This window comes from Crossiella sp. NPDC003009 (assembly GCF_053591555.1).
Window position 1 is genome coordinate 55,781 of record NZ_JBSFUA010000020.1, and the last position, 55,318, is coordinate 111,098.

A 55,318-nucleotide genomic window follows, 5' to 3' on the forward strand; every position below is an offset into this window, starting at 1 on the left:
TGAACTGGCGCGAGTACTGCAAGAACGCCTGCACCTCGCCGAGGGTCATCGCGCCGCTGGTGATGCGCAGGCCGCCGACCACGGCGATGAGCACGTAGCTGAGGTTGGACAGGAACATCATCGCGGGCATGATCAGCCCGGAGACGAACTGCGCGCCCAGCGCCGAACCGAACAGCTTCTCGTTGCGCTGGGCGAACTCCGCCTCGGACTCGCGCTGGCGGCCGAAGACCTTCACCAGCTGGTGCCCGGTGAACGCCTCCTCGATATGCGCGTTCAGCGCGCCCGTTTCCTTCCACTGCGCGACGAACAGCTTCTGCGAGCGCTTGCCGATCCGGGTGGTGATCAGCATCGAGATCGGGATGACCAGCAGCGCGATCACCGCCAGCAGCGGCGAGATGGTCAGCATCATCACCAGCACGCCGACCACGGTCAGCAGCGAGATCAGTGACTGGTTCAGCGTCTGCTGCAGGGTGGTGGAGATGTTGTCGATGTCGTTGGTGACCCTGGAGAGCAGCTCGCCGCGCGGCTGGTTGTCGAAGTAGCGCAACGGCAACCGGTGCAGCTTGGCCTCGACGTCCTCGCGCAGCCGGTACACCACCCGCTGCACTACCCGGTTGAGCAGCAAGCCCATCAAGTAGCCGAACAGCGAGGCCACCAGGTACAGCCCGAGCACCCAGGCCAGCACCACGGCCAGCGCGCCGAAGTCGATGTGCGCGCCGACATCCCCGCGCAGCCGGGCCAGCACGCCGTTGAAGATGATGTCGGTGGCCTGGCCGAGGATCTTCGGCCCGGCCACGGAGAAGGCGACGCTGATCACGCCGAGGGCGAGCACCAGCCACAGCCGGAACCGCTCCGGCCGCATCCGCCCGAAGAGTCGTTTGGCCGAGGGCTTGAAGGTCTTGGCCTTGCCCATCGGCGGGCCCATGCCGGGCATCGGCCGTCCCATCGGTCCCTGCGCGGGCGGCCGGGATGAGGTGGTCGTGGTGCTCATGCGGCCTGCTCCGGGGTCAGCTGGGACTGGACGATCTCCCGGTAGGTCGGGCAGTCGGCCAGCAGTTCGGTGTGGGTGCCCCTGCCGACGATGGATCCGTTGTCCAGCACGATGATCTGGTCGGCGTCCAGGATGGTGGACACTCGCTGGGCCACCACCAGCACCGCGGCCTGCCTGGTGTGCGGGCGCAGCGCGGCGCGCAGCCGGGCGTCGGTGGTCAGGTCCAGCGCGGAGAAGGAGTCGTCGAAGAGGTAGATCTCCGGTTTGCGGACCAGGGCGCGGGCGATGGACAGCCGCTGGCGCTGGCCGCCGGAGACGTTGGTGCCGCCCTGGGCGATCGGGGCGTCCAGGCCGCCGGGCATGTCGGCGACGAAGTCCTTGGCCTGGGCGACCTCCAGTGCCTGCCACAGTTCCTCGTCGGTGGCCTCGGGGTTGCCGTAGCGCAGGTTGCTGGCCACCGTGCCGGTGAACAGGTAGGGCCGTTGCGGGACAAGGCCGATCCGGTTCCACAGGGTGTCCGGTTCGAGCTCGCGCACATCGGTCCCGTCCACCAGCACGCTGCCCTCGGTCACGTCCACCAGGCGCGGGATCAGGGTGAGCAGGGTGGTCTTGCCGGCGCCGGTGCTGCCGATGATCGCGGTGGTCTGCCCGGCGCGAGCGTGGAAGGACACGTTGTGCAGCACCGGTTCCGCGGCTCCGGGGTAGCGGAACTCGACCGCGCGGAACTCCAGTTCGCCGCGCCAGCCGGGGTCGCGCACCGGGGTCAGCGGTGGCCGCACCGAGGGCTCGGTGTCCAGCACCTCCTTGATCCGCTCGGCGCAGACCGCGGCGCGCGGGATCATGGTGGCGATGAAGCTGGCCATCATCACCGACATCAGGATCTGCAACAGGTAGTTCAGGAACGCGGTCAGCGCGCCGATCTGCATCTGCGCCGCGTCCACCCTGGCCGCGCCGAACCACAGCACCGCCACGCTGGAGACGTTGAGGATCAGCATCAGCACCGGGAACAGCAGCGCCTGCAACCGGCCCACCCGCAGCACGGTGTCGGTCAGGTCGGCGTTGGCCACCGCGAACCGCTTGGTCTCACTGGGTTCCCGCACGAAGGCGCGCACCACCCGGACACCGGTGAGCTGTTCCCGCAGCACCCGGTTGACCTGGTCGATGCGCTCCTGCATGACCCGGAACAGCGGCACCGTGCGCACCACGATCAGGCCGATCGCGATGGCCAGCACCGGCACGCACACCAGCAGCAGCCAGGACAGCCCGAGGTCCTCGCGCAGGGCCATCACGATGCCGCCGACGCACATGATCGGCGCGGCCACCAGCATGGTGCAGACCAGCACCACGATCAGCTGCACCTGCTGCACGTCGTTGGTGCTGCGGGTGATCAGGGACGGCGCGCCGAAGGTGTTCACTTCCCGGGCGGAGAACTTGCCCACCTGGTGGAAGACCGCCGCGCGCAGGTCGCGGCCGAGGGACATGGCGCAGCGGGCGCCGAAGTAGACCGCGCCGATCGAGCAGAGGATCTGCACGACGGTGACGGTCAGCATCCAGCCGCCGCTGCGCAGGATGTAGCCGGTGTCGCCGGTGGCGATGCCGTGGTCGATGATGTCGGCGTTCAGGCTGGGCAGGTACAGCGAGGCGATCGTGCCGATGAGTTGCAGCACGAGCACCGCCGCCAGCTCTCGCTTGTACGGCCGAAGATAGGTACGTAACAGTCGGTTCAGCACCGAATACCCCACAGAAGAAACGTTCCGTATCTTACCAAGTCAACGTAGACTTCCCGGCTAAGAAACGCAACGTACTTAAGGGGCAGCGTGAGTGCGCCGAAGTCACGACGCCGCGGTGAGCAGCTGGAACAGGCGATCCTGGACGCGGCATGGGCCGAGCTGAACGAGGTCGGCTACAGCAGGCTGACCATCGAGGCGGTCGCCGCCAGGGCGCAGACCAGCAAACCGGTGATCTACCGCCGCTGGTCGAGCCGGGCGGAGCTGGTACTGGCCGCCTCGCACCGGCAGAACCCGGTCCGCACCCCGCACGAGGCCCCCGACACCGGCGCGCTGCGCACGGACCTGCTGGAGCTCTTCACGCTGATCGCGCGCCGGGCCGAGATGATGAGCGAGATGATCGCCGGGGTGATGGGCGAGACCTTCCGGCACCCCGAGGTCACCGCGCTGCTCCGCCAGCGGCTGAACAGCTCGCCGCTGGCGGAGACGATGACCACGATCGTGCGCAACGCGGCCGAGCGCGGCGAGCTGGCGCCGGTGGAGCTGACGCCGAGGGTGCTGCGGCTGCCCATCGACCTGTTCCGGGCCGACATGCTGGTCTGCGGCGGGACCGTCCCCGCGGAGACGATCGCCTCGATGGTGGATGAGATCTACCTGCCGCTGCTGCGCGGGCTGGCGGTCAGCGCGGACTGAACAGGCCGTTGGCCACGCCGAAGGGCAGTCCGTCGGCGAGCGCGCCGTAGCTGCCGGATTCGAGCAGCTCCCTGGCCGCCCGCTCGGTGGCGGCCAGCGCGGCCTGGGTGATCGCCGAGCCGACGCTGACCCTGGCCACGCCCAGCTCGCCGAGCCGGGCCACCTCGGGCGCGCCGGGCATGGCCATGATGTTCAGCGGCCCGTGCAGGCCCTTGACCAGCGCGGCGATGGTCGGCTCGTCGATCACGCCGGGCACGAACGCGCAGTCCGCGCCCGCGGCGAAGGCGGCGTTGCCCCTGGCGATCGCCTCCGCGAGGGCGTCCGGGCCGCTGCCGCCGAGCAGGTAGACATCGGTGCGGGCGTTGACCACGAGCTCGCTGTTCGCCTTGCGCGCCAAGCGGATCCGCTCCGCGGCGGCCTCCCGGTCGAGCAGCGCGCCGTCGGCGGAGTCCTCGATGTTGACCCCGGCCACGCCCAGCTCGGCCAGCTCGGCCACGGTGCCGGCGAGGTCGTCGTAGCCGCCCTCGGCGTCGGCGGTGACCGGCACCGCCACCACGGCCAGAATGCGGCGGATGGCCTCGATCATGCCGGCCCGGTCCAGGCTCTGGCCGTCCGGGCGGCCGTGCGCCCAGGACACCCCGGCGCTGGTGGTGGCGATGGCCGCGGCGCCGGCGGCCTCGATGACCCGCGCGCTGGCCGGGTCCCAGGCGTTGGGCAGCAGCAGCGGGCGGCGTTCGTGCAGCCGCCGGAACTCGGCGGCGTGGTGGGTTCGGCTCACCACACCAGCTTGTCCGACACATCGGCATCCGCCTATCGTTTTCGCTCCAGCTAAAACGAGGGTGGGTCGTGGTCGCGATCGGTTTTGCCGCACAGGGTGTGGCCAGGGTGCGACTGTCCGTGTCCTGCCTGTGGGAGGTCGTGGCCAGCCTGCGGGTGCTGCGCGGCGGCGAGGGCCGGGTGCTGCACGCCCCCTGGCTCGCCAGGACCGCTCCCCCGCCACCGGACTCGCTGCTGTGGCAGCTGGTTCCGTCCGCGCCGCACTACATCCCGGACTTCCTCACCCCGCCCCCGCAGGCCCCGGACCTGGCCGCCGAGCTGACCGCGCTGCGAGCCACCCCGGCCGCCGTGGTGCGCGAGCACCTGGACCTCTCCGGCATCCCGGCCAGCCCGGAAATCGAAGCCCTGCACCGGGATCCGGCCGCCGGGCTGGCCAGGCTGGCCGAGGAGGTCACCGCGTACTGGGCGCACGCGCTGGCGGCGGACTGGCCGCGGATCCGGGCGCTGCTGGACCGGGAGGTCTTTCGCGGCGCGCGGCTGCTGGCCGAACAGGGCATCGGCGCGCTGCTCAACGACCTGCACGAGTCGGTGCGCTGGGACGGTTCGGCGCTGACCGTGGCCAACAGCCACTGCCGGGCCCCGAACGTCTCCGACGGTCCGGGTCTGGTGCTGGTGCCCTCGGCCTTCGCCTGGCCCTCGGTGCTGAGCATCTCCGCGGGCGAGGCCCCGCAACTGGCCTATCCGGCGCGCGGGGTGGCCGCGCTGTGGGAGACCCCGGCGGACACCGCGGAGACCTTGGGCGCGGTGCTCGGGCGCTCGCGAGCCCGTCTGCTGGCCGAGATGTCCGCGCCGACCTCGACCACCGAACTGGCCCGGCGCACCGGGATGTCCGCCGGCGCGGTGTCCCAGCACCTGAACGCCTTGCGTGGCGCGGGTTTGGTGGCCAGTCACCGGGCGGGCAAGGGTGTGCTGAGCGCGCGCACCGCGCTGGCCGAGGCGCTGCTGGCCGGTCGCTAGGCGCTGATCAGGGCGAGGGCGGTGTCCAGTCCAGCGACGACGGCATCGGGCGGGGTGCCCCGGGGGGGGGCGGGCGAGCAGGGCGAGGCTGACGCCGTCGAGCACCGAGCTGAACATCCGGGCCAGCGCGGCGTGGTCGCGGCCGGGCGGGATCACCCCGGCCTCCTCGGCGGCCCGGAAGCTGGCCAGCAAGGTGGCCTGGAACTCCTGGTCCTGAGCAGCGACGAGCTCGGCGAAGCCGGGGTTGGTCATCGCCTTGGCCGCGAAGTCGAAGTAGACGCGTGCCTCGATGACCCGCTGCTCGTCCAGGGGCAGCAGCTCGTCGGCGATGCGGCGCAGCGTGCTCAGCACCGGGGCGCGGAACGGGATCCGCCGGATCCGCTCGGCGGTGGCCGCGCCGGTCTGCTTGAGCGCGAAGAGCATCAGCTCGTCCTTGCCCGCGAACTGCCGCTGCACCAGGCCCAGCGAGGTCCCGGCCTCGGTGCCCACCGGCGGACGCCGTCGAGCCCGTCCCTGGCCACGATCCGGAGCAGGGCGTTGCCGATGGCGTGACGGCGGGCGTGGGGCACGGTCAGGTTCTGCACGCCCGGCGGCACTGGCGGGGCCGGACGCTGCTGCCGGGGCTGATCGACGCGCACATCCACGACCAGGGCATCCCGCGCTCGGACTCGCCGCGCTTCGGTGTCACCACCGAGCTGGACATGTTCAACATCCTCGCCATGCGTGCCGACCTGGGTGACTACAAGGCCGCCCGGCAGTCCTGCGCGCCCACCAGGGCGGCCGATCTGTGGACCGCGGGCACCATGATCACCGTGCCCGGCGGCCACGGCTCGCAGATGAACCTGCCGACGGACTTTCCCTGGCTGCGACCGGGCATGTCGCCGGAGCAGCACGTCGACGACCGGCTGGCCGAGGGCTCGGACTACATCAAGTTCGTGGTCGACCCGATGGAGTCCGCCGATCCCTGGCCGACCATCACGCCCGCGCAGGGCCAGGCCATCATCCGGCGCGCGCACCAGCGCGGCGTGCTCGCCCTGGCGCACGTGTCCCGGTGCGAGGACACCCGCTGGCTGCTCGGCGCGGGTGTCGACGGGCTGATCCACACCCCCAACGACCGTGCGCTGACCGTGGAGGAGCTGTGGCTGGCCCGCCCGGTCGGGCGCGTTCGTGACCAGCACGCTGTCCATCTAGCTGACCGATGCGAGGTAGGCCATGGCGGCGGTCTCGTCGCTGAGCCAGCCGGTGTAGTCCTCCGGGTTGGCGAACAGCTGGGCGAAGCGGTGTGCCACCTCGGGCACCCGCTGGGCGGTGTCCAAAGTGGACATCACGTGTGGGGGCGGTGGTTCGAGCAGGTCGTTGGTGAACCGGGTGGCGTGCCGCGCCCGCGCCCAGTACCCAGCGAAGGCGCGGTGCATGAACTCCGCGTCGAACGGCCGTTCGCCTTGCGCGACAATGGCTTCCTCGTAGGCGCGGGCGGCGTGCGCGGCCATGTTCGCGCCCTGCCCGGCGACCGGGTCGTTGGTGACCGCGGTGTCGCCCATGGCCAGCACCAGCGCGCCGGAGGGCAGCCGGCCGACCGGGTGCCGGACCACCGGGGTGATCCGGCCGTGCAGCATGTCCAGTGGCCCGGCGGGTTCGACCTCGGCCAGGAGTTCTTGCTGCCAAGGGAAATGCGCCTTGACCAGCTCGCGGGCTCGCGTCAGGTGCGCGGACACGTCGGCGATGCCGGACCAGCGGTCCAGCGGCCCGCCGGGCCGGGCGAAGAACCCGAAGCCGAAGACCGGCCCGTTGACCGAGAGCACCGGCAGGCCGAAGAACTCCCCGTGCGGCCCGAGCGCAAAGACCAGTCCCGGCGGCGGCTGCTCGGTGCGCACGTACAGCACGCCGATGGCACGCTGCGGCTCCCGGTACCGCGAAAGCTCGTTGTCCCGCGGGAAAAGCCGGTCGAACTGCTCGCCCCGGCCGGCCGCGACCAGCACCAGCTCGAACTCCCGCGCGTAGCCCTCCAGGTCTTCCGGGGTGACCCGGTGCAGCCGCAGGTCCCCGCCACGCCGGACGAACTCGCCCATCCAGTCCGAGACCTTCACCCGCTGGTCCACCGACTGCGCGAGCACGTCCAGCGGGGCTCGCCAGGACATACCCTCGGCGGTGAAGGACACCGAGGCGACCGGCGTCACCCGGTCATCCCACAGGTTGATGCCCAGCTCCCGCTCCCTGGCCAGTGCGGGGCCGAAGACCGCCTGGTTGGAGATCAGCCGCCCGGCCCTGACCTGCTCGGCGGACCGCTCGGCGACCACTGTCACCGGGTAGCCGTGCCGCAACAACCCCAGCCCGAGCACCAGCCCGGCCTGACCGGCCCCGATGATCGCTATCCGCCGCATGCCACCGAGTCAACCCGAGCGGACGGGCCAGTTGGCCAACTCCGCCCGCTCGGGCCCGGATCTGTGCCCAAGTGGCCGATCACCGCTCGCAGGCGACCCCGTCACCGTCGCGGTCCAGGTGCCGTCCGTAGTGGTCAGCGCCGTGGCCAGGCCCGCGCTGGTCACCGACACCACCCGCCAGTTCGACTCGGCCAGCACCGCCCGCCCGTCCACCGACTCCACCACCCCGGCCGGACTCTCCGCCCCCGGCGTCACCGACACCGAGCGACGCCGGCGGCGGCTCACTCGCCGTTCCTCCCCTGGACGGACTGTGCACCTCCTCGTCGCGGACGGCTCCGGCTTCGTTACCCGAGCCCCTCCGCCTGGTACCGGCACCCGGCGTTCCACAGCAGGAACGACCCGGCCCCCGCGTCCTTGGCCCCGCTGATCTGCGCCCGCACCTCCCCCGGTCCGTACTTCACCTTCAGCGAGAAGTCTTGCAACCACGGGATCACGGTCGCCGCCGACCCTTCCAGCACGCTCCGGAAGTCGGCCACCGACCGCTTGACGATCTCGTAGGGCTCGGCCTCCGGGTGGCTCACGCCGTACTCGCCCCGGCCCCAGTGCGAGGGGTAGACCATCGGCGCGACGTAGTCGACGTGCTTGGCCATTGCCGGGATGTCCTGGGCCACCTGCTCCGGGTGGCGGGCGGCGATGCCGAACACCGACACCCCGATCGCGCCGCCCTTGGCCCGGATCGCACTGGCGGCCTCGGCCACGAAGCTGGTGACGTGGCTGGTGGGGTCGCCGGGGGCGCCGGGGAAGCGCATTCCCTTCAGCGGGCCGTCGGGGCGGCGGACGTAGTCGAAGAGGATGTCGTCGAAGCCCAGTCCGGCGGCCTCGGCGGCCAGCTCGATGTTGTAGCGGCGGACCTCGGGGTGGGCCGGGTTGGTGAAGGCGTAGGGGCCGTAGCCGCCGGTCCACGGGCCGCCGTCGGCGCGCTGCACCAGCTGCTCGTGGTGGCCGGCGCGCCAGGCGGCCGCGCCCAGGATCGGGTCGCGGAAGGCGACCAGGCGGCCGACCACCCTGGCGCCCAGTTCGTGCAGCTGGCGCAGGGCGGCGCGGGCGTCGTAGCCGCCGCGGACCGCGCCGATCCGCTTGGCCGTGGCGACCTCGGTGGCGTAGCCGACCAGGCCGCTCTCGTCCTTGATGTCCAGCTGCACGGTGTCGATCCGCTTGGCCCGCAGCAGGTCCAGCACGGGTTCGCGCAGGCCGGGGGCGGTCCAGGCGTGCGCGGTCAGGTGCACCGCGCGCATCCCGGGATGGGTGGCGGTGCGCACCCGCTCCACGGTGACGTGGCCGGCCTGGTCGGCCGCGGTCACCTCGATCGTCCCAGGTGGACGGTCCAGGGTGACGCTGAAGGAGCCGTCGGCGGGCAGCGGGACCCTGGACCCGTGCACCAGCAGCTGGTCGGCCTCCCGCGCGGTGCCACGCAGGGTTACCCTGCCCTGCTCGTCCGGCCGGGACGGGCGGTCCACGGCCAGCACCGGGGCGCGCTCGTCCACGGTGAACTTGCGGGTCACCGCCGCGCCGAAGAGCAGGCCGGGCAGCCGGGCGGTGACCTCGTGCTCACCGTGGGTGAGCCCGCGCAGCAGCACCGACACCGAGCCCTCGCCCAGGCGCGCGGACACCGGCTGGCCGTCCACCAGGACCTCCATCTCACGCACCGCGCTCGGATTACGCGGGGTGAAGGTGACCACCCGGTCGTGCAGCTCTCCGCCGCGCAGCAGCTCACCCTCCGCGACACCGTCCACTGTGGCCACCGGGTGCAACACTCCGAAGGCCCCCACCACCATCGCCAGCACGACCAGCACCACGCCCAGGGCCAGCGTGGTCAGCAGCCCCCAGTGGTGCCGCTCTCCCTCGTAACGCACAGCCATCGCCGGAACCCCCTTGTCTGCCAAGCTGATCCACGGATTCCCGGTCACGGCCGATCCAGACCCACCGAGCAGGTGACGCTGATTCGGATGAACTCCGCGCCGGTGAGGCGTGAACTCGTCACCGCTGGCTATCTGCGGCAGGGACAGGATTCGCCGAACGGGAGGCCACTATGTCCGCACGTCACTGCCTGGCCGTCCTCGCGACGGCGCTGGCCGCCCTGCTCGCGCCGGCACCGGCGACGGCACAGTCCGCAGTGGACGGTGACACGCCGATGGGCTCACAGATCCGCTTGCACGAAGGCGTCGCCGAGGACCAGCCCAGGGTCGAAGTGTCCCTGGAGGCCTCGGTGGCCGGGATGGACGTCAGCGGCCACCAGCGGGAGGTGGACTGGGGGCACTGGTGGCGGCAGGGCAAGCGGTTCGTCTACGTCAAGGCCACCGAGGGCACCGGCTTCCGCAACCCCTACTACCGCGGCCAGTACGACGGCTCCCGCGGGGTCGGCATGATCCGCGGCGCCTACCACTTCGCCCTGCCGGACCGCTCCAGCGGCGCCGCCCAGGCGAACTACTTCGTCGACAACGGCGGCGGCTGGAGCCGCGACGGGCACACCCTGCCCGGCGCGCTGGACATCGAGTACAACCCGTACGGCCAGAGCTGCTACGGGCTGAGCCAGGACGCGATGTCCCGCTGGATCAAGGACTTCAGCGACACCTACCACCGCCGCACCGGCCGCTGGCCCACCGTCTACACCAGCACCAGCTGGTGGGCCACCTGTACCGGAAACCGGCTCAACCTCAGCGGCACCAACCCGCTGTGGGTGGCCCGCTACGCCAGCTCGGTCGGGCCGCTGCCGCACGCCTGGCCGTTCTACACGTTCTGGCAGTACACCAGCAAACCGTTGGACCAGAACACCTTCAACGGCGCCTACCACCGGTTGCAGGTGCTGGCCAGGGGTCACTGAGACCTGGCGGCGAGCTGTGCGGCGAAGCCGTCCAGGATGGCGGCCAGGCCGAACTCGAAGGTGCGCTCCGGGGCCGCGGCATAGCCCTCGGCGCTGGCCGAGTGGCTGTCCATCCGCCCGCGCAGCCGGGGGAACTCCCTGCCGATCTCGCGGGCCTTGGCCACCGTCTCGCCGATCGCGGCCTCGGGGTCCTTGCCGCCGCGGCTGAGCCGCCGGGTCAGCGAGACCTGCGCGGCGGTGCTCAGCGAGCTGCCCAGCACGAAGATCAGCACCGTGGCCGCGGCCTGGTCCGCCTCGACCGGGTCGAAGCCGGCCAGCTCGTAGACGGCCAGGCAGTGGTCGTCGTGGCGAGCCTTGCCCGGTCCGTAGAGCAGGTGGCTGCCGAAGGCCTGGCTCAGCCACGGGTGCCGGGTGAGCATGGCGTGCAGGCTGGTGGCCATCGCGGTGGCCGCGCCGCGCCAGTCGGTGCTGGCCAGGTCGGGCAGCTCGACCTCGGCCCAGATCGCGTCGCCCGCCAGCCGGACCAGGTCGTCCTTGGTCTTGATGTGCCAGTACACGGCGGTGGCCGCGGAGTTCAGCCGCTGACCCAGCGTGCGCATGTTGAGGCCGTCCAGGCCCTCCTCGTCCAGCAGCTCGATGGCGGCCTTGACGATCTGGTCCGCGGTCAGCGTGTCCCTCGGCATGCCACACAGCCTACTTGCACTTTGTTCAAGAGTGCGTCTAGGGTCCGACTTGCACTTAGTTCAACTACCTGAGGGGCGCTCATGACATCGGCACTCGCGGACTTCGTCGCGGCCACAGCGGCGGAGCTCGGCATCCCCGGCGCCGCCGTCGGCGTGCTGGCCGACGGCGCGGAGACCACCGTCGCGCACGGCGTGACCAGCGCGGACCACCCGGCGCCGGTGACCGAACGGACTCTGTTCCACCTGGCCTCGCTGACCAAGCCGTTCACCGCCACCGCGCTGGTGCGCCTGGCCGCCGAGGGCAAACTGGACCTGCACGCGCCGGTGCGCCGTTACGTCCCGGAACTCCGGCTCGCCGATGCGCGGGCCGAGGCACAGATCACCGTGTTCCAGCTGCTCAACCACACCTCGGGCCTGGACTGGCAGCTGGTCGGGGCCGAGGCGGATGAGACCCTGCCGGGGTTCGTGGCCAAGCTGGCCGAGCTCAAGCAGATCGCGCCGCCGGGGGCCAGAGCCTCCTACAGCCAGGCCGGGTACAACCTGGCCGGACGGGTCCTCGAACACCTCACCGGCCAGTCCTTCGAGCAGGCGGTGACCGAGCTGGTGCTCACCCCCGCCGGGCTGTCGAACACCTTCTTCGACCTGGACGAGGTGCTCATCCGGCCCTTCGCCGTCGGCCACAACCGGGACGAGGACGGCCGGTTGTCAGCGGCGCGGCCGTGGAAGGCCTGGCGGGCGGGCACCAGCGCCAACAACCCCGGCGGCGGCCTCATTTCCTCGGTCAGCAACCTGCTGCGGTGGGCCAAGTTCCAGCTCGCCGACGGCGCCGGGGCACTCCCGGCCGAGGCGGTGCGCGGCATGCGCGAGCAGACCGCCGAACTGCGCGCCAGCACGCTCGGTGACGGCGTCGGCATCGGCTGGTTCCTGCGCGAGGTCGACGGCGTGCGCACCATCGGGCACGGCGGCTCCGGCAACGGCCAGTTCAGCGAGCTGCTGATCGCGCCGGACCGGGACTTCGCGGTGGTCTCGCTGGCCAACGCGGGCCCGGACGGCAACCGCTTCAACCAGGCCGTGCTGCGCTGGGCGCTGGAACACCACCTCGGCGTGGTGCAGCGGGAAGCCGAGCCGGTCCCGTTCGAGGCGGCCAGGGCCGAGGAGGTGGCAGGCCACTACGAGATCGATGCGATGAACCTCGACATCAGCACCGACGGCGGCAAGCTCGTCATGGCGGTGGCCATCAAACCGGAGATCCGCCAGGCCTCCGCCGACATGCCGCCGGACTACCCGCCCGCCGCCTTCGGCTTCCTGCCCGGCGACGGGGAGGAGTACGTCATCACCGAAGGCGGCCTCAAGGGGCAGCGCGGCTACTTCTCCCGCGACGCCAGTGGCGCGGTCACCGGCGTGGACCTGGCGGGCAGGCTGTTCAGCCGTTCACGGTAGGTTCGTTCCGGTCGTGGTCGATCACGCAGAACTCGTTGTCCTCCGGGTCCAGCAGCACCACCCAGGGCAGCCGGGGGTCCAGTCCGACGTCGGCCCGGCGCGCGCCCAGCCCGATGATCCGCTCCACCTCGGCGGCGTGCTCGCCGGGCGGCGGGTCCAGGTCCAGGTGCACCGGGTTCTTCTCCGGGCGGCGGCCGCTCCCTGGCACCTGCTCGAACATCAGCGGCGGGCCGGTATCGCCCTTGATCTGCGCGTACTCGGTGCCGTCGAGACTGAAACCCCGGTCCACCAGGCGATAGCCCAGTACCGCGGACCAGAACTCGATGAGCCGGTCCAGGTCCCTGCAGTCGAAGGTCACCGCGGCGACTGTGCTTGGCATGGCTGAGGAATAACCGGTTCCGGTCAAGGTCAACCACTGTTAGCCTGCCCGCCATGATGTTCACCCGACGCTGACCCGGCCACCGGCGGGCAGCGGATTCCCCATCGCTGGTGATGCGGGGCGGCACAACGCCGTCCCGGGTCGCGACGTGGGAGCAGATCGAATGATCTCTCGGGTTTCACCGCGTCCAGGCGCAGTCGTCCACACGTGACGGCCGCGCGCCTGGTGGCGCGGACGGTGCGGGGTCTTGAGCAGGTGGTGGCCGAGGAGGTCCGGCCGCTCGGTCCCGTGGATTTCCAAGGACATCGCGAGGTGTGGTTCCGCGCGGAGCCGACCCCGGCGGTGCTGGGCTCGCGGTGCGCCGATGACGTGCTGCTGCACGGGATCTCGGTGCGCGGCATCGGTCCGGCCCGCGCGGACCTGCCCGTGCTGGCCGAGGCCGCGGCGCGGATGCCGTTGGCGGAGCTGCTGATGGCACGGAAACGCTGTGGCGGCAAGGACTTCACGGCCGGGGTGACGGTGTCGGCGTCGTTTTTGGGGCGACGCAACTACAACCGGTACGACCTGGAGGACGCGGTGGGCCGGCCGGTGGCGTTGGCGCTGGGACTGCCGTACTGGAGCAGGCGGGGCGGAGTGGCGCCGCCCGATGGCGGATTGTCCTGGCGGGTGACCGTGGAAGGCGATCGGGCGCTGGTGGCGCTGCGGATCGCCGAGCGGCCGCTGCACCGGCGCGGGTATCGGCGGGTGACCCGGGCCGGGAGCCTGCATCCGCCGGTGGCGGCGGCGATGGCGCGGCTGGGCGGGGGCGGGCGGGTGCTGGATCCCTGTTGTGGGGCCGGGACGCTCGCGGTGGAGGCGGCGCTGGGCGGGGCGGAGCTGGTGCTGGGGCTGGACCGGGATGCCGGAGCGGTGGCGGCGGCACGGGTCAACGGGGCCGCGGCGGGGCTGGGCGGTGGAGTCGGCGCGGGGATCGGCCCGGGGCTGGGCGGCGGGATCGGCGCGGGGATCGGCCCCGGGCTGGGTGGCGGGATCGGCGCGGGGATCGGCCCCGGGCTGGGTGGCGGGATCGGCGCGGGGATCGGTTGGGGTGTTGCGGATGCCGGGCGGTTGCCGGTCGCGGACGGTGCCGTCGATCTCGTGCTGTGCAACCCGCCATGGGACCGCCAGGTCCCGCCGACCGGGGTGCTCGCCCGCCGACCGCAGCATTTCTGGCGCGAACTGCGCCGGGTGCTGCGTCCCCGCGGGCGAGCCGTCCTGCTGTTGCCGGCGAGCGCGCTCCCCCGCACCGGATTTCAGCTGCTGGACCGGTTGCCGATCAGCCTGTCCGGGCAGCATCCGGAGATTGTCACCGTGCGCCGTGACTAAAGACGCCTCGCCTGGACCAGCCACGCGGCCGAGCCGTAGCGGACGCCGTCCTCGGCCAGGTGCTCGGCCATGTCCGCGCGCACCCCGTCCACGATCCTGGCCTGGATGTCCGCCTCCTGCTCGGCCATGAGCCAGCCGAACTGCTCGATGATGAACTCCAGCGCGTCCTCGACATCGGCCCCGAACCACATCGACTCGCTCAGCGCCTCGATGCGCACATCGGTGAACCCGGCCGTGGTCAGCAGTTCCCTGGTCAGGTCCGGATCGGTCAGCCCGCCCGCGCTGGGCGGCCGCACCTCGGGCGGGACGCCGTTGGCGTAGGCGGTGCGGAAGGCGCGCATCCACTCGTTGGCCGCCGGTGGCTGCCAGGTCAGCAGGGTGAGCCCGCCGCCGGGGCGCAGCGCGCGGGCGAGGTTGGCGAAGGCGGCGGGGGCGTCGCCGAAGAACATCGCGCCGTGGCGGCTGACCACCCGGTCGAAACCGCCGGGAGTGAACGGGTGGGACTGGGCGTCGACCTGGTCGAAGACCACGTTGGCCAGGCCCTCGCGCTCGGCCAGCTCGCGGGCCAGGGCGAGCATCGGCGTGGACAGGTCCACACCCAGCGCGCTGCCCCGATGGGCGAGGCGGGCGGCGTCCCTGGTGGCCTGGCCCGCGCCGCAGCCGACGTCCAGCACGCGGGAGTCCGGCTCGATCGCGGCCGCGGCGAGGAACTGGCCGTGGTAGCGGGCCACGCCGGCGTCGAAGCGCTCGGCGCGGCGGGTCCAGAACTCGCCCTGGCCGCCGTCCCAGGCCTTGAGCTGCTCGGTGTTGGCTGGATCGATCCGCAAGGCGCTGCGCCGTTTCATACCCCGATCGCCCCGTCGACGCACTCGCGGAGCAGGTCGGCGTGTCCGTTGTGGCGGGCGTACTCCTCGACCAGGTGGATCAGCACCCAGCGCAGCGAGACCGTGCCGCGCCAGCCGTCCTCACCCTCGACGTCCAGGCTGGGCGCCTCGGCGGTGAACCGCTCGGCGAAGGCGACCTCCGCGCGCCAGGCCGCCCAGGCCTCGGCGACCACCGCCGGGTCGGCGCTGGCCTGGTCGAAGTCGGCGTCCGGGTGCTCCGGGGTGACGTAGCGCGGCGGCGCGTCCTGACCGGCCAGCACCACGCGGAACCAGCGGCGCTCGACCTCGGCCAGGTGCCGGATGAGCCCGAGCAGCGACAGCGTGGACGGCGGCACCGACCTGGCCGCCAGCTCGGCGTCCAGGCCGGCGCACTTGAGCTCCAGGGTGGCGCGCTGGCCGTTGAGGATGCCCAGCAGCACCGCGCGCTCCTCGCCGGTGGCGGGGGCGGTCAGCCGGGGGTCTCGGTCGGCCTCGACGAACATCTCCGCACGTCGGCGCGGGCTGGGACTGGTCACGGGCGCCAACTCTAGGGGCCGGGGCGATCATCGACAGCCGGTTTTCCCTTGACCGTGCCCTCCGCCGCCTCTAGCGTACTGACCCACGCGAATCGGAAAGCGCTTTCCGCATGGGGACGGAGACCGGAGATGACCGACCGCGCACCGGAAGTCAGCCGCTGGCGGCTGGCCGCCGAACGCTCCTGGCGGCCGATCGCGCTGCTGGCCGCGGCACTGGCCTGCTGGCAGCTGATCACCGCCACCGGCCTGGTCGCGCCCTACCTGATCCCCTCCCCCGGCGCGACGCTGGCGGTGTTCGCCGCCAAGTGGGGCTACCTCAGCGAGCACACCTGGGTCACCGGCTACGAGACCGTGCTGGGCTTCCTGATCGCCGCGGTGCTCGGCGTGCTGACCGCGGTGATCATGGTCTACTCCCCCGCGCTGGAGAAGACGCTCTACCCGGTCCTGGTCTTCGCCCAGGTGATCCCCAAGATCGCGGTCGCGCCGCTGTTCGTGGTGTGGCTGGGTTTCGGGCTGGCGCCCAAGGTGCTGGTGGCGGTGCTGATCGCGTTCTTCCCGGTGGTGATCTCCATGGTCACCGGGCTCAAGTCGGTCGGCGCGGAGACCCTGGACCTGGCCGCCACCATGGGCGGCGGGCCGCTGAAGACCTTCGTCAAGATCCGCTTCCCGGCCGCGCTGCCACAGCTGTTCGCCGGGCTGAAGGTCGCGGTGACGCTGGCGGTGACCGGCGCGGTGGTCGGCGAGTTCGTCGGCGCCAACGAGGGCCTGGGCTACGTGATCCTGCAGGCCAACGGAAACCTCGACACGCCAATGCTGTTCGCCGGTCTGATCCTGATGTCGCTGATCGGCGTGGCGCTGTTCGCGCTGCTGGAACTGGCCGAACGGCTGCTGCTGCCCTGGCACGTCAGCCGCCGCGCCGACCCCGTGACCACTCTCTAGGAGGGCCAGCCATGCGCAGCTCCGTCCCCGTCCTGCTCGCCGCGCTGCTGCTGGCCGTCGCCGGGTGCGGCGGCGCGCCGGCCGAGCAGGGCAAGCAGGTCACCTTGACGCTCAACTGGTATCCCTACGGCGAGCACGCGCCCTTCTACCACGGCCTGAAACAGGGCATCTTCAGCAAGCACGGGATCAACCTCAAGATCCAGGCAGGTCAGGGCTCCGGCAAGACCGTGCAGGCCGTCGGCGGCGGCCAGACCGAGTTCGGCTGGGCCGACACCTCCTCCCTGCTCGCCGCGGTCGACTCCGGCGTCCCGGTCAAGAGCTTGGGCGTCTACTTGCAGACCACCCCGGCCGCCGTGCAGTTCTTCGCCGACAAGGGCATCAGCAAACCCGCTGACCTCAAAGGAAAAACCGTCGCGGTGACCGCGGGCGACGCGCTGTCCAAGACCTTCGGCGCCTTCCTCAAGCAGAACGGCCTGTCCGAGGGCGATGTGCAAGTGCAGAACATCGACCCGGCAGGCAAGATCGCCGCGGTGATCGCGGGCCGGGCCGACGCACTGGTCGGCTACGCCAACGACCAGGGCCCGATCATCCAGGACAAGGCCGGGAAACCGGTGTCCCAGCTGCGTTTCGCCGACTTCGGCCTCACCTACTACAGCGACGGCCTGCTCACCTCCACCGCCCTGCTGGACTCCGACCCCGACCTGGTCAAGCGGATGGTCGCGGCCACCACCGAAGCCTGGGCGGAAGCGGAGAAGAACCCGGCCGCCGCGGTGGAGGCGATGAAGGACGCCTCCGCCCAGCTGCCGTCTTCCAGCGCGCCGCCCTGCTGGACTGGCGCTCGGCCCGCCGCAACATCCTGCTGCAAGCGGAGATGCGCGGCATGCCTGCCGCCGAGGCCAGGAAGCGCACCGACGAGCTGATCGAGCTGACCGGCCTGTCCGGCTTCGCCGACGCGCTGCCGCACGAGCTCTCCGGCGGCATGCAGCAGCGGGTGGCGCTGTGCCGGGCACTGCTGCACCGGCCCCAGGTGCTGCTGATGGACGAGCCCTTCGGCGCACTGGACGCGCTCACCCGCGAGCAGCTCAACGTGGAGCTGCACCGGATCTGGCGGGAGACCGGCACCACGGTGCTGCTGGTCACCCACTCCATCGCCGAGTCCGCCTACCTGGCCAACCGGGTGGTCGTGCTCACCGCCCGGCCCGGCCGGATCGCCGAGACCATCCCGATCGAGCTGCCCGCCCAGCGCGACTACGCGGAGACCATGGCGCTGCCCGCTTTCGCCGCGGCCACCGCCCGGATCCGGCAGCTGCTCGGCGCGGCGGAGAAGGCGGACTGAGCCCCGGGCAGGCCAGGGCATGCCCCCGGCCTGGGGTGCGCAACTCGGTGTCGTGTCCGCTCGGCGGCAACTATGGTGGCCCGATGGCATCGGTCAAACAGTTCCAGGTCACCTTCGACTGCGCGGAACCTGAGCGCCTCGCCCAGTTCTGGTGCGAGGTGCTGGGGTACGTCGCACCGCCGCCGTCGCCGGAGGAGCAAAGCTCGGCCGTCTGCACCGATCCCACGGGTGCCGGCCCTCGGCTGTACTTCCAGCGGGTGCCCGAGGGCAAGGTGGTCAAGAACCGGGTGCACCTGTGCGTGCGGGCCGGCACCGGGCTGGCGGGCGAGGAGCGCCTGGCCGTGCTGGAGGCCGAGTGTGCCCGGCTGGTCGCGCTCGGCGCGGTGCGCCTGCGGTTGCTGCCCGCCGATGAGGAGAACGAGTCGTGCATCGTGATGCAGGACATCGAGGGCAACGAGTTCTGCGTGGACTGAGGCGTCGGCTCCGCTTCTCGGCGGTTGGCTTTTTTGTGTTTGAGCGGATTAATTTCGCTCAACACTGAAATAATCGTGACGACAAAGTCGTAGTTGTGTCGCAGCCGCCCGGCGCGACCGGCCAAGCTCGGGTCGCCGCCGCATACTGGCCGGGTGGTCGCGATTCTGCTCATCGAGGACGATCCGCTGGTGCGCCGTGGGCTGCAGCTCGCGCTGGACCGGCACGGCCACCAGGTGCGCACCGCCGAGGACGGCGAAACCGGGCTGCGCGAACTGGCCGCCGCCCCGCCGGACGTGGTGGTGCTCGACGTCATGCTGCCCGGGGTGGACGGCTTCGAGGTGTGCAGGCGGATCCGGCGCGCGGGCGCGGTGCCGGTGATCATGCTGACCGCGCGCGGCGACGACTTCGACGTGGTACGCGGGCTGGAAGCCGGGGCCGACGACTACGTGGTGAAACCGGCGCAGCCCACCGTGCTGGACGCCCGGATCCGGGCGGTGCTGCGGCGCAGCGGGATCACGCCGGACGGGGTGCTCACCCACGGCGAGCTGAGCATCGACCCGGCCGCGGCCACCGTGTCGCTGGCCGGGGAGCCGGTGGCGCTCACGCCGACGGAGTTCCGGCTGCTGCTGACCCTGGCCCGCGCGCCGGGCCGGGTGTTCAGCCGCCAGCAGCTGCTGGAACTGGTGTGGGAGCACGACTACCTCGGCGACTCGCGGCTGGTGGACAACTGCGTGCAGCGGCTGCGGGCCAAGATCGAGCGCGCGCCGCGCGAGCCCGAGCACGTGCTGACCGCGCGGGGCTTCGGCTACCGGTTCGGCGCGCGATGAGGGTGCGCTGGCCGTATGGGCTGCGCACCCGGCTGGTGCTGGCGTTTGTGCTGGTCACCGCGGTGGGTGCGGTGGCAGCGGCCTGGGCGGGCGCGGGTTCGGCGCGGTCGGCGCTGCTCAGCGAGGCGCGGCAGCGGCTGACCGGGGAGCTGACCGCGCGGATCGCCGCGGTGGCCAGGGAGCTGACCTTCCCGCCGGACGCGGCCGCACTGGACCGGCTGCGCGCGGCAGTCGGCGAGCAGACACTGGTGTCCTATGTGGACAGAAGTTCGGGCGGTGGCGCGGAGCGGGCGGCCGAGGCGCTGCGCGGCGCGGTGCGGGACCGGCAACGCCTGGTGTGGCAACGGATCGACGCGGACGGGCCGCGGCTGCTCATCGGCACCCCGGTGATGATCACCGCGGTGGACGGGCAGCGCAGGCCCTCGGGCATCGAGGTCTACGCGGTGCGCGACCTGGCGGTCACCCAGGCCCAGCTGGACGAGCTGACCATGGCCGCCGCGCGCACCAGCGCGATCGCCCTGCCGCTGGCGGTGCTGCTCGCGCTGCTGGCCGCGGGCGGGGTGCTGGGGCCGGTGCGCCGGGTCCGCGACACCGCGCGCACGCTGGCCGCTGGCGAGCTCGGCGCGCGACTTCCGGTGCGCGGCAAGGACGAGCTGGCCGAACTGTCCGTCACGGTCAACGAGATGGCCGAGGCGTTGCAGCGCACGGTGGCCGAGCTGCGGCGGCTGGAGGCCGACGCGCGCCGGTTCGTCGCCGACGTCTCGCACGAGCTGCGCACCCCGCTGAGCACCCTGGCCGCGGTGAGCGAGCTGCTCCAGGCGGGCAGCGGCAAGCTCGATGCGGTGCAGCGGGAGTCGGCGGAGCTGGCGGTGGCGGCCACCCAGCGGCTGGTGCGGCTGGTCGAGGAGCTGATGGAGGTCTCCCGGTTCGACGCCGGCATGGCGCGGCTGCGGATCGAGGAGGTCGAGGTGGCCGGGGCGATCCGGGACTGCCTGCGCGTGCGCGGCTGGCTGGACCAGGTGGCGACGGACCTGCCGGAGGTGGTGGCCAGGCTGGATCCGCGGCGGCTGGACGTGATCGTGGCCAACCTGGTCGGCAACGCGCTGCGGCACGGCGCGCCCCCGGTGACCGTGCGACTGCGCGCCACCGCCGAGCGGATCGAGATCGAGGTTGCCGACCGGGGTCCCGGCCTGCCGGAATCCGTGCTGCCCCAGGTGTTCGACCGGTTCTACAAGGCCGACCCGGCCCGCACCGGCGGCAGCGGGCTTGGCCTGTCCATCGCGCTGGCCAACGCCCGCCTGCACGGCGGCGACCTCACCGCGGGCAACGGTCCGGCCGGTGGCGCCCGCTTCGTGCTGGTGCTGCCGAGGGCGGAGTCATGAGGCGGCTCGCGCTGGCCGCGCTGCTGACGCTGACCACCGGCTGCGGCATCCCACCGTCCACTGTGGAGGACGGCGGCGAGGCGCCGACCGGGGTCTCCCCCACCGTGACGCTGTACTTCGTCGACAGCTTGGGCGAACTCCGCCGCACCGAACGCGACACCGACCGCCTGGGCTCCATCGGCGAGGCCATCGCGCTGCTGCTCACCGGCCCCGGCGACGAGCGCGGACTGCACTCCGAGATCGCCAGGACCGGCAACACCCTGGTCAGCGCCACCACCGAACCCGGCCTGATCACCCTGGTCCTGCCGCTGTCCCGCGCCGAGCTGACCGACCGCGGCGTCGACCAGATCGTCTGCACCGCCCTGGGTGTGCACGTGCAGGGCGGCGGATCGGCGACGACCAGGGTGCGGTTGCGGCTCACCCTGCCCGGCGCCGATCCGCTCGGCCCGCGCACCTGCCCGGCTTAGCAGCCCTTGAAGTGCTGGTCCGCGGACCAACCCGTGTTGGCCCAGGTTTCCGGGGAGACCTTGGTGACGCCGGAGAACCTGGCGGCCAGGGCCGCGAGCAGCCAGGCGGTGAAGCGGGCCGCGCCTGCCGGGCAGGTGTGGATGCCGTCGCTGCTGCGCTCGACCTTGCCCTCGCGCTCGCGCTGGTAGGACGCGCCCCAGACCTGGCCGCCGTCGAGGACCTCGGCCCGGCCACCGGCGGCGACCTCGCGCAGCACCGTGGCGGTGCGGGCCAGCTCGTCCATGTGCCCGGCGTAGAACTCATCCGGCTTGATCGGCGGCATGGTCACGAACAGCACCTTCGCCTGCCCGGCCGCTGTGACCAGCCGCTCGTACCCGGCGCGCTGCTCGGCGGCGCTGCCCCAGTCGTAGGTGGTCACCTGGTAGACGAGCACGTCCGGCCGGAACTCGGCGATCGTGCCGGGCAGTTCGGCCCAGGTCGCCTCGGCCAGCGGACCGACCACGCCGCCACCGCCCGCGGCGGCCACCGACTTCAGGGTCAGGCCGCTGGCCTTGGTCGCCGCCGCCAGTGGCAGCGCGAGTCCGACGGCGATCGAGTCGCCCATGAACAGCACCCTGGACGCCTTGGGGCCGTTGGCCGAAACCGCGCCACCACCGCCGAGCGCACCGGTGTCGATCACCGCCGCGGCGGGCCGGGGCACCGCGATCCAGGTCAGCGCGACCACCGCCATGCTGGCCGCGAAGGCCACCAGTCCGGTGTGGCCACGGGCCCAGGTCGCCCGGAACCGAACCGGGTCCTCCACGAACACCTTCGACAGCACCGCCAGTCCCAGGGAGACCGCGCAGACCAGCAGCGTCCACGCCCAGCCGTCCAGGCCGGTCTTCTCCTTGCCCAGCAACAGGAACACCGGCCAGTGCCACAGGTAGAGGCTGTAGGAGACGAGTCCCAGCCCGCGCAGTGGCCGCCAGGCCAGGCCGCGCGCCAGCACCGACCCCGGAGCCAGCACGATCAGCAGCGCCGCGGCCGCCGCGTGCGCGAACAGCCCGCCCTGGAACAGGATCGGCGAGCGCTCCCCGTCCACCAGCAGCCAGCTCACCGCCAGCCCGGCCAGCAGGGGCAGCGCCACCCACGAGGGCACCCGGCGCAGCAGCCACTGACGCACCGGCGGCACCGCCACCAGCGCGCCCAGCAGCAGCGAGAACGCCCTGGTATCGGTCCCGGTGTACACCCGGTCCGGTTCGGCCAGCAGCACCATGAGCCCCAGTGACAGCAGCGAACCCAGCCCGGCCGCCAGCGCCACCGCCCGTTCCCGGCGCAGCGCGAGCACCACCAGCGGCCACAGCAGGCAGAACTGCTCCTCCACCGCGATGCTCCACAGGTGCCCGAACACCCGCCCCGGCCCGAACCGGTCCCAGTACCCCGCTGACTCGGCCAGCAGGTGCCAGTTGGCCAGGTTGAGCTGCGTCCACGGCCCGTCCGCGAGCGCGCCGCGCAGCTGGTCGGGCGTGCCGACGGCCCAGGTGAGCAGGGTGACGCCGACCAGCAGCACCGCCAGCGCGGGCCACAGGCGGCGGATCCGGCGGCCCCAGAACCGGGGCAGGGACAGCTGGCGGTCGCGCAGCAGCAGGTCGGTGATGAGGTAGCCGGAGAGCACGAAGAACAGGTCCACGCCGAGGAACCCGCCGCTGAGGTGACCGGCGTGGAAGAGCAGGACCCCGGCGATGGCCAGGCCGCGCAGGCCGTCGAGCTCGGGGATATATGGGCGGGTGGCCGGTGCGCCGGGTCGGCCGTCCACTGTGGACGGTGCGGGAGGTGCGTTGGTCATGCCCCGAGCCAAGCCGTCGCGTTTCCCGCCCAGGTCCCGGCGGTGTCGCAGTCCTGTCGCGACCGTCACGACCCGAGGCCTGGGTCACGGGTTAGTCACTGTGCGTAACGCCCGGTCGCCGTCGCCCGACAGCCGGATGTCCCGCACCGACTTCGCTGAGGTGGCGATGAGTCTGAGCGTCTGGTTGTCCCTGATCTCCCCTGCCGTGGCGGTGCTGGTCGCCGCCTGGGGGTTCCGGCGGTCCACCCGCGCGGACCGGCTGCGCGCGTTCTTCGACCTGCACGAGCGCTACCTCTCCGCCGAGGTGCGCGCCGGGCGGCGGATCCTGCACCAGCTGGTGGCCGGGCGCTCGGCGGAGCAGCTCGCCGAGCTGGACCGGGCCACCCTGGACCGGGTCGGCTACACCCTCGCGGTGCTCAACTCGATCGCGATCGCCTGCGCGGGCGGCTACGTGGACCGGAAGCTGGTGCGGCGCAGCATGGGCCGTTCCTACACCAGCGCGGTGGCCGCGGCCCAGCCCTACCTGGACCGGGTGCAGGCCCAGCGCGGCTACCGGCCCTACCCCTTCGCCGAAGCCCTGGCCGCGGAGCTCAGGGAGGGCGCCCATGCCGGACCCCGGGACTGACCGCAGGCTCCGGTTGTGCGTGGTGCAGCTGGACGGGCTGCCGCACGCGCGCACCCCGGAAAGCCTGTGGCTGCCCGCCGAACCGTTGTACGAGGCCGGGAAGGGGCCGGGCGAGCTGTCCGCGGCGCAGCTGTTCAGCGGCGCGCACCCCACGGTCTACGACGGCATCCAGGAGCTGTCCACCACCGCGACCAGGGCCTGCCTGGTGGAGCTGATGGCCTTCCTGGACCGGCAGTCCGCCGACGTGGTGGTCTTCCCCGAGTACCTGGTGCCGCTGGGCTGCCTGGACACCCTGCGCGAGTTCTCCGCCGGGCGGGTCGTGGTGGCGGGTCTGGGTTTTGTGCGCAACACCGCCGAGGCCGCCGACCTGGTCGCGCTGGCCGGTGCGGGCTGGCGCGGCGAACATCTGGTGCACCGCAACGTCTCCGTGCTCATCCACGACGGCACCGTGCACCTGGTCACCAAGCTCTCCCTGGCCGACGGGGAGAACGCCACCGCGGGCCGGGGTGTGGAGGTGGTCGAGCTGACCCTGCGCGGGCGGCAGGTACGGCTGGCGGTCGCGGTGTGCAAGGACTACCTGCTGTGGGAGAGCAACGCGACCGTGCTGCGCGCCGACATCGTGTGCGTGCCGGCCAACTCCCCCACCGTGCTGCCGTTCCAGCCGGACGCGCCGCGCGACCACGTGCGGCTGCTGGCCAACGCGGCCTGCCACGGCGGCTCACAGATCATGGTGCCCGCGCTGGACGGACCGCTGGTGAACCAGCTGGGTGTGCAGCCGATCGGCAAGGGCTTCCAGGCGGTGGTGCTGGTGGAGTACGACCGGTACCCGCAGCGGCCCACCGCGCTGGACCGGCCGGAGAACAGCCTGGCGCTGCGCGCGCAGATCATCGGCGCGGCCGAGGAGGCGGAGCTGGCGGTGCTCGCCGAGCTGGCCGAGCTCGCCGCGACCACACCGGGCACAACCCTGCGGGCGCAGGTGGCCGAGCTGCGCGCCCGGCTGACCGGCGGCGGCCCGCTGGCCCAGGCCCTGGACGCCTACGACATCTACCTGGCTCAGGGCTTCGACCCGGACAAGGAGCTGCACGACCTGCTGTGCACGCACGTGGCGGTCACCGGCGGCGGCCAGTCCGCCATCCGCGGCAGCCAGGCCCGCTACATCGTGCGGATGCTGCGCGAGCTCGACGGCGAGGGCGGCCGGTTCGGCGCGGCCCGAGATGCCTACCAGCGGCTGTCCGAGCGGTTCTGCGGCCAGGAGCCAGCCGGGCTGGTCGTGCTGCCGGCGCCCCGGCAGGCGCCGCCGCCCGCGCCAGAGCGGACCAGCCTGCTCCGCTACACCCGCTGCACCGCGCGGGACGGCACCCGTTCGGAGAGCTGGGAGTTCCACGATCCCGCACTGGCGCGGGAGTTCCTGCTCAACCCGCCGCCCGAGATCGACCGAGGAGTCAGCGATGAGTGATCCGGCCGAGCAGGAGTCCCGGCTGGCCGCCAGGGTGCGGGAGCTGCGACAGTGCGCGGAAACCGATCCGCTCGAAGCACGGGCCGAGCTGGCCGTGGCGCTGCTGCGGCTGGGTGGGCACCAGGCCAGCACCGGGTCCCGGGTGGCCGCGCTGACCGCGGTGCGCGAGGCGGCCCGGCTGGCCCACTCGCTCTCGAAGTCCACTATGGACGATCCGGCGCACGCGGTGGCCTGGCTGTCGCTGCTGAGCAACTCGCTGCAGATCGAGTACGAGGTGACCCGCGAGCTGGCGGTGCTGGACCGGGCCATCGACACGCTGACCAGGGTGGTCGGCCTGCTCGACCCGCGGGACCGCGACCTCAGCGGGCAGCTGTCCAACCTGGGCAACGCGTTGCGGCAGCGGCACGAGCACACCTTCGACGAGCGGGACCTGCAGGCCGCGGTGCGCCGCCAGCGCCAGGCCCTGCGCGCGGCCCCCGACGACGACCGGGACCGCTCCGCGCTGCTGGCCAACCTGGGCGCCTCGCTGCGGCTGCACTACGAGCGCACCGGCGACCTGGACTCCCTGGACGAGGCGATCGCGGTGCTGCGCCAGGCAGGCGCGGCCACCTCGCCGGAGCACCCCGGCCGGTTGCGGCGGATGTCCAACCTGGGCGCGGCACTGCGCGCCCGGCACAGCAGGCTGGCCGACCCGGCGGACCTGACCGAGGCGGAGGAGATCCTGCGCCGGGCCGCCGAGGGCACCCGGCTGGACTCCGGCGACGCGCTGGCGGTGCTGTCCAACCTGGCCAACGTGTTGCAGGACCAGGCGGACGCGCTGCGGGACGACGGGAAGCTCACCGAGGCGGCCGAGGTGTTCCGCCGGGTGGCCCACCGGCGGTGCGTGCTGCTCGGCCCGGAACACCCGGACACCCTGGCCAGCCGCAACAACCTGGCCAACATCCTGGCCCAGCAAGGGAAACTCGCCGAGGCCGAGCACACTTACCTCCGGCTGCTCACCGACCTGCCCAGGGTGCTCGGCGCGGACCACCCCGACACCCTGGCCAGCCGCAACAACCTGGCCAACATCCTGGCCCAGCAGGGCAATTCGGCCGAGGCCGAGGCCGCCTACACCGAGCTGCTGGCCGACCAGGCCCGGGTGCTCGGCGCGGACCATCCGGACACTGTGGACAGTCGCAACAACCTGGCCGCGGTGCTGACCCAGCAGGGCAAGCTGGTCCAGGCGCGGGCGACCTACCAGGAGGTGCTGCACGCGCAGCTGCGGGTGCGCGGCGAGGACCACCCGGACACCCAGCGCACCAAGGCGCTGCTGTCCGGACTGGCCGACATGCTGAGCAGCCGGGTCAGCGTGGTGGTGCCGAGGGTGATGCTGGCGGTCCACCTGACCTCCACCGCGGACAGCGCGGGGCACGAGCGGATCACGTTGTGGCGCAGGATGTACGAGGCGCTGAAGAAGGCGGTGACCCGCAGCCACATCCCGTGGGCGGACTGCGCCACGGAGAGCTTCGGCGACGGGGTGCTGCTGTTGCTGCCGCCGCAGGTCTCCAGGGAGCAGCTGGTGGCGATGGTGCCGGACAACCTGTCCATCGAGCTGCGCGCGGTCAACGCGACCCTGCTGCCGGTGCAGCAGGTGCGGCTGCGGGTGGCCATGCACGCCGGTCCGGTGCGGGTGGACGGCCGGGGCGTGACCAGCCCCGCCGTGCTGCACGCCTTCGGCATGGCCGACACCCCGGCCCTGCACGAGACCCTGCGCACCGACCGCGCCGACCTGGCCCTGATCATCTCCGACACGCTCTACCAGAGCACCACCCGCACCCCCGGCGCGCTGTTCCGCCCGGCCAGGGTCCCGGTGGGCAACGCCGACCTGCTCGCCTGGATCCTGCACCGCCCACGGCAGCTGACCGCGGGCAGGCCAAGCAGCGGAGCAACGGTGTCCACTGTGGACCACTACGTGCTGGCGCTGGCCACCGACGCGCTGCTGGCGGTGCCGCTGTGCCGGTTCCCGTACAGCCGCCAGCGCCTGCTGGACTCCCTCGACCCGGCGATCAGCTCCTCGGTGCACCGCGACGCCCGCGCCAGGCAGGAGGTGCAGAACATCCTGCGCACCTGCCTGGCCCACGAGGACGGCCTGGCCCAGCTGCTGGCCGCGGTGCACAGGCTGGAGCACACCACGCTGCCGGTGCGGCACCTGACCAGCACGCTGGCCCGGCTGTTCACCGACCGGGGCGAGCCGGGGCCGCGCCCGGGCTGACGCCGGGCGCGGCCGGGGGTGTCACTGGCAGCGCAGGTGCGCCGGGTAGTACCTGCTGGAGCTGACCCGCATCGCGCCGACCACCGAACCGTCCTCGAGCAGCGCGTTCTGGGCATCCGCCCGGTACTGCCACGGCAGTTCGGAGACCAGCGCGCCGTCCTGCCACAGCCGGGCCTGACCGGCCCCGTTGCCCGCGGTCAGCACCCGGCCGGTGCCGTTGATCGCCCGCGGCTGCTCGCTGATCCGCTGCTGGACCGCGCCGTCCACACCCCAGACCACGGTGTCGCTGAGCCCGAGGTGCCCGGCCACCCGGCCCGCGTGCAGCTGCACGGCCAGCATGCTGACGGTCGGCTCCGGCGGGAGCAGCTCCTGGAAGCGGCCGTCGGGGTGGCGCAGCTGGATCGTGGCGCGGCCCCCGGTGTAGAGGGTGAAGGCGATCCGGCCCTCGTCGTCGAGATACGGGTCGGCGACCTCGCCGGGCACCGGCGGGGCGAGCACCTCGTGCGCCGCGCCGCCCGCGGGCCAGCGGACGAGCTGGCCCTTGACCGCGGCGACCACGTCACCGGCGGCGTTGACCGAGTGCGGCCGCGCGTAGTCCGCGCCCGGCGGCGTCTCCAGGCGCTGGAACTCCCCGTTGGCGTACCGGAACCCGTGCCGGACCTGCTCGCCGCTGGCCCGGTCCAGCAGCCCGGTCACCACCCCGGTGGAGCTGACCGCGGTCGGATGCCCGGTCAGCCCGAACGGGCGGCCCAGCACGGTGGCCCTGCCCTCGCGCCACAGGACCAGGTGGTCGCCGAAGCCACTGGCCGGGGTGAGCCGGCCGACGACGAGGTCCTGCCGGTTGGTGGCCTCCGCGGAGGCGTCCTGGTAGCCCGAGGGCAGCTCCAGGGCGGTCGCGGTCCAGGCGCACGGCGCGGGCGCGGCCCCCGCCGAGAGCGGTGTGAGCAAGGCGCTCGTGGTGAGCAGGGCAAGGCAGAGCGCGGTCACGCGCATGAATCCCCCAGTTGATCCAGCCGTTGTCGGTGGTCGGCGTTCCCGCCGGGACCACGCTGAGACCGTACTCGAGGCAGCCGACAGTGAGTCGTGCCGATGAGTTTTGCGCGGCTCCGTGGTCAGTACGGCTGGACAGGAAACACAGGGAGGCAATGATGAGCGTCGTGAGTGGTCCCAGGGTGCTGGTGGCGGGGGCGAGCATCGCGGGACCCGCGCTGGCCCACTGGCTGCGCAGGCGGGGGGCCGAGGTGACCGTGGTGGAGCGGGCTCCCGAGCTGCGTCCCGGCGGCCAGGCGGTGGACGCGCGCGGAGTCGCCAAGGAGGTCATCGCGCGCATGGGGCTGGACGCCGCGGTGCGCGCGGCGTGCACCGACACCGCGGGCGCGCACACCGTGGACGCGGACGGGTAGGTGCTGGAGACCTTCCGTGCCGAGGACGACGGTGGCGACGGGTTCATCGCGGACATCGAGATCCTGCGCGGGGACCTGTCCCGGGTGCTCTACGAGGACACCCGCGACGGCGTCGAGTACGTCTTCGGCGACCGGATCGCCGGGCTCGCCCAGGACGCGGACGGGGTCGACGTGGTCTTCGCGGGCGGCGACCGGCGGCGCTTCGACCTGGTGGTCGGGGCCGACGGGCCGCACTCGGGGCTGCGGGAGCTGGTCTTCGGGCCGCACGAGCGGTACCTCCGCCACCTCGGGCACGTGCTGGCGTTCTTCAGTGTGCCCAACGAGTTCGGGCTGGACCGCTGGCTGCTGGAGCACCAGGACCAGGAGTCCGGGCGCTCCGTCCTCCTGCGCCCCATCCAGGACGCCACCCGGGCGATGGCCATGTGCTACTTCGCCGCGCCCGGCTTCGGCGTCGACCACCGTGACGTCGCGGCCCAGAAAGCACTGCTGCGCGAGCGGATGGCGGGCCTGGGCTGGTTGACCCCGAACATCCTCGCGCACCTGGACGACACCCCGGACTTCTACCTCGACCAGGTCGCCCAGGTGGTGATGGACCGCTGGTCGAGTGGCCGGGTGGTGCTGCTCGGGGACGCGGCGTTCTGCTCCTCGCCGATGTCCGGGCAGGGCACCGGGCTGGCCCTGGTCGGCGCCTACCTGCTGGCCGGCGAGCTGGCCGCGGCCGGCTGGGACCCCGAGGCCGGGTTCGCCCGCTACGAGGCGCGGATGCGCTCGTTCGTCGAGGCCAACCAGGAGATCGGCCGGTTGAACGCGCGCAGCCGCGACCTCCCCGGGCCCGAGGCCGAGCCGCGCCCCGACTTCGCCGGCGAATGGTTCGCCGAGCTGGTCGGGCGCGCGATCAACGGCGTCGAGCTGCCGGACTACGCGGGTGTGCCGGACTCCGCGGCCAAGCCGTAGGTCAGGCCGCCCCGGTGAGCACCGGCGCGGGCACGGTGACCAGCTCGGTGTAGACCCCCTCGAAGGCCGCCAGGGTCGCGGTCAGCGCGTGCCGGGCGATCAGCCGCGTGCTGGCCGCGCCCATCCGCGCCCGCAGCTGCGGATCGGCGGCCAGCGTGCCCAGGTGCGCGGCGAGGGCGGCCGGATCGCCTGGCGGGTAGAGGAATCCGTTGTCGCCGGGGCGCACCAGGTGGGGCAGGGCCATCGCGTCGGCGGCCACCACCGGCAGTCCGGCGGACATGGCCTCCATGGTGGCCAGGCTCTGCAGCTCGGCGGTGCCGGGCATGCAGAAGACGTCGGCGCGCCGGTAGGCCCGCACCAGGTCGGCGTCGGAGACCACGCCGTGGAAGCGCACCCGGCCGGTCACGCCCAGCTCGGCGGCCAGCTTCTCCAGGCGGGCGCGGCAGGAGCCGTCGCCGACCAGCTCGGCGCGCAGGCCTGGCCCGCGGGCCAGGGCGTGCAGCAGCTCGGGCACGTTCTTCTCCGCGTCCAGGCGGCCCACGAACAGCACCGCGCAACCGTCCGAAGTGGACTTCGCCGGACGCGGGGCGGCGTAGTGGTCGATGTCGATGCCGCAGGAGATCGCGCGGGCCTGGCCGGGCAGGTGGTTGGCGTGCAACAGCTCCACCGCGCGCGGGGTGGGCGCGGTGACCACGGCGGCCTCCCGGTAGACCCGGACCAGGTCCCGCCAGGCGAGCCCGGCCAGGCCGCGGCGCAGCGCGGCGGGGATCTTGACGTAGCCGAACAGGTTCTCCGGCATGAAGTGGTTGGTGGCCACCGCCGGGATGTTCCTGGCGGTGGCCGCGCGCAGCACGGCGCGGCCGACCGGGAAGTGCGACTGCACGTGCACCAGGTCCGGGTCCAGCCCGGCCAGCAGGTCCGGCACCGTGCGGTTGGCCTGCCAGGGCAGGCTGATCCGGAAGTCCGGGTGGAACGGGGTGCGCCGCGCGGGCAGGTGGTGCAGGGTGATCCCGCCCGCGCGCACGGTGCCCGCCTTGCCATCGGGTGCTGGGCAGATCACGTGCACCTGGTGGCCGCGGGCGGCCAGGCCGTGCGCGAGGCGACCGGCGAAGTTGGCCGCGCCGTTGACATCGGGTGGGAAGGTGTCCGCGCCCAGCACGATCCGCAGTCCGGATCCGGTGTGCCCACGGCGTCGCGGCATCGCTGGCTCCTCGGTGAGTTCTCGTTGGTCCGGCACGGATCTGGCCAGCACCACCACGCCGCCCACGGCCAGCAGCGCGAGCGCGGCCTGCCCGAGGGCGGTGGCCGGTGTCAGGTAGGCGGCCTCGCCGTAGAACAGCAGGCCGGTGCTGACCGCGGTGAGCGGGTCCAGCACGGTGACCGCGCCGACCACCACCGCGGTCGGCCCCGCGGCGTAGGCCTGGTGCATCACCCAGCCGCCGAAGGCCAGCAGCAGCCCGGCTTCCGCGGCGATGAGCAGCCCGCCGAGCTGCGGCGCCGCGGTGAACAGCTGACCGGTGGCGGATTTGGTCAGCACCGAGCCGAGTCCGAACAGGACGGCGGCGGAGGCGGCCAGCGCCGCGCACCTGGCCTGGCCACCGGTCCGCAGGCCGAGCGCGGCCACGGCCACCGCGGCCAGCGCGGCCAGGTGCACCGCGCCCGGCACCGCCACCGAGGTGGCCACAGACGGCGAGACGGCGAGCGCGACGAAGCCGAACACCCCGGCGCACACCGCGAGCACGGCCAGCCGCACCGGCCGCGCGACCGGTCTGCGCCGGGCGCGGGCGGTGAGCAGCACGGTCAGCACCAGGCTGAGCACGCCGAGTGGTTGCACGATCACCATAGGGGCCAAGGACAGCGCGAGCACGTGCAGGCCGCTGCCGAGCACGGCGAAGCCGGTGCCGGTGAGCCAGCCGCGGGAGCGGATCGTGCTGCCCAGGCCGCGCAGGGTGAGCGCGCCGCCGTGGTCGTGCGCGCGTACCGCGGCGTGCTGGCGGGCGACCGCGGCGGCGAACAGGCAGGCCGCCAGCAGGGCCAGCGCGATGGCCAGCGGGATGGTGTTCACCGGGGCGCGCTCCGCATCAGCGGGGCGAGTGCGAGCAGCAGCAGCACGTGCGCCACCAGCGCGACCCGCTGCAACAGGCCCTGTGGCAGCACCGGGAACAGTTGGGCCAGGCCAAAACTGGCCGCGGTGAGCAGGCTGGCCACCGCCGCCCAGCGCACCCTGCTCAGCGCGAGCACCCGCCGCCCCGCGGTGCTGAGCACGTGCGCGATGCGCAGCGCGGCCACCGGCAGGCAGCTCATGAACACCGCGCCGCCGAAGCGGTGCAGCTCACCGGACACAGTGGACACCGTGCTGCTCACATTGCCCGGAAAGGCCGCCACCGACAGCAGCCCACCGGCCCATAGTCCAAACAGGACAGACGCTGGCCGGTCTTGCGCCAGCCGGCTCACGATCAAGCCGCCACCGATGAGGATGCACAGCACCGCGGCCAGGAACAGCGGCGCGGCGTGGAAGAGGTAGTCGCTGACCGGGTCCCACAGCGGGTCGACCTGGACGGTGTAGGCGAAGCCCAGGTAGCCGATCAGCAGTCCGGCCACGCCGAGCAGCACGAAGGCCACCGGGGGCGGCGCCGGTCGGGTGGTCGCCCTGCTGGTCGTGGTCACGTCCGCGAGCGTTCGCGACGATCATGAAAGGACGATGAGAGATCGCCCCGGGTTCGTTAAGAGTCGGCGACCGGCAGGGTGATGGACACCAGCGCGCCGCCCCGCTCGCCGCGTCCGGCCGCCACCTGGCCGCCGTGCAGGGTGGCGATCTGGTCCACGATGGCCAGGCCGAGGCCGGAGCCGGGCCGGGCGCGGGCCTCCTCGGCCCGGTAGAACCGCTGGAAGACGTGCGGCAGGTCGGCCTCCGGGATGCCCGGCCCCTCGTCCTGCACCGCGATCCGCACCCGGTCGCCGAGCCCGGTCATGGTCACCGTGACCAGCCCGCCGGGCGGGCTCCACTTGGCCGCGTTGTCCAGCAGGTTCAGCACCGCGCGTTGCAGCGCGCGCGGCCTGCCCAGGACGTTGGCGTGCAACAGCTCGGCCTGGAAGCGCAGGTTGGCCGCCCTCGGCCGGACCCGGTCCACCGCGGCCTCGACCACCTCGGCCAGGTCCAGCCGGTGCGGCGCCTCGGCGGAGCGGTCGGTCTTGGCCAGCTCGACCAGCTCGCCGACCAGCGTGGTCAGCTCCCCCGCCTGGGTCTCCAGGTCGGCGAGCAGCCGGTCCCGGTCCTCGGCGGGCAGCACCCTGGCCGGGTCGGTCTGCCGCCCGGCGTGCACCAGCAGCTCGATGTTGTTGCGCAGACTGGTCAGCGGGGTGCGCAGCTCGTGCCCGGCGTCCTCGACCAGGCGGCGCTGGGCGTCCCTGGAGACGGCTAGCGCGGTCAGCATCGCGTTGAACGCCTCGGCCAGCCGGGCGATCTCCCCCGACCCCTGCACCGAGATGGCCTGGTCCAGGTCCTGGGTGCGGGCCACCCGCTCGGCGCCCGCGGTGAGCGTCTCCACCGGCCGCAGCGCGGTGCGCGCCACCACCAGCCCGACCCCGGCGGCCACCGCGACCCCGGCCAGGCACACCAGGATGTGCCAGAAACCCAGGTCCCCCAAGGTTTCCTGGAGGCCCTGGATGTCCTTGGCGACCTGCACCGCGCCGCCGCCGGGCCGGGACACGGTGAGCATCCGGTAGTGCTCGCCGTCGAGCTCGCGGTCCTCGCTGAACTCCGGCGCGGCCCCGGTGGCGACCCTGACCGCGGCCGGGTTCAACGGCACCGTCCGCTCGCGGCCCTCGATCCGCGCGGAGCCGTCGGCGTCGAGGAACTGCACGAACATGTCCCCGCGCTCGGGCCGGAACCGCCGGTCGCCGTCCCGGTCGGGCCGGTCGGCGTCGTAGAGCCGCTCCAGGGCCTCCCCCGGCGAGGCGGCGTTGGCGGCGAGCTGGGCGTAGGAGCGCAGCTGCTGGTCGAAGTTGAGGTCCAGCTTGGCCTTCACCAGCAGCCAGGAGCCCAGCGACACCGCGGCCACCGCCACCGCCACCGCCCCGGCGACCAGCACGATCAGCCGCCCGCGCAGCGAGAGCTCCTGCCACCGCCAGGCGTCCAGGCGGGCCAGCAGCCGTTTCACAGCGGTTCCTCGCGCAGCACGTAGCCGACCCCGCGCACGGTGTGCAGCAGCCGGGGCTCGCCCCCGGCCTCCAGCTTGCGGCGCAGGTAGCCGACGTAGACGTCCAGCCCGTTGGAGGCCGCGCCGAAGTCGAAGCCCCAGACCTGCTCGAAGACCAGGGTCCTGGTGAGCACCAGCCTGGGGTGCCGCAGGAAGGTCTCCAGGATGGCGAACTCGGTGCGGGTCAGCCGCAGCTGCCGCCCGTTCCGGCTCACCTCCCTGGTCCCGGGGTCCAGCCGCAGGTCGGCGAAGACCAGGGCCTCCCCCGCGCTCGGCGGCGGGGCGTCCGGCCCCGCGCCCTGTCCGGCCCGCCGCAGCATGGCCCGCACCCTGGCCAGCAGCTCCTGCAACGCGAACGGCTTGACCAGGTAGTCGTCGGCGCCGGCGTCCAGCCCGGCCACCCGGTCGGCGACCTCGTCGCGGGCGGTGAGCATCAGGATCGGCACGAAGTCGCCCTCGGCGCGCAGCTCCCGGCAGGTGTCCAGTCCGTTGCGCACCGGCATCATCACGTCCAGGATCACGCCGTCGAACTTCTCCGCGCGGATCCGCGCCAGCGCCTCGGCCCCGTCGGCGGCCAGCGAGACGGTGTAGCCCTCGAAGCGCAGTGTCCGGGACAGCGAGTCCCGCACGGCCTCCTCGTCGTCCACGATCAGCAGGTGCACGCCCCGAGGGTAGCGGCGGAGCCCGGTCAGGCGGCCGGACGGAGCTGGTCCAGCGCCCGCCGGAACCCGCCCAGCCACTCGGCCAGCTCCGCGCCGGTGCCGCCGTCGAGCAGCAGGCGGACCACCGCGGAGCCGACCGCCACACCGTCGGCCTCGGCGCACACCGCCGCCGCGAGCTCCGGGGTGCCGATGCCAAAACCGGCCACCACCGGGAGGGTGGCGTGCCCGCGGATCCGGGCCACGGTCTCGGTGGCGGCCGCGGCCAGCTCGGCGCGGACGCCGGTGGTGCGCATGGCGGTCATCGCGTAGACGAAGCCACTGGCGGCGGCGCAGATCTCGGCCAGGCGGTCGTCCGGGCAGGCCGGGGCGGCGATCGGCACCACGCTGACCCCGGCCCGCCCGGCAGCCGCGCGGAAGGCTCCGCTCTCCTCCAGTGGCAGGTCGGAGACGATGACGCCGGTGATGCCGGCCGCGGCCAGCCGGGCGGGGAAGTCGGGCAGGCCCAGTGCGACGTTGGCGTAGGTCATCGCGACCAGCGGCACGCCTACGTCCACTGTGGACAGTTCGGCGAGCACGGTCTCCGGGGTGGCGCCCCGGGCCAGTGCCGCGGCGGCGGCCTCCTGCACCACCGGGCCGTCGACCATCGGGTCGGAGAACGGCAGGCCGATCTCGATGGCGTCGGCGCCCGCGGCGGCCAGCGCGCGCAGGTGGTCCAGCCAGTCCGGGGTCATGCCGCCCATGAGGTAGGGGAGCAGCAGCTTGCGTCCGCTGTGCAGGGTCAGCATGAGAGGTTCTCCCTGATCTGGTGGACGTCCTTGTCGCCGCGGCCGGAGAGGGTCAGCAGCACGGTGGAACCCGTTGGCAGCTCGGCGGTTCCGGCCGCGCGCTGGACCCAGGCCAGCGCGTGCGCGGACTCCAGCGCGGGCAGGATGCCCTCGGTGGCGGCCAGCGCGCGGACCGCGGCCAGCGCCTCGGCGTCGGTGACCGTGGGGTAGCGGGCCCGGCCCTGCGCGGCCAGGTGCATGTGCTCGGGGCCGACGCCCGGGTAGTCCAGCCCGGCGGAGATGGAGTGCGCCTCGGAGATCTGCACGCCGTCCTGGAGGAAGTGCGAGCGGAAACCGTGCAGGATGCCGGGCGTGCCGCCGCTGACCCCGGCCCCGCCCGCGGCCTCCACGCCGACCAGCTCGGCGGTGGTGTCGACGAACCCGGCGAAGGTGCCCGCGGCGTTGGAACCGCCGCCGACGCAGGCCACCACCACGTCCGGCAGACCACTCGGCAGCAGCTCGGCGGCCTGGGCGCGGGCCTCCTCGCCGATCACCCGCTGGAACTCGCGCACCAGGTAGGGGTACGGGTGCGGCCCGAGCACCGAGCCGAGGCAGTAGTGCGCGGTCTCGGTCTCGCTGACCCAGGCGCGCAGCGCGGCGTTGGTGGCCTCCTTCAGCGTGCCCGCGGTGCCGGGCACCCCGGCCGGGACCACCTCGGCGCCCAGCAGCTCCATCCGGAAGACGTTGAGCTCCTGCCGCCGCATGTCGGTGTGTCCCATGTGGACGGTGCAGTCCAGGCCGAGCAGCGCGGCCGCGGTGGCGGTGGCCACCCCGTGCGAACCGGCGCCGGTCTCCGCGATCAGCTTGGTGCGGCCCATCCGCTTGGCCAGCAGCGCCTGACCCAGCACGTTGTTGATCTTGTGTGAGCCGGTGTGCGCCAGGTCCTCGCGCTTGAGCAGCAGCCGGATGCCCAGCCGCCCGCCCAGCCGCACGCACTCGGTCAGCGGGGTCGGCCTGCCGACGTAGGTGGCCAGCAGGCGGTGGTACTCGGCGACGAAGGCCGGGTCGTGCCAGGCGTCCAGGAACGCCTCCTCCACCTCCCGGCAGGCCGGGACCAGGGCTTCCGGCAGGAACCGCCCACCGAAGTCGCCGAAGCGACCGGTGGCGTCGGGCTGCCCCATCAGCTTGTCAGTCGTCACAGTTATAGAACTCTAGCACTCTAGTGCGTGGATTACACTCCCCCCGTGACCGAGCGGACCACCGGCTATGACCACCGGGTGCCGAAGTACCTGGCCATCTACCGTGCGCTGGCCGCCGAGATCGCCGACGGCACGCACCAGCCGGGTGCCGCGCTGCCACCGCAGCGCCAGCTCGCCGACCGCTTCGCCGTCACCCTGATGACCGTCCGGCAGGCCCTCCGTGCGCTCCAGGACGACGGCCTGGTGGAGGCCCGGCCCGGCACCGGCACCTTCGTCCGCCAGCCGGGCTTCGCCTACCACCTGGCCGGGCTGCGCAGCCTGTCCGAGGAGCTGACCGCCCAGGGCCTGGAGCTGCGCACCACGGTGCTGGCCACCGAGCTGGTGACCGCGCCGGAGGAGGTGGCCGCGCGCCTGGGCCTGGCTCCTGGCCAGCGGGTGCTGGCCGTCGAGCGGCTGCGCAGCGCCAGCCCCGAGCCGGACGCGCCGGTGGTGCCGCTGCTGTTGCAGACCTCGTACCTGGCCGAACGGTGGAGCGGGCGACTGGAGGTGGACGAGCTGCGCGAACACTCCCTGTACCGGCTCCTCGGCCGGGCGGGGCGTCCCGTGGTCAGCGCGCAGGAACGGTTGCAGGCGGTCGCACTGACCGCGCGCGAGGCCGAACTGCTCGACCGACCGGCCGGCAGTCCGGCGTTGCTGAGCCGCCGACTCAGCCGGGACGCGGCGGGCGAACCCCTGGTCGACGACCGCGCGATCATGGTCGGCGACGGCACCGTGGTGGTGGCCGACCGCGCCGCCACCGACGTCAGTCTCACCTACCGCACCCAGAACTCACCTGGGTAACCCGGGCGAGCACCACTCGTTGGAGTGGCTCTGTCCCGTTCCACGCACACAGCGTCGACTCCTGCGGTATCGATGACCGGGTGAACACGCTGGGGGTCAGCGATACCACTCGTCTCATGGAACTGGCGGGGTCGACCGTGTTACTGGTCGGCGAACCGTCGTTACGCCGCACCATGGCGCCGCGCCTGACCGACCTGCGGGTCGCCTCGGTGCACCAGGCCGCCTCCGAGGCCGCCGCCCTGGAGTTCGCCGCGCTGGCCGGGCCGTGCGCGCTGGCCGTGGTCGAGCTTGCCGGGCCGGGCGCCGAGGGCGTCCGGCTGGTGCGCGAGCTGAAGTCCCGCGGCTGGCCGCAGGTGCTGGTGGTGGTCTCGGTCGAGGAACCGTGGGCGGTGGCCGCGGCTTTCCAGGCAGGCGCGCAGGGCTACCTGCTGCGCCCCGGCCGCACGCCGCCGGTGCCGGACCCGGTGTGGGAGCTGTCCAACCGGGAGATCGACGTGCTGCGCCTGGTCGCCGACGGCCACTCCAACAAGGAGATCGCGGCCGAGCTGGGCCTGTCCGCGCGCACCGTGGACACCCACCTGTGGCGCATCGGCAGGCGGCTGGGCTCGGGTGACCGCGCGCTGCTGGTCACCCTGGCCCTGCGCGCCGGGATCATCACCTGAGCCGGTAACCGCGCCTCAGCCGACCGCGACCGGTTCGGCCACCGGGTCCGGGGTCCGGCGCAGGATGCGGCGGGCCAGCAGCCCGGTGGCCAGGACCAGCGCGCCGAGGGCCAGCAGGGTCCAGGCATCCGGCGCGGCGATGGACTGACCGCGCAGTGCCTGCCAGGTCACCAGCCCGGTGAGCCCCGCGTAGACCCCGGTGCCCAGCATCACCAGCCGGGTGCGGACGCCGGGATCGGCCAGCCGTGGCCTGCGGGCGGCGGCGCCGGCCAGCAGCAGGGCCAGCAGCGGCAGGGCCTGCATGGCGTGGATGCCGATGAAGTGCGGGATGCGCAGGTCGCCGCCGGTCAGGCTCCACCCGGTCAGCGGCATGCCCGGACCGCCGTCGGGCACGCCCACGCTGTGCGCGCCGAGCGCGTCCACCGGCAGGTTCTGCTGCAACGCGTGCAGCTGGTCGGGGGTCGGGCCGGTCATCAGGAAGGCCAGGCCGATGCCGACCGAGCCGAGCACGATGCCGCCGCGGATCGCCCAGGCCATCGGCCGGTCCGGCAGCCGGTCGCGCAGCAGCACGACGCCCTGGGCCATGTTCAGCACCCAGACCACGGTGATCATGGCCCCCATCAGCTGGAACAGCCCGGCGTCGAACGGGGTGGCCTGGTTGAAGTGGCTGGCCTGGCCGCGGAGGACCTGGAAGACGATGAGCACTACTTCCAGGGTGGTCAGCACCGCGATGGCGGTGGCGGTCCACCAGGTCCAGCGGCGGGGGATGCGTTGCAGGGACAGCATCCAGGCCCAGGTGGGCAGGTAGAGCAGCAGGGAGACCGAGAACTTGAGCGGTTTGGCCCAGATCGGCTGGCCGCCCAGCAGCCGGTCGTCGAAGACCAGACCGGCCAGCGAGGCCAGCGTGCTGACCGCCATCAGGGCGGTGGCCAGCATCAACGGTCGATGCCATTGGCGGGCTAAGGGCAGGGCGGTGCGGAACATTCAGACCTCCAGGCGAGAACTACTGTCTCTCTGACCGCGCGCTATCGATACACTAGCTATCGATAGCCGAAATATCAACCAGGAGGCTGCGTGCGCATCGGCGACCTCAGCAGGCATACCGGGATCCCGGTGCCGACGATCAAGTACTACCAACGCGAAGGGTTGCTGCCCTACGGCGAGCGGGCCGGGTACAACCAGGTGCACTACGCCGAGGAACACCTGCGGCGGCTGCGGCTGGTGCGCGCGCTGGTGGAGCTGGGCCGGCTGCCGATCGCCACCGCCAAGCAGGTGCTGACCGCGGTGGACGACCCGGAGAACGACCTGTTCAAGGCGCTGGGCCAGGTGCACTACGCGGTCACCGAACGGTCGGGCGAGGCCGAACCGGCGACCGGGCCGGTGGCGGAGCTGCTGGCGCGCCTGGGCTGGCAGGTCAGCGAGAACAACCCGTCCAGGGTCGCGCTGGCCGGGCTGCTGGGCACGCTGACCGAGCTGGGCCACACCGAGCTGCTGAGCAGCCTGACCGACTACGCCGAGCTGGCCGGCCGGCTGGCCGCGCTGGACGTGGGTTTCCTGGCGGACCGGGGCAGCCAGGACGAGGTGCTGGAGTCCGCGGTGGTGATCACCCTGCTGGGCGATGTGCTGGTGTCGCTGCTGCGGCGGATGGCGCAGGAGAGCCACTCGGCGCGGTTCCGGGAGTCCTGAGCCCGGCCCGGCGCAGCGCGGCCTCGGTGGGTGAGCCGGGTTCGGCGGTGTAGGCGTAGAGGGTCTGGTCCGGGTCGTCGGGCAGGGTCAGCGCGGTGAAGTGCAGGGTGAGCTCACCGAGCCCGGACAGCCGGTAGACCTTGTCGCCGTGGGTGTAGGCGAGCACGTCGTGCGCGGCCCACCAGCGCCGGAAGTCCGCGTCCAGCGACGACATCTCCTCGACCAGCTCGGTGAGCAGCTCGTCACCCGGCCAGCAACCGCCGTAGCGGCGCAGCGCGCCCACCGTGGCGCGCGCGGCGCTGGGCCAGTCGCCGATCCGCTCGCGGGCGGCGGGATCGGTGAACAGGTGCCGGACCAGGTTGCGCTCACCGGCCGGGCACTCGGCGAAGTCGGTGTAGAGCAGCGCGCCCAGCGGGTTGATGGCCAGCACGTCCAGCCGGTGGCCGAGGATCATCGCCGGTCCGGTCAGCGCGGTGAGCACCCGGTCCAGGGCCGGGTTGACCCGCTGCGCCGGTTGCGGGCGGCCGCTGCGGCAGCGGACCAGGTCGTAGAGCTGGGCGCGTTCGGTGCGGTCCAGCCGCAGCGCACGGGCCACCGCGTCCAGCACCTCGGTGGAGATGTTCGGGTTGCGGCCCTGTTCCAGGCGGACGTAGTAGTCCACGCTCATCCCGGCCAGCCAGGCGACCTCCTCCCGGCGCAGCCCCGGCACCCGGCGCGTGCCCAGGTGCGGGGGCAGTCCGGCCTCGGCCGGGCTGAGCCGGGCGCGGCGGGTGCGCAGGAACTCACGGAGCTCGGCGGACATACCGGGCAGTCTAGGTGGATCACCGCAGGTCGTCCCTGGGTCTGCCAGACCCGGGGACGAGCTCGCCCACGCGCGCGCCGGGCGCGCGGTGCTGTGCTGGGGCCATGTCCAAGCCACTCATCGTGATCACCGGCGCCAGCTCCGGCATCGGCGCGGCCACCGCCCGCCTGCTCTCCGCGCAGGGCCACCCGCTGCTGCTGCTCGCCCGCCGCCTCGACCGCCTCACCGCGCTGGGCCTGCCGGACACGCTGTGCCGCCAGGCCGATGTCACCGACCCGGCCGCGGTCGCCGAGGCCGTCCGGGAGGCGGAGGCGCTGCACGGCCCGGTGGACGCGATCGTCAACAACGCCGGGGTGATGCTGCTCGGCACACTGGCCGACCAGCCGGCGGCCGAGTGGGAGCGGATGTTCGAGGTCAACGTCAAGGGCCTGCTCGGCGCGATCCGCGCGGTGCTGCCCGGGATGATCGAGCGCGGCCGCGGCACCATCGTCAACCTCGGCTCGGTGGCGGGCCGCAAGACCTTCCCCGACCACACCGCCTACGTGGGCACCAAGTTCGCGGTGCACGCGATGTCGGAGAACCTGCGTGAGGAGCTCGCCCCGCACGGGGTGCGGGTGGTCACCATCGCGCCGGGCGCGGTGGACACCGAGCTGCTCTCGCACACCAGCAGCGAGTCGATCAAGGCGGGCTACCGGGAGTTCACCAAGGCCAGCGGCATGCTCGCCGCGGAGTCGGTGGCCGAGGCGATTCTCTATGCCTACCGGCAACCCCAGGGCGTCACCATCCGCGAGATCGTGCTGGCCGCCACCGGCCAGCAGCCCTAGTCGCGGGGCAGCAGCAGCCAGGCCAGCAGCGCGCCCAGTGCCGCGGCGAGCCCGGCCACCGTGCAGGCCAGCGCCGGCGAGACCGCGGTGAGGACACCGCCGAGGGCCGAGCCGACCGGGTGGCCGATGAGGTTGAGGCTGATCGAGACCGCCAGCACCCGGCCCAGCCAGGCCGGGTCGCTGCGGCGCTGGCGCAGGGTGAGCAGGCCGACGTTGACCGGGCCCGCGGCGAAGCCGAGCAGCAGCAGGCCGGTGACCAGGCCGGGGGTGCCGCCGTAGGCCATCAGCGGGGCGGCGGCCAGCGCGGAGGCCAGGATGCCGGCGGCGATGGCCAGGCGTTCCCGGCCCGCGGTGAGGCGGTGGCCGGTGAGCAGCGCGCCCAGGATGCCGGTGACTCCGGCCAGGCCCCAGAGCAGGCCCGCGGTGTCCGGGGCGAGCACCGGCACCGCGACGGTGAGCACGCCCCAGGCGAGCTGGTAGGGCGCGTAGCAGAGGATGAGGTTGCGCAGCAACGGGTTGGTCAGCACGTAGCGGACCCCGGCCCAGGCCGAGGCGAGCAGCCCGGTGGCGGTGGCGACCGGTTCGGCCCGGCCCGCGTCGGCCGGCAGGGTGAGCAGCAGCAGGAAGGCCGCGGCGTACAGCCCGGCGATCACGGTCAGGGTGAGCTGGCCGCCTGCCACCGCGAACAGGCCGCCGGCCAGCACCGGGCCAGTGACCTCGACCAGGTTGTAGGCGCCGGAGTCCAGCGCGTTCGCCCGTTCCAGCGCGGTGTCCGGGACCAGGCGGGGCATCAGGGTGCGGATCCCGGCCAGGCCCAGCGGGGAGGTCAGCGAGAACAGCAGGGCCAGCAGCACCAGCGGCAGCGCGTCCTGCGGGCCGGTGGCCACCGCGGCGATCGCGCCGATCAGCAGCGCGCTGGCCAGCTGGTCGGCGCCGATGGCCCGCACCGAGCCGAAGCGGTCCAGCACCGCCCCGGCCAGCGGGCTGAGCAGCACCCCGGGCGCCCAGGCCGCGAACAGCACAAACCCGGCCAGCACCGGCGAACTTGACACTGCCAAGATGTGCAGGACCAGCGCCAGCGAGAGCATCTCCCCCGCCAGCCTGGACAGCAGCGCGGAGGCCAGCAGCCGCCCGATGTGCGGCAGCGCGAGCACCTGGCGGTAGCCGGACATGCCGATCATGCTGCCGGAAATCCGGTGGACGCCCGAAGGGTTTTCCCGGTGTGATCACGTCGTGCACAGCGAACCCGTGGCCATCGACGCCGCACTGGTGCGCGGGCTCATCGCCGCGCAGTTTCCGCGCTGGGCCGGTCTGCCGGTCACCCCGGTGCCCGCGCCCGGTGTGGACAACGCGACCCTGCGGCTGGGCGCGGACATGCTGGTGCGGCTGCCCCGCTTCGCCCGCTGGGTGGGCCAGGTGCACCGCGAACAGCGCTGGCTGCCGGTGCTCGCCCCGCACCTGCCGCTGCCCGTGCCGCAACCCCTCGCCCAGGGCGAACCGACCGCGGACTACCCGTTCCCGTGGTCGGTCTACCGCTGGCTGGACGGCGAGACCCTGTCGCCCACCGCGCTGGACCTGCACCAGGCCGCCCGCGACCTGGCCGGTTTTCTCCTTGCCCTGCAACGGATCGACGCCACCGACGGGCCGCCGCCGGAGTGGAGCAACGGCTTCCGCGGCTGCGCGGTGGCCGATCCGCGCGACTCCCCCATCACCGCCGAGCGCCTGCGCGCCAGGATCGAGGCCCTGCGCGGGCTCGCCGACACCGCCGCGCTCACCCGGATCTGGCAGGCCGGACTGGACGCCCCGGTGTGGGACCGGCCGCCGGTGTGGGTGCACGGCGACCCGGACCCGCGCAACCTGCTCGCCCGGGACGGCAGGCTGTCCGCAGTGATCGACTTCGGCACGCTGGCCGTCGGCGACCCCGCGGTGGACCTGATCCCGGCCTGGTCCTTCCTGGACGCGGACTCCCGCCGCACCTTCCGCGCCGCGCTGGGCGTGGACGAGGCGACCTGGGCCCGCGGCCGCGTCTGGGGCCTGTCCGCCGTGCTGCCGGACCCGGACGAGCTGGCTCCCGGCCACCCGGACGCCGCGGCGAACCGTCGGCGGCTGGACGAGCTGATCGCCGGTTAGGCCGGTTCCAGCAGCACGTCGTCCAGCTGCACCCAGGTGTCCTTGCCGTCCAGGGCCCACGCGCCGCCGAAGACCTCGATCTCGCTGCTGTCGGCGGTGAACTCCACGGTCAGCCTGGTGTACTCGCCGAGGTGGCCGAACTTGCGCTCGGCCAGCACGCCCGCGGCCCGCCGGACCCCGAAGTAGCCGTCGGTGTTGGTCGCCGAGGTGCGCACCCAGCCGGAGAGCCGGTACCGCTGTCCCGGCCGCACCGCCAGCTGCTGGCTGACCGCGTGCCAGCCGCTGCTCTCCCGCACCCACGCGTTGTTCGCCCCGGTGTGCGCCAGGCCCTTGCCGTAGTCCACGCCGCCCTTGCCGGTGACCGCCCACGGACCGGTGCCCGCGTTCACCGGACGGTCCTCGAAACCGCCGTCGGACAACAGGTTCGGCTCCGGCAGCGACTGGTCAAGGCGCAGCCGCATCAGCTTCACGTGGTAGGGGTTCCACTGCGACATGGCGAAGTAGATCTCGTTGCTGTGCGCGCTGTCCGGGTGCAGGTACGCGCCGTAGAGCGCCGGGAAGTCGGTGCCGCGCACCACCACCCGGCCGCCGGTCCACGGGCCGGTCGGGGCCGGCGCGGTGCGCAGCACGATCGCCGCCCTGCTCTCGTCCAGGGTGAGCGCGACCCAGCGCCGCAGCACCGTGTTGTACTGCACCGACAACTCGCCGACCTGGCCGCCGAAGACCGGCACCGCGCCGTCGGCCCCACGCTGCCAGCCGGTGGCCGTCCAGTACTCGTAGGCGTCCAGCTCCAGGATCCGCTGCTCCGGCACCCTGGCCAGGTGCGCCGCGCCGAAGCGGCCCTGCGGGGTGCCGAAGAGGTAGACGTAGCCGCCGTCCTTGACGAAGGCGCCGAGCTGGAAGCGGGCCGCGCCACCGGAGTTGGGCCAGCGCAGCGCCGGGTCCTTGACCCAGGTGCGGCCGCCGTCGTCGGAGTAGGCCAGCCCGGCGTAGTTCGTGGTCCACGGGTTCCAGCCGCGGATGGACATGTAGTGCACGACATCGCGGTTGCCCACGCTGACCCCGGCGGTCGGGATCACGGTGACCTCGGCGACCGACGGGTCGCGGTGCAGCAGCTCGGCGGCGTGCCCCGGCCGGTCGGTGACCATCGAGTCGATGCGCAGGCCGTCGGCCAGGTTGGTGTCGGTGGCGTGGGCCAGCACGTTGAACCGCCAGTCCGCGGTCTCCGGCCCGGCCCCGTTGCCGCCCCACCCCGCGCCGTAGGTGTCGCCGAACATGATCGCGGTGCGGCCCCGGCCATCCCGCCACATGATGCCCAGATCGGTGGCGTGCACGGCGAAGCGGTCCCGGGTCTGGTTCACATCACCAGCGCCCTGACCAGCCAGCAGCGCGACCGGCTCGGCCCGCGTCAGCGCCGGTGCCGCCGCTGCCGGAACGATGCCGGACAGGGCGAGCACAACTCCGGACAGCAGTGCCGCGCCGAGGCGGCGGTTCATCCCCATGGGCCACATCCTCGGCGTGCCAAGGCTTGTCCGGCAAGGGCCCGACGTCGGGCGCTGCGTGCCGGGCTCATCCCCCTGCTGAGCCGCGCTCAGCCGCCGACGTGGATGACCGGCCGCCGCCCGGCGTCCTCCTCAGCGGTGCGCAGGATCTCGCGCACCACCGGCGGGGTGTCGCCGCGCCCCAGGATCAGGTAGCGGAACAGGTGGAGCAGCGGGCTGCCCTCGCTCCACTCGAAGTGGCAGTGCGGCCGCACGCCGGTGGCATCGCGCAGCGCGAGCAGGATCGCGGCGATCGCGTTCGGCGCGGCCGGGCTGTCCACCCGCAGCACCCGGTGGCCGTCGATGTCCACCCCGCGCACCCGCAGCACGTCGCTGAAGTCCGAGGGGTCCACCACGTCGATCTCCAGGAAGACCACGTCGGCGGCGCCGGGCAGCGGGTTGAGGCCGCGCTGTTCGAGCTCCTTGGCCGAGTACTCGGCGTCGTCGCCGCCCTGGCGCCGGTTGGCGATGATGTTGAGCTGCCCGTCGTGGGCGACCGAGTCGGCGACGAACTCCCTGGCCCGCTCGTCGAACTCGATGTGCTCCACCCGCAGCTCGGTGGTCCGCGACACCCGGGAGACCAGCGAGACCACGATGATCCCGGCGATGAACAGGCCGGAGATGGCGATGCCGTCCGGCTTGTCGATCACGTTCTCCGCCAAGGCGTAGAGCAGCACCAGGGTGAGCACGGTGAACCCGGCCGCGGCCCGCCGCTGCCTGCGCCGCCAGGCCGAGATGGCCACCGCGACCGCGCCGGAGACCATCATGGCCAGGATCCCGGTGGCGTAAGCGCCCGCCTGCTTGTTGACATCGGCGTTGAACGCGATGGTGATCACGATGCTGATCGCGGTGTAGACCAGCACCACCGGCCGCACCGCGCGGCCCCACTCCGGCGCCATGCCGTAGGCGGGCAGGTAGCGCGGCACGATGTTGATCAGGCCGGCCATCGCCGAGGCCCCGGCGAACCACAGGATCAGGATGCTGCTGATGTCGTAGGCGGTGCCGAAGAGCTCCCCCAGCTCCTGGTGCGCCAGGTAGGCCATGGCGCGGCCGTTGGCCGGGCCGCCGGGCTTGAACGCCTCGTGCGGGATGAGCACGGTGGTGATCAGGCTGGTGGCCACCAGGTACACCGACATGATCAGCGCGGCGGCGGTGAGCAGCTTGCGGGTGTTGCGGATCCGGTCGGCCAGCCGCGCCCGCTCGTCCTTGCCGTCCGCGGCCACCAGCGGCATCATGCTGACCCCGGTCTCGAACCCGGACAGCCCCAGCACCAGCGAGGGGAAGGCGATCAGCGCCGGGCCGATGATCCCGCCGAAGCCGCCGGCGCCGGAGGTCAGCGCGTCGAACCAGCGGTCCAGCACCTCGGGATGGGTGAACACGTCGTACAGGCCTGCTGCGCAGACGATCGCGTTGAGCAGCAGGAACACCCCGACCAGCGGGATGGCCACGCCGACGGCCTCGCTGAAGCCGAGCAGGAAGACGAAGCCGAGGATCAGCAGCAGTCCGATGGTGATCGGCACCGCCAGGCCGTGCAGGGCCTCGCTGAGGTAGGGGTTCTCCAGCACGTGCACGGTGGCATCGGCCGAGGACAGCGTGATGGTGACGATCCAGGAGGTCACCACAAAACCGAGCAGCACCAGCACGAAGATCTTGCCGCGCCAGAACGGCAGCAGGTTCTCCAGCATGGCCACCGAGCCCTGTCCGTGCGGGCTCTCCTTGGCCACCCGCCGGTACATCGGCAGCATGCCGAGCAGGGTGAGCGCGACGATCACCAGTGTGGCCAGCGGGGACAGCCAGCCCGCGGAGAGCACCGCGATGCCGGGCAGGTAGGACAGTGTGGAGAAGTAGTCCACGCCGGTCAGGCACATGACCTTCCACCAGGACTGTGGCTTGGCGTGCGCGGCGTCGGACTCCGGGCCCACCGGCGCGACCCGGTTGGCCAGCAGCCAGCCGCTGACCTTGCCGCGGGGGTGCCGTGGCCGCACCGGGCTGTCCATCCGGGCCGGGACCGTGACCCGCTCGGCGCCGCTCATCCGCTCGTCTCCTCCACGTCCGCGCACCGGTGTGCGCGCCGTGACCTTGCCAGCAAAGCCGCAGGTCCGCGCCACCGGGCCGACCCTTGGGCGGTTTGTCGGGCGATGTCCGAATGCCGATACCGACCCTTCGTACATAGTTCACCCGAACGTGTTCCCGCCGTGTGATTCTCAGCAGGTGGCGGCGTCACCCTGCGGCGCCGCTCCTGGGGAGAGGACACGATCGTGCGACCCTGGCATCCGCTTGCCCTGCTGGCCGCCACCGTCGCGGTGGCCGCCGGACTCATCGCGCACCCGCCCGCCGCCACCGGCGCGGTCCCGATCAGCGTGGCCCAGGCCATCGGCACGCAGCAGGGCACGGTCGTCACCGTGCGCGGCTACGTGGTCGGCCAGCCCACCGCGAGCAACACCGTGGTGCGGGCGAACTTCCCCAGCGACCACGCACTGGCCCTGGCCGACAGCGCGAGCCAGACCGGCACCGGCCAGATGCTCTACGTGCAGCTCACCTCCGCGTTCCGGGCCGCGTGGGGCCTGAAGCGCAACCCCGGCCTGCTGGGCAGGCAGATCGAGGTGACCGGTCCGCTGGGCGCCTACTTCGCCCACCCCGGACTGACCTCGCCGACCGGGTTCGCCTTCGCGGGCGCGCAGCCGACCAGCACCAGCGGTGGCGGCGGTGCCGACGACTACTACAAGACCGCGACCGGCCACACCGGCCCCGCGCTCAAGACCGCCCTGCACACGATCATCAAGACCCAGCAGAAGCTCGGCTACGACCAGGTGTGGGACGCGCTCAAGGCCACCGACGAGGACCCGGCCAACGCCGCCAACGTGGTCCTGCTGTACTCCGGGCGCTCGCAGAGCAAGAGCGGCAACGGCGGCGGGGCGGACAACTGGAACCGTGAGCACGTCTGGGCCAAGTCGCACGGGGACTTCGGCACCGCCACCGGTCCCGGCACCGACCTGCACCACCTGCGTCCCGAGGACGTCTCGGTCAACGCCGACCGCGGCAACAAGGACTTCGACCAGGGCGGCTCCCCCGCCGCCGAGGCGCCGGGCAACCTCACCGACGCCGACTCCTGGGAGCCCAGGGACGCGGTCAAGGGCGATGTGGCGCGGATGCTGTTCTACATGGCGGTCCGCTACCAGGGCGGCGACGGCTTCGCCGACCTGGAGCTCAACGACAGCGTGAACAACGGCAGCAAGCCGTACCAGGGCCGGTTGTCGGTGCTGCGGAACTGGCACGCCCAGGACCCGCCGGATGCCTTCGAGCGGCGGCGCAACCAGGTGATCTACGAGACCTACCAGCGCAACCGCAACCCGTTCATCGACCACCCGGAGTGGGTTTCCGCGATCTGGGGCTGACTGTCGGGGACGGCTGTTAGTTTTCCGCCGTGTTCAACAAGATGCTCGGCGCCTTCGGCCGGGGCGGCGGCCCGGCCGTGACCACCGTGCCGCAGACCCAGCACGTCGAGCCCGGCCAGGTGCTCGGCGGCGCGGTGCACCTGCGCGGCGGCCGCGCCGACGTCCAGCTCACCCAGGTCGCGCTGGTGCTCACCACCCAGGTCGCGATGCCGGGCCAGGTGGTCACCGGCGAGTTCCACCGGATGGCGCTGGGCCAGGCGGTCCACCTGCCCGCCTTCGGGCAGCTGACCCTGCCGTTCGTGCTGTCCCTGCCCGCGGAGACCCCGGTCACCGCGGTCGGCCCCGCGGTGCTGCCGGGCGTGCTGGTCGAACTGCGCGCCGAGGCGCACACCACCGGCGCGCCCGCCCAGGCCGATCCGGTGCCGCTGCTGGTGCAGCCGCTGGACGCGCAGGACCGGGTGCTGGACGCGGTGGGCGAGCTGGGCCTGAGCTTCCGCGACACCCAGGTGGTGGCAGGCCGGTTGCCGGGGGCGGTGCAGGAGCTGGACTTCATCCAGCGGATGTTCTTCCTGCCGCCGGAGAAGTACTACGAGCGGCTGCGCGAGATCGAGCTGACCTTCGTCGCCGGGTCCAGGGACCTGGTGGTGTCGCTGATCGCGGACCGGGAGCCGGAGCTGGCGCGGCGGCACACGATGAGCAGGCAGGAAGCGCTGACCGCGGACTGGCCGGCGCTGCTCGGCCAGTGGCTGGAGCAGGCCGCGGCCAGGGACCGGGACGCGCTCATGGACGGCCTGCCACCGACCCCGGGCGGCGGACCGGGCTTGCTGGACTAGCGAGCGCGCTCGACCAACGGCCCGGACCCGCATGGCAGCCGATCCGGACCCGCATGGCAGCGGCTTGGCTCCGCACGGCAGCGGCCCGGCTCCGCACGGCTAGCGGGCTCGCCTGCTCACCAGGGCGACCCGCCGCGCTGACCCGGCACGGTCGCGGTCACCGGGAAGGCGGTCAGGCCGCGCAGTTCGCGGATCGGTCGCCAGCGCGCCTGCCCGGACGGGCGCAGCAGCGGCATCCGCCTGGCCAGCTCACGGAACAGGATCTCGCCTTCGAGGCGGGCCAGTCCCGCGCCGATGCAGTAGTGGATGCCGCTGCCGAAGGCCAGGTGCTCGGGCCCGCCGGTGCGGGTGAGGTCGAACCGCCCCGGTTCGGCGAACACGGCCGGGTCTCGGTTGCCCGCGGCCAGCAGCAGCATGACGCCCTGTCCCGCCTGGATCCGCTGCCCGCCCAGTTCCACGCCGGTGTGCGCCACTCGCACGGTGAACTGCACCGACGGCTCGAACCGCAGCGTCTCCTCCACCGCCGCCCTGGCCAGCTCCGGCCGCTCGCGCAGCTGGGTCCACTGCCCGGGGTTGGCCAGCATCGCGTGCACCCCGTTGCCGACCAGGTTGGCGGTGGTGTCGAACCCGGCGGCCAGCAGCAGCACCGCCACCTCGTGCAGGTCCCGCGCGGTCAGCTCCGAGTCCTCCGCCGCGGCCGCCATCGCACTGAGGATGTCGTCCTGGGGTTCGCGCCCGCGCTCGCGCAGCAGCCGGTCGAACAGGTCGAGCAGGTGGTTGGTGGCCACCCGCAGGTCCTTGGCCTGCCGGATGCTCGGCGCGCCGGTCACACCTTGGTTGATCATGTCGCTATAGGCGGCGAAGTCGGCCCGTTCGGACTCCGGCACCCCCATCAGATCGCTGATCACCGCGATGGACAGCGGCTGGGCCACCTCGTTGACCAGGTCGAAGCGCTCCCGCCCGGCCATCCGGTCCAGCAGCTCGCCGACCACCCGCTCGATCCGCCCGGTGTAGCCGCGCACCCGCCGCGGGGTGAAGGCCGGGGCGGCCAGCCTGCGCAGCCGGGTGTGGTCCGGCGGGTCCATACCCACGAAGCTCCACGCGAAGTCCCCGCTGACCAGCCGCTGCGCGCCCCGCAGGGTGGAATGGCCGTCGGCGGAACGCATCCCGAACCGCCGGTCCCGCAACACCTGGTCGCAGAGGTCGAAGGAAGTGGCCGCCCACATCCCGCTCGGCCCCCGGTAGAGCGGTCCCCGCGCGCGGATGCGTTCGTAGAGCGGATACGGGTCGAGCTGCCACCGGGGCTGCTCCAGCCGCATCACCAGATCCCCCAGCCCGTCGAAGAGCCGGACCATCGCCCGCTCGGCCGGAATCTGCGCCGCCAGCCGCAACAACGTGCCGGTGCCCAGCTGCTCCATGAACGCCCCTCCCGATGGTGACTACGGTGAGTCACAGTAGGGCGGCGGCACGATCGTCCACATCGGACCGAACGGCACGCCACGCCCGCGGGTGACACGAGTGTCAGCTCCTGGGTGAACCGCGGCGCACCAGCCGCCAGTCGCCGTCGCCCGGCTCGACGGTCCGCTTGGCCCGGGTGTCGCCGGCGAAGGCGACGCGGTTTGGGGACCCCGGGTGTGGGTGGGGTGGGCGTTGGCGATATGGGTAGGGCATGACAAACACCCATCCGGTGGATGAGCGGCTCGGCGCCGGCCGGCTGGCGGTGCTGGGGTTGCAGCACGTGCTGGTGTTGTACGCGGGGGCGGTGGCGGCGCCGGTGGTGCTGGCGGCCGGGCTGGGGCTGTCCACGGCGGATCTGGTGTACCTGGTGGCCACTGACCTGCTGTTGTGCGGGCTGGGCACGCTGTTGCAGTCGCTGGGGGTGTGGAAGGTCGGCGTGCGGATGCCCATGGTGCTGGGCGCCGCGTTCACCAGTGTGGCGCCGATGCTGGTGATCGCCCAGGGCCACGACATCCGCACCATGTACGGGTCGCTGCTGGTCTCCGGGGTGTTCATGGTGCTGGCGGCGCCGTTGTTCGCCCGGCTGCTGCGGTTCTTCCCTCCGGTGGTGATGGGCACCGCGATCACGCTGATCGGCATCCAGCTGGTGCCGGTGGCCGCCGGGATGGTGGCCGGGCACAGTCCGGCCGCGCCCGGGTTCGGCAGTCCCGGCGCGATTGGGCTGGCGCTGCTGGTGGTGCTGGTCATCGTCGCGGTGCACCGGTTCCTGCCACGGTTGCGGCAGCTGGCGTTCCTGGTCGGCCTGCTCGCCGGGACCGTGGTGGCGATCGCACTGGGGCAGGTGAACCTGGGTGCGGTGGTCCAGGGACCGGTGCTCGGTTTCCCGGAGCCGTTCCACTTCGGCCTGCCCAGCTTCGACCTGGCCGCCACCCTGTCGCTGATCATCATCCAGATCGTGATCATGGTGGAGTGCGCGGGACAGGTGCAGGCGATCGGCACCGCGGTGGGCAAGCCGGTCGGCCCCTCCGACGTGGCGGCCAGCCTGCGCGCCGACGGGCTGATCACCATGCTGGCCAGCGTGTTCCAGTCCTTCATGTACGTGACCTACGCGCAGAACATCGGCATGGTCAGCGTGACCAAGGTGCGCAGCCGCTACGTCACCGCGGTGGCCGGCGCGATCGCGCTGGTGCTCAGCTTCTTCCCGTTCATGGGCCGGATCGTGGCCGTGGTGCCGCAGCCGGTGCTGGGCGGCGCGGCACTGGTCATGGTGGCCACCGTGGCCATGGTCGGCATCCGCATCCTGTCCACTGTGGACCTCCAGGACAGCCGCAACCTGGTGATCGTGGCGGTCTCGCTGGGCATCGGCCTGCTGCCGACCGTGCAGCCCGCCTTCTACACCCAGTTCCCGCCCTCGGCGCAGCTGTTCCTGACCAGCAGCGTGGCCACCGGCACGGTGGTCGCCTTCCTGCTGAACCTGTTGCTGCGCCCCACTTCTCAAGCTAAGGACTGAGCCACCGACTCCAGCGCGGCCAGCGACTCCTGCATGCCCAGCTCCATGCCGGAGGCCAGGATCTCATCCCGCAGCGCCTGGTCCGGGTGGTCCACCAGCACCCGCAGGTGGGTGCGGTCGCCCTGCGCGGTGAAGGTGTAGGTGCACACCACCGGCTGCTCGGGCTCGGGCACACCGGGCTGCTCGTAGACCTCGGTGCACACCACCCGCTCCTCGGGCACGATCTCCCGGTACTCGCCGTGGAAGGCCACCTCGAACCCGCCGTTGGCCACCATCACGTAGCGCCAGGTACCGCCCACCCGCAGGTCGACCTCGGCGGAGACCACTTCGCCGCGCTGCCCGCCCCACCAGCGCTTGATCAGCTCCGGCGTGGTCCAGGCCCGGTACACCAGGTGTCTCGGCGCGTCGAACTCGCGCGTGATCAGCAGCTGGGTGTCGCAGGGCAGGCTCAGCTCCGCCCGGTTCTCAGCCGTCGTGGCCATCCTCGTCCTCCTCCATCTCCGCCAGCACGGCGTCCAGCAGCTCGAAGCGCTCGCTCCACAGCTGTTCGTAGCGCCGGACCCAGTCGTGCACGGGCTTGAGCGGCTGGCCGTTCATCCGGTACAGCCGCTGCCGCCCCTGCTCGCGCACCTCGACCAGGCCGACCTCGCGCAGCACCCGCAGGTGCTTGGACACCAGCGGCTGCGCCAGCCCGAGCTCGGCGACCAGCTCCTGCACCGCCCGCTCCCGGCCGGCCAGCAGATCGAGGATCTCCCGCCGCCGGGGCTCGGCGATCGCGTTGAACGCGTCCGAGGTGGTTGCCGCTCGTGCCATGGCCCCATCGTATACCCATATGGGCATGCGTCAAGCTGGCGAAGTGAAAAGCGGTTGCCGCCGCCACCCGGCGCGGCGCACCCTCCTGCCATGACCGCAACCTCGATGCCGCTGACCCGCCCCGCCGACCGACCGGTCGCCCGGCAGCAGCAGCCCAGCTCCGACCGGAGGCCGATCCCCGTCCGGTCATGACCGAGGCGCTGGTCGCCGGACTGCTCGCCGGCTACGGCATCGCCATGCCGGTCGGCGCGGTCGCGACCTACCTCGTCGCCCTCTCCGCCCGCACCACCCCGCGCACCGGCGCCGCCGCGCTCGGGGTCGCGGCGGCGGACGGCCTCTACGCCCTGCTCGCGGTGCTCGGCGGCGCCGCCCTCACCGAACTGCTACGGCCGATCGCGCAACCCCTGCGCTGGGCCTCGGTGGCCGTCCTGGTCCTGCTCGCGCTGCGCACCGCCTGGACCGCGGTGCGCCGCTACCGGGCCGGCCTGGACCCGGCCGCCGGGGACTCGCCACCCAGCCCAGCACGGGCTTTCCTGCTGTTGCTGGGCATCACCGTGCTCAACCCCACCACCGTCGTCTACTTCTCCGCGCTGGTGCTGGGCCGGACGCAGGCGAACACCACCGCGCAGGCCGCGGCGGTGTTCGTGCTGGCCGCCTTCCTCGCCTCGGCGAGCTGGCAGCTGGTGCTGGCCACCGGCGGCAGCCTGCTGGGCCGGGTGCTCACCGGGCCGCGCGGCCGGCTGGCCACCGCGCTGGCCTCGGCGGCCCTGATCACCGGGCTGGCCATCGGACTGGCGGTCAGCTAGCGCACAGCGCGGTGTCCACCGCGTCCAGCACCCGCTTGCTCGAACCCTCGGGGTCGCCGAAGGTGCCGGGCAGCGCGGTCACCGCGATGGACACCGCGCGACCGTCCTCAGTGGACCCGTTGCGGGTCTCGTAGCCGGGGATGTCGCCACCGTGGCTCCAGGCGACCCGGCCGCAGCTCAGCTCGGTGCGCATGATGCCGAGGCCGTAGCTCACCCCGGGGATGAAGTCCTTGGCGGGCACGGTCTTGCGCATCTCGGCCAGCTGCGCGGGCGGCAGCAGCCTGCCGCCGAGCAGGGCGGCGTAGAACCGGTTGAGGTCGCTGGGCGTGCCGACCAGCTCACCGGCGGCCCCGCCCCAGCCGGTGTCCTGCACGGTCACGTCCAGCACCGGCGAGTCCGGCTTGGTCGAGTCGGTGAGTCCGTAGCCCTTGGGGTGCGGCCCGCGAATGGTCATCTCGCCGACCCGCGGCCAGTAGGTCTCGCGCAGCCCGGCGCGGTCGATCACCTTGGTGGTGACCACTTCGGCGACCGGGCGGCCGGTCACCCGCTGGATCAGCAGACCGGCCAGCAGGTAGCCGGTGTTGCTGTAGCTCCAGCTCGTGCCGGGCGCGAAGTCGGCGGGGTGGCTCAGCGCGATGTCCAGCAGCTCCCGCGGCTCGCGGTAGCGGTCGCGGAACTCCGGGAAGCGCGTCACGCCGATGTGCTTGGTGTAGTTGGGCAGGCCGCTGGTGTGCTGGAGCAGCTGCCGGACGGTGATGTGGTTGCCGTCGATGCCCTTGCCGCGCACCAGGTTCGGCAGGTAGCGCTCGATCGGCGCGTCCAGCTCCACCTTGCCCTCGGCGACCAGCTGGAGCACGGCGACCGCGACGAAGGTCTTGGTGTTGCTGCCGATCCGCACCTGGCTGTCCTTGACCGCGGGCGCGCCGGTGGCCCGGTCCCTGACCCCGGCCGCGTAGGAACGCTGGCGGCCGTCCACGCTCACCGCGGCCAGCGCGGCCGGGAACTTGGCCTCGCGGACCAGGCGGTCCAGGCTTCGCTGCACCTGGTTCGCCCGGGTCAGCGCCGGTTCGGCGAGCGCGGTGGCCGGACCGGTGCAGGCCAGCAGGATCCCGGCGGTCAGGGCGGCGGTCGTGGTCCTGCGCAGTCTCATCGGAGTTCCTCCCGTGGCGGCGGTCCCTCCGCCGTCCGGGACAACCCTGACGGCTCCGGGCCCGCCGCACACGACGGCACGCCCCCGTTTCCGGGGTAGAGCGGGCTCTACCCCGCGTCCTTCATCTTCAGGCCCAGCGACTTGCGGATCGCGCGGTAGTCGAGCTTGTCGTAGTGGTAGCCGAGGTAGCTCCACGGCAGCCCGTCGGTGATGCTGCGCGCGCTGACCCTGGACAGGTGGTCGCGGGCCCGTTCCCGTTCCCCGGCAAGGTAAAGCCCCGCGCCGAGCAGGTGGTGGGCCTCGATGTTGCGGTCGTGCGGGCGCAGCCCGGCCAGCCAGTCGTCGCTGGCCCGGACCAGCTGCGCGCCGAC

Annotated in this window: 52 protein-coding genes and 3 pseudogenes (2 of these 55 cut by a window edge); 26 read left to right on the plus strand and 29 right to left on the minus strand. The window is 72.8% G+C overall.

Translation table 11 applies throughout. The features are described 5' to 3' along the window. On the minus strand, positions 1 to 991 hold the 5' portion of the coding sequence (locus tag ACWDY5_RS21765; RefSeq protein WP_449723989.1) for an ABC transporter ATP-binding protein. 872 nt of this gene lie to the left of the window's left edge; 991 of the gene's 1,863 nt are visible here — the first part of the coding sequence; the start codon lies at positions 989 to 991; the stop codon falls past the left edge of the window. Next, positions 988 to 2,721 carry an ABC transporter ATP-binding protein gene (locus ACWDY5_RS21770; protein WP_449723990.1) on the minus strand — a complete coding sequence of 578 codons (1,734 nt, stop codon included), beginning with the start codon at positions 2,719 to 2,721 and terminating at the stop codon, positions 988 to 990. Before ACWDY5_RS21770 ends, ACWDY5_RS21765 begins: the two co-directional genes overlap by 4 nt. An 87-nt stretch (positions 2,722 to 2,808) precedes the next feature. Between ACWDY5_RS21770 and ACWDY5_RS21775 the strand changes: the two genes are divergently transcribed. Continuing rightward, the gene (locus ACWDY5_RS21775) at positions 2,809 to 3,411 is read left to right on the plus strand and encodes a TetR/AcrR family transcriptional regulator (RefSeq protein WP_449723991.1); all 603 of its coding nucleotides are present in this window, start codon (positions 2,809 to 2,811) and stop codon (positions 3,409 to 3,411) included. On the opposite strand, the gene ACWDY5_RS21780 is transcribed toward ACWDY5_RS21775, so the two are convergent. Then, entirely contained in the window at positions 3,398 to 4,189 is a 792-nt protein-coding gene (locus ACWDY5_RS21780; RefSeq protein WP_449723992.1) for an isocitrate lyase/PEP mutase family protein, read from the minus strand. The genes ACWDY5_RS21775 and ACWDY5_RS21780 overlap by 14 nt on opposite strands. A 107-nt stretch (positions 4,190 to 4,296) precedes the next feature. Between ACWDY5_RS21780 and ACWDY5_RS21785 the strand changes: the two genes are divergently transcribed. Continuing rightward, a complete protein-coding gene (locus ACWDY5_RS21785; protein ID WP_449723993.1) occupies positions 4,297 to 5,205 on the plus strand; it encodes a DUF5937 family protein in 909 nt (302 codons plus the stop codon). 96 nt (positions 5,206 to 5,301) lie between these two features. Here ACWDY5_RS21785 and ACWDY5_RS21790 read toward each other — a convergent pair. From ACWDY5_RS21790 to ACWDY5_RS21805, 4 genes and pseudogenes are all read right to left on the minus strand, one after another. Then, positions 5,302 to 5,628: pseudogene (locus ACWDY5_RS21790) on the minus strand (TetR family transcriptional regulator C-terminal domain-containing protein); the annotation flags it as partial. A gap of 764 nt (positions 5,629 to 6,392) precedes the next feature. After that, a complete protein-coding gene (locus ACWDY5_RS21795) occupies positions 6,393 to 7,586 on the minus strand; it encodes a styrene monooxygenase/indole monooxygenase family protein (RefSeq protein ID WP_449723994.1) in 1,194 nt (397 codons plus the stop codon). Between the two features lie 79 nt (positions 7,587 to 7,665). After that, the gene (locus ACWDY5_RS21800; protein ID WP_449723995.1) at positions 7,666 to 7,902 is read right to left on the minus strand and encodes an excalibur calcium-binding domain-containing protein; all 237 of its coding nucleotides are present in this window, start codon (positions 7,900 to 7,902) and stop codon (positions 7,666 to 7,668) included. A gap of 28 nt (positions 7,903 to 7,930) precedes the next feature. Continuing rightward, positions 7,931 to 9,505, minus strand: a complete 1,575-nt coding sequence (locus ACWDY5_RS21805) for a putative glycoside hydrolase (protein WP_449723996.1) — start codon at positions 9,503 to 9,505, stop codon at positions 7,931 to 7,933. A 170-nt stretch (positions 9,506 to 9,675) separates the two neighbouring features. Here ACWDY5_RS21805 and ACWDY5_RS21810 point away from each other — a divergent pair, with 170 nt between their 5' ends. After that, positions 9,676 to 10,467 (plus strand): lysozyme, encoded by a 792-nt coding sequence (locus tag ACWDY5_RS21810; RefSeq protein WP_449723997.1) that lies wholly within the window; start codon positions 9,676 to 9,678, stop codon positions 10,465 to 10,467. On the opposite strand, the gene ACWDY5_RS21815 is transcribed toward ACWDY5_RS21810, so the two are convergent. Continuing rightward, positions 10,461 to 11,150: a TetR/AcrR family transcriptional regulator C-terminal domain-containing protein gene (locus tag ACWDY5_RS21815; protein WP_449723998.1), complete on the minus strand. Its 690-nt coding sequence runs from the start codon at positions 11,148 to 11,150 to the stop codon at positions 10,461 to 10,463. The two genes, ACWDY5_RS21810 and ACWDY5_RS21815, sit on opposite strands and share 7 nt — an antisense overlap. Positions 11,151 to 11,231: 81 nt before the next feature. On the opposite strand from ACWDY5_RS21815, the gene ACWDY5_RS21820 reads away from it, so the two are divergent. After that, complete coding sequence (locus ACWDY5_RS21820) at positions 11,232 to 12,590, plus strand: serine hydrolase domain-containing protein (RefSeq protein ID WP_449723999.1); 1,359 nt, start codon at positions 11,232 to 11,234, stop codon at positions 12,588 to 12,590. Here ACWDY5_RS21820 and ACWDY5_RS21825 read toward each other — a convergent pair. Further along, positions 12,574 to 12,969, minus strand: coding sequence for a VOC family protein (locus ACWDY5_RS21825; protein ID WP_449724000.1), 396 nt, complete (start codon positions 12,967 to 12,969; stop codon positions 12,574 to 12,576). The two genes, ACWDY5_RS21820 and ACWDY5_RS21825, sit on opposite strands and share 17 nt — an antisense overlap. 207 nt (positions 12,970 to 13,176) lie before the next feature. On the opposite strand from ACWDY5_RS21825, the gene ACWDY5_RS21830 reads away from it, so the two are divergent. Next, the gene (locus tag ACWDY5_RS21830; RefSeq protein WP_449724001.1) at positions 13,177 to 14,334 is read left to right on the plus strand and encodes a methyltransferase domain-containing protein; all 1,158 of its coding nucleotides are present in this window, start codon (positions 13,177 to 13,179) and stop codon (positions 14,332 to 14,334) included. Here the strand turns inward: ACWDY5_RS21830 and ACWDY5_RS21835 are convergent. Next, a complete protein-coding gene (locus tag ACWDY5_RS21835; RefSeq protein ID WP_449724002.1) occupies positions 14,331 to 15,179 on the minus strand; it encodes a class I SAM-dependent methyltransferase in 849 nt (282 codons plus the stop codon). The two genes, ACWDY5_RS21830 and ACWDY5_RS21835, sit on opposite strands and share 4 nt — an antisense overlap. Beyond that, positions 15,176 to 15,733: a DinB family protein gene (locus ACWDY5_RS21840; protein ID WP_449724003.1), complete on the minus strand. Its 558-nt coding sequence runs from the start codon at positions 15,731 to 15,733 to the stop codon at positions 15,176 to 15,178. Before ACWDY5_RS21840 ends, ACWDY5_RS21835 begins: the two co-directional genes overlap by 4 nt. 129 nt (positions 15,734 to 15,862) lie before the next feature. On the opposite strand from ACWDY5_RS21840, the gene ACWDY5_RS21845 reads away from it, so the two are divergent. From ACWDY5_RS21845 to ACWDY5_RS21875, 7 genes are all read left to right on the plus strand, one after another. Then, positions 15,863 to 16,672, plus strand: coding sequence for an ABC transporter permease (locus tag ACWDY5_RS21845; protein WP_449724004.1), 810 nt, complete (start codon positions 15,863 to 15,865; stop codon positions 16,670 to 16,672). Between the two features lie 11 nt (positions 16,673 to 16,683). Then, entirely contained in the window at positions 16,684 to 17,592 is a 909-nt protein-coding gene (locus ACWDY5_RS21850; protein ID WP_449724005.1) for an ABC transporter substrate-binding protein, read from the plus strand. Further along, the gene (locus ACWDY5_RS21855; protein ID WP_449724066.1) at positions 17,532 to 18,008 is read left to right on the plus strand and encodes an ABC transporter ATP-binding protein; all 477 of its coding nucleotides are present in this window, start codon (positions 17,532 to 17,534) and stop codon (positions 18,006 to 18,008) included. Before ACWDY5_RS21850 ends, ACWDY5_RS21855 begins: the two co-directional genes overlap by 61 nt. An 83-nt stretch (positions 18,009 to 18,091) precedes the next feature. Continuing rightward, a complete protein-coding gene (locus tag ACWDY5_RS21860; protein ID WP_449724006.1) occupies positions 18,092 to 18,481 on the plus strand; it encodes a VOC family protein in 390 nt (129 codons plus the stop codon). Positions 18,482 to 18,634: 153 nt separating this feature from the next. After that, positions 18,635 to 19,309, plus strand: a complete 675-nt coding sequence (locus ACWDY5_RS21865) for a response regulator (RefSeq protein WP_449724007.1) — start codon at positions 18,635 to 18,637, stop codon at positions 19,307 to 19,309. After that, positions 19,306 to 20,691: an ATP-binding protein gene (locus ACWDY5_RS21870; RefSeq protein ID WP_449724008.1), complete on the plus strand. Its 1,386-nt coding sequence runs from the start codon at positions 19,306 to 19,308 to the stop codon at positions 20,689 to 20,691. Before ACWDY5_RS21865 ends, ACWDY5_RS21870 begins: the two co-directional genes overlap by 4 nt. Continuing rightward, positions 20,688 to 21,158 carry a hypothetical protein gene (locus ACWDY5_RS21875; RefSeq protein ID WP_449724009.1) on the plus strand — a complete coding sequence of 157 codons (471 nt, stop codon included), beginning with the start codon at positions 20,688 to 20,690 and terminating at the stop codon, positions 21,156 to 21,158. The genes ACWDY5_RS21870 and ACWDY5_RS21875 overlap by 4 nt, the downstream gene beginning before the upstream one ends. On the opposite strand, the gene ACWDY5_RS21880 is transcribed toward ACWDY5_RS21875, so the two are convergent. After that, positions 21,155 to 22,984: an acyltransferase family protein gene (locus tag ACWDY5_RS21880; RefSeq protein ID WP_449724010.1), complete on the minus strand. Its 1,830-nt coding sequence runs from the start codon at positions 22,982 to 22,984 to the stop codon at positions 21,155 to 21,157. The two genes, ACWDY5_RS21875 and ACWDY5_RS21880, sit on opposite strands and share 4 nt — an antisense overlap. A 166-nt stretch (positions 22,985 to 23,150) precedes the next feature. Between ACWDY5_RS21880 and ACWDY5_RS21885 the strand changes: the two genes are divergently transcribed. The 3 genes from ACWDY5_RS21885 to ACWDY5_RS21895 are packed head-to-tail and all read left to right on the plus strand — an operon-like array spanning position 23,151 to position 27,316. Then, positions 23,151 to 23,609, plus strand: a complete 459-nt coding sequence (locus ACWDY5_RS21885; RefSeq protein ID WP_449724011.1) for a DUF4760 domain-containing protein — start codon at positions 23,151 to 23,153, stop codon at positions 23,607 to 23,609. Next, positions 23,590 to 25,065 (plus strand): hypothetical protein, encoded by a 1,476-nt coding sequence (locus tag ACWDY5_RS21890; protein ID WP_449724012.1) that lies wholly within the window; start codon positions 23,590 to 23,592, stop codon positions 25,063 to 25,065. The genes ACWDY5_RS21885 and ACWDY5_RS21890 overlap by 20 nt, the downstream gene beginning before the upstream one ends. Beyond that, the gene (locus ACWDY5_RS21895; RefSeq protein ID WP_449724013.1) at positions 25,058 to 27,316 is read left to right on the plus strand and encodes a tetratricopeptide repeat protein; all 2,259 of its coding nucleotides are present in this window, start codon (positions 25,058 to 25,060) and stop codon (positions 27,314 to 27,316) included. The genes ACWDY5_RS21890 and ACWDY5_RS21895 overlap by 8 nt, the downstream gene beginning before the upstream one ends. A 21-nt stretch (positions 27,317 to 27,337) precedes the next feature. Here ACWDY5_RS21895 and ACWDY5_RS21900 read toward each other — a convergent pair whose 3' ends face one another. Beyond that, on the minus strand, positions 27,338 to 28,309 hold the full coding sequence (locus ACWDY5_RS21900) for a hypothetical protein (protein ID WP_449724014.1): 972 nt from the start codon (positions 28,307 to 28,309) through the stop codon (positions 27,338 to 27,340). Between the two features lie 155 nt (positions 28,310 to 28,464). On the opposite strand from ACWDY5_RS21900, the pseudogene ACWDY5_RS21905 reads away from it, so the two are divergent. Then, positions 28,465 to 29,673 (plus strand): annotated as a pseudogene (locus ACWDY5_RS21905) (FAD-dependent monooxygenase). A 1-nt stretch (position 29,674) separates the two neighbouring features. On the opposite strand, the gene ACWDY5_RS21910 reads toward ACWDY5_RS21905, so the two are convergent. The 6 genes from ACWDY5_RS21910 to trpB are packed head-to-tail and all read right to left on the minus strand — an operon-like array spanning position 29,675 to position 36,479. Continuing rightward, positions 29,675 to 31,738, minus strand: a complete 2,064-nt coding sequence (locus ACWDY5_RS21910; RefSeq protein ID WP_449724015.1) for a glycosyltransferase — start codon at positions 31,736 to 31,738, stop codon at positions 29,675 to 29,677. Continuing rightward, positions 31,735 to 32,340, minus strand: a complete 606-nt coding sequence (locus ACWDY5_RS21915; RefSeq protein WP_449724016.1) for a DUF998 domain-containing protein — start codon at positions 32,338 to 32,340, stop codon at positions 31,735 to 31,737. The genes ACWDY5_RS21910 and ACWDY5_RS21915 overlap by 4 nt, the downstream gene beginning before the upstream one ends. Before the next feature lie 56 nt (positions 32,341 to 32,396). Continuing rightward, positions 32,397 to 33,833: a HAMP domain-containing sensor histidine kinase gene (locus ACWDY5_RS21920; RefSeq protein ID WP_449724017.1), complete on the minus strand. Its 1,437-nt coding sequence runs from the start codon at positions 33,831 to 33,833 to the stop codon at positions 32,397 to 32,399. Further along, on the minus strand, positions 33,830 to 34,534 hold the full coding sequence (locus tag ACWDY5_RS21925; protein WP_449724018.1) for a response regulator transcription factor: 705 nt from the start codon (positions 34,532 to 34,534) through the stop codon (positions 33,830 to 33,832). The genes ACWDY5_RS21920 and ACWDY5_RS21925 overlap by 4 nt, the downstream gene beginning before the upstream one ends. Before the next feature lie 26 nt (positions 34,535 to 34,560). After that, positions 34,561 to 35,319 (minus strand): tryptophan synthase subunit alpha, encoded by a 759-nt coding sequence (gene trpA / locus ACWDY5_RS21930; RefSeq protein ID WP_449724019.1) that lies wholly within the window; start codon positions 35,317 to 35,319, stop codon positions 34,561 to 34,563. Next, complete coding sequence (gene trpB, locus ACWDY5_RS21935; RefSeq protein ID WP_449724067.1) at positions 35,313 to 36,479, minus strand: tryptophan synthase subunit beta; 1,167 nt, start codon at positions 36,477 to 36,479, stop codon at positions 35,313 to 35,315. Before trpB ends, trpA begins: the two co-directional genes overlap by 7 nt. Positions 36,480 to 36,542: 63 nt before the next feature. On the opposite strand from trpB, the gene ACWDY5_RS21940 reads away from it, so the two are divergent. Beyond that, a complete protein-coding gene (locus tag ACWDY5_RS21940) occupies positions 36,543 to 37,337 on the plus strand; it encodes a GntR family transcriptional regulator (RefSeq protein WP_449724020.1) in 795 nt (264 codons plus the stop codon). Positions 37,338 to 37,453: 116 nt separating this feature from the next. Then, positions 37,454 to 37,999, plus strand: a complete 546-nt coding sequence (locus ACWDY5_RS21945; RefSeq protein ID WP_449724021.1) for a response regulator transcription factor — start codon at positions 37,454 to 37,456, stop codon at positions 37,997 to 37,999. Positions 38,000 to 38,014: 15 nt separating this feature from the next. On the opposite strand, the gene ACWDY5_RS21950 is transcribed toward ACWDY5_RS21945, so the two are convergent. Beyond that, the gene (locus ACWDY5_RS21950) at positions 38,015 to 38,935 is read right to left on the minus strand and encodes a hypothetical protein (protein ID WP_449724022.1); all 921 of its coding nucleotides are present in this window, start codon (positions 38,933 to 38,935) and stop codon (positions 38,015 to 38,017) included. Positions 38,936 to 39,073: 138 nt separating this feature from the next. Here ACWDY5_RS21950 and ACWDY5_RS21955 point away from each other — a divergent pair, with 138 nt between their 5' ends. Beyond that, positions 39,074 to 39,685, plus strand: coding sequence for a MerR family transcriptional regulator (locus ACWDY5_RS21955; RefSeq protein ID WP_449724023.1), 612 nt, complete (start codon positions 39,074 to 39,076; stop codon positions 39,683 to 39,685). On the opposite strand, the gene ACWDY5_RS21960 is transcribed toward ACWDY5_RS21955, so the two are convergent. After that, complete coding sequence (locus ACWDY5_RS21960; RefSeq protein ID WP_449724024.1) at positions 39,603 to 40,487, minus strand: helix-turn-helix transcriptional regulator; 885 nt, start codon at positions 40,485 to 40,487, stop codon at positions 39,603 to 39,605. The genes ACWDY5_RS21955 and ACWDY5_RS21960 overlap by 83 nt on opposite strands. A 104-nt stretch (positions 40,488 to 40,591) precedes the next feature. On the opposite strand from ACWDY5_RS21960, the gene ACWDY5_RS21965 reads away from it, so the two are divergent. Further along, a complete protein-coding gene (locus ACWDY5_RS21965; protein ID WP_449724025.1) occupies positions 40,592 to 41,311 on the plus strand; it encodes an SDR family oxidoreductase in 720 nt (239 codons plus the stop codon). On the opposite strand, the gene ACWDY5_RS21970 is transcribed toward ACWDY5_RS21965, so the two are convergent. Next, complete coding sequence (locus ACWDY5_RS21970) at positions 41,308 to 42,483, minus strand: MFS transporter (RefSeq protein ID WP_449724026.1); 1,176 nt, start codon at positions 42,481 to 42,483, stop codon at positions 41,308 to 41,310. The two genes, ACWDY5_RS21965 and ACWDY5_RS21970, sit on opposite strands and share 4 nt — an antisense overlap. Positions 42,484 to 42,544: 61 nt before the next feature. Here ACWDY5_RS21970 and ACWDY5_RS21975 point away from each other — a divergent pair, with 61 nt between their 5' ends. Next, complete coding sequence (locus ACWDY5_RS21975) at positions 42,545 to 43,441, plus strand: aminoglycoside phosphotransferase family protein (RefSeq protein WP_449724027.1); 897 nt, start codon at positions 42,545 to 42,547, stop codon at positions 43,439 to 43,441. On the opposite strand, the gene ACWDY5_RS21980 is transcribed toward ACWDY5_RS21975, so the two are convergent. Together ACWDY5_RS21980 and ACWDY5_RS21985 are read right to left on the minus strand one after the other, a co-directional pair. Further along, positions 43,438 to 44,943 carry a DUF4185 domain-containing protein gene (locus tag ACWDY5_RS21980; protein ID WP_449724028.1) on the minus strand — a complete coding sequence of 502 codons (1,506 nt, stop codon included), beginning with the start codon at positions 44,941 to 44,943 and terminating at the stop codon, positions 43,438 to 43,440. The two genes, ACWDY5_RS21975 and ACWDY5_RS21980, sit on opposite strands and share 4 nt — an antisense overlap. Before the next feature lie 89 nt (positions 44,944 to 45,032). Then, positions 45,033 to 47,015, minus strand: coding sequence for an amino acid transporter (locus ACWDY5_RS21985; RefSeq protein ID WP_449724029.1), 1,983 nt, complete (start codon positions 47,013 to 47,015; stop codon positions 45,033 to 45,035). A gap of 381 nt (positions 47,016 to 47,396) precedes the next feature. Here ACWDY5_RS21985 and ACWDY5_RS21990 point away from each other — a divergent pair. The 3 genes and pseudogenes from ACWDY5_RS21990 to ACWDY5_RS22000 form a co-directional block, all read left to right on the plus strand. Continuing rightward, a pseudogene (locus tag ACWDY5_RS21990) lies at positions 47,397 to 47,591 on the plus strand (DUF6359 domain-containing protein); the annotation flags it as partial. A gap of 6 nt (positions 47,592 to 47,597) precedes the next feature. Beyond that, positions 47,598 to 48,377, plus strand: a complete 780-nt coding sequence (locus tag ACWDY5_RS21995) for an endonuclease I family protein (RefSeq protein ID WP_449724068.1) — start codon at positions 47,598 to 47,600, stop codon at positions 48,375 to 48,377. 29 nt (positions 48,378 to 48,406) lie between these two features. Then, on the plus strand, positions 48,407 to 49,210 hold the full coding sequence (locus tag ACWDY5_RS22000; RefSeq protein ID WP_449724030.1) for a sporulation protein: 804 nt from the start codon (positions 48,407 to 48,409) through the stop codon (positions 49,208 to 49,210). A gap of 116 nt (positions 49,211 to 49,326) precedes the next feature. On the opposite strand, the gene ACWDY5_RS22005 is transcribed toward ACWDY5_RS22000, so the two are convergent. Continuing rightward, positions 49,327 to 50,628, minus strand: a complete 1,302-nt coding sequence (locus ACWDY5_RS22005) for a cytochrome P450 (protein WP_449724031.1) — start codon at positions 50,626 to 50,628, stop codon at positions 49,327 to 49,329. A gap of 251 nt (positions 50,629 to 50,879) precedes the next feature. Between ACWDY5_RS22005 and ACWDY5_RS22010 the strand changes: the two genes are divergently transcribed. Continuing rightward, a complete protein-coding gene (locus ACWDY5_RS22010) occupies positions 50,880 to 52,178 on the plus strand; it encodes a nucleobase:cation symporter-2 family protein (RefSeq protein WP_449724032.1) in 1,299 nt (432 codons plus the stop codon). Here ACWDY5_RS22010 and ACWDY5_RS22015 read toward each other — a convergent pair. After that, positions 52,163 to 52,660: an SRPBCC family protein gene (locus ACWDY5_RS22015; RefSeq protein ID WP_449724033.1), complete on the minus strand. Its 498-nt coding sequence runs from the start codon at positions 52,658 to 52,660 to the stop codon at positions 52,163 to 52,165. The genes ACWDY5_RS22010 and ACWDY5_RS22015 overlap by 16 nt on opposite strands. Then, positions 52,644 to 52,991, minus strand: a complete 348-nt coding sequence (locus ACWDY5_RS22020; protein WP_449724034.1) for an ArsR/SmtB family transcription factor — start codon at positions 52,989 to 52,991, stop codon at positions 52,644 to 52,646. Before ACWDY5_RS22020 ends, ACWDY5_RS22015 begins: the two co-directional genes overlap by 17 nt. Positions 52,992 to 53,179: 188 nt before the next feature. On the opposite strand from ACWDY5_RS22020, the gene ACWDY5_RS22025 reads away from it, so the two are divergent. Then, complete coding sequence (locus tag ACWDY5_RS22025; protein WP_449724035.1) at positions 53,180 to 53,797, plus strand: LysE family transporter; 618 nt, start codon at positions 53,180 to 53,182, stop codon at positions 53,795 to 53,797. Here the strand turns inward: ACWDY5_RS22025 and ACWDY5_RS22030 are convergent. Both ACWDY5_RS22030 and ACWDY5_RS22035 read right to left on the minus strand, forming a co-directional pair. Beyond that, positions 53,790 to 54,947 carry a serine hydrolase domain-containing protein gene (locus ACWDY5_RS22030; RefSeq protein ID WP_449724036.1) on the minus strand — a complete coding sequence of 386 codons (1,158 nt, stop codon included), beginning with the start codon at positions 54,945 to 54,947 and terminating at the stop codon, positions 53,790 to 53,792. The two genes, ACWDY5_RS22025 and ACWDY5_RS22030, sit on opposite strands and share 8 nt — an antisense overlap. 107 nt (positions 54,948 to 55,054) lie before the next feature. Then, positions 55,055 to 55,318: the 3' portion of a hypothetical protein gene (locus ACWDY5_RS22035; RefSeq protein ID WP_449724037.1), read on the minus strand. 726 nt of this gene lie beyond the right edge of the window; only the last 264 of its 990 coding nucleotides appear in the window; the start codon falls outside the window, past its right edge; its stop codon occupies positions 55,055 to 55,057.

Coding starts and splice junctions, on each gene's coding strand:
- ACWDY5_RS21795 (WP_449723994.1), bottom strand. CDS start 7,586: ATGCGGCGGATAGCGATCATCGGGGCCGGTCAGGCCGGGCTGGTGCTC.
- ACWDY5_RS21805 (WP_449723996.1), bottom strand. CDS start 9,505: ATGGCTGTGCGTTACGAGGGAGAGCGGCACCACTGGGGGCTGCTGACC.
- ACWDY5_RS21810 (WP_449723997.1), top strand. CDS start 9,676: ATGTCCGCACGTCACTGCCTGGCCGTCCTCGCGACGGCGCTGGCCGCC.
- ACWDY5_RS21815 (WP_449723998.1), bottom strand. CDS start 11,150: ATGCCGAGGGACACGCTGACCGCGGACCAGATCGTCAAGGCCGCCATC.
- ACWDY5_RS21820 (WP_449723999.1), top strand. CDS start 11,232: ATGACATCGGCACTCGCGGACTTCGTCGCGGCCACAGCGGCGGAGCTC.
- ACWDY5_RS21825 (WP_449724000.1), bottom strand. CDS start 12,969: ATGCCAAGCACAGTCGCCGCGGTGACCTTCGACTGCAGGGACCTGGAC.
- ACWDY5_RS21835 (WP_449724002.1), bottom strand. CDS start 15,179: ATGAAACGGCGCAGCGCCTTGCGGATCGATCCAGCCAACACCGAGCAG.
- ACWDY5_RS21845 (WP_449724004.1), top strand. CDS start 15,863: ATGACCGACCGCGCACCGGAAGTCAGCCGCTGGCGGCTGGCCGCCGAA.
- ACWDY5_RS21850 (WP_449724005.1), top strand. CDS start 16,684: ATGCGCAGCTCCGTCCCCGTCCTGCTCGCCGCGCTGCTGCTGGCCGTC.
- ACWDY5_RS21860 (WP_449724006.1), top strand. CDS start 18,092: ATGGCATCGGTCAAACAGTTCCAGGTCACCTTCGACTGCGCGGAACCT.
- ACWDY5_RS21870 (WP_449724008.1), top strand. CDS start 19,306: ATGAGGGTGCGCTGGCCGTATGGGCTGCGCACCCGGCTGGTGCTGGCG.
- ACWDY5_RS21875 (WP_449724009.1), top strand. CDS start 20,688: ATGAGGCGGCTCGCGCTGGCCGCGCTGCTGACGCTGACCACCGGCTGC.
- ACWDY5_RS21880 (WP_449724010.1), bottom strand. CDS start 22,984: ATGACCAACGCACCTCCCGCACCGTCCACAGTGGACGGCCGACCCGGC.
- ACWDY5_RS21885 (WP_449724011.1), top strand. CDS start 23,151: ATGAGTCTGAGCGTCTGGTTGTCCCTGATCTCCCCTGCCGTGGCGGTG.
- ACWDY5_RS21890 (WP_449724012.1), top strand. CDS start 23,590: ATGCCGGACCCCGGGACTGACCGCAGGCTCCGGTTGTGCGTGGTGCAG.
- ACWDY5_RS21895 (WP_449724013.1), top strand. CDS start 25,058: ATGAGTGATCCGGCCGAGCAGGAGTCCCGGCTGGCCGCCAGGGTGCGG.
- ACWDY5_RS21900 (WP_449724014.1), bottom strand. CDS start 28,309: ATGCGCGTGACCGCGCTCTGCCTTGCCCTGCTCACCACGAGCGCCTTG.
- trpA (WP_449724019.1), bottom strand. CDS start 35,319: ATGCTGACCCTGCACAGCGGACGCAAGCTGCTGCTCCCCTACCTCATG.
- trpB (WP_449724067.1), bottom strand. CDS start 36,479: ATGGGGCAGCCCGACGCCACCGGTCGCTTCGGCGACTTCGGTGGGCGG.
- ACWDY5_RS21945 (WP_449724021.1), top strand. CDS start 37,454: ATGGAACTGGCGGGGTCGACCGTGTTACTGGTCGGCGAACCGTCGTTA.
- ACWDY5_RS21950 (WP_449724022.1), bottom strand. CDS start 38,935: ATGCTGGCCACCGCCCTGATGGCGGTCAGCACGCTGGCCTCGCTGGCC.
- ACWDY5_RS21960 (WP_449724024.1), bottom strand. CDS start 40,487: ATGTCCGCCGAGCTCCGTGAGTTCCTGCGCACCCGCCGCGCCCGGCTC.
- ACWDY5_RS21965 (WP_449724025.1), top strand. CDS start 40,592: ATGTCCAAGCCACTCATCGTGATCACCGGCGCCAGCTCCGGCATCGGC.
- ACWDY5_RS21970 (WP_449724026.1), bottom strand. CDS start 42,483: ATGTCCGGCTACCGCCAGGTGCTCGCGCTGCCGCACATCGGGCGGCTG.
- ACWDY5_RS21980 (WP_449724028.1), bottom strand. CDS start 44,943: ATGGGGATGAACCGCCGCCTCGGCGCGGCACTGCTGTCCGGAGTTGTG.
- ACWDY5_RS21985 (WP_449724029.1), bottom strand. CDS start 47,015: ATGAGCGGCGCCGAGCGGGTCACGGTCCCGGCCCGGATGGACAGCCCG.
- ACWDY5_RS22005 (WP_449724031.1), bottom strand. CDS start 50,628: ATGGAGCAGCTGGGCACCGGCACGTTGTTGCGGCTGGCGGCGCAGATT.
- ACWDY5_RS22010 (WP_449724032.1), top strand. CDS start 50,880: ATGACAAACACCCATCCGGTGGATGAGCGGCTCGGCGCCGGCCGGCTG.
- ACWDY5_RS22015 (WP_449724033.1), bottom strand. CDS start 52,660: ATGGCCACGACGGCTGAGAACCGGGCGGAGCTGAGCCTGCCCTGCGAC.
- ACWDY5_RS22020 (WP_449724034.1), bottom strand. CDS start 52,991: ATGGCACGAGCGGCAACCACCTCGGACGCGTTCAACGCGATCGCCGAG.
- ACWDY5_RS22025 (WP_449724035.1), top strand. CDS start 53,180: ATGACCGAGGCGCTGGTCGCCGGACTGCTCGCCGGCTACGGCATCGCC.
- ACWDY5_RS22030 (WP_449724036.1), bottom strand. CDS start 54,947: ATGAGACTGCGCAGGACCACGACCGCCGCCCTGACCGCCGGGATCCTG.